The following is a 57,671-nucleotide window of genomic DNA, read 5'->3' on the forward strand; positions in this document are numbered from 1 at the left end:
GAATCAAGCAATTCGTGTGGGAGCTCATCAGCAGGCTGATGTCGTCGATTAAGGAGGTGATCCAGCCGCAGGTTCCCCTACGGCTACCTTGTTACGACTTCACCCCAGTCATGAATCACACCGTGGTAACCGTCCTCCCGAAGGTTAGACTAGCTACTTCTGGTGCAACCCACTCCCATGGTGTGACGGGCGGTGTGTACAAGGCCCGGGAACGTATTCACCGCGACATTCTGATTCGCGATTACTAGCGATTCCGACTTCACGCAGTCGAGTTGCAGACTGCGATCCGGACTACGATCGGTTTTGTGAGATTAGCTCCACCTCGCGGCTTGGCAACCCTCTGTACCGACCATTGTAGCACGTGTGTAGCCCAGGCCGTAAGGGCCATGATGACTTGACGTCATCCCCACCTTCCTCCGGTTTGTCACCGGCAGTCTCCTTAGAGTGCCCACCATAACGTGCTGGTAACTAAGGACAAGGGTTGCGCTCGTTACGGGACTTAACCCAACATCTCACGACACGAGCTGACGACAGCCATGCAGCACCTGTGTCAGAGTTCCCGAAGGCACCAATCCATCTCTGGAAAGTTCTCTGCATGTCAAGGCCTGGTAAGGTTCTTCGCGTTGCTTCGAATTAAACCACATGCTCCACCGCTTGTGCGGGCCCCCGTCAATTCATTTGAGTTTTAACCTTGCGGCCGTACTCCCCAGGCGGTCAACTTAATGCGTTAGCTGCGCCACTAAAATCTCAAGGATTCCAACGGCTAGTTGACATCGTTTACGGCGTGGACTACCAGGGTATCTAATCCTGTTTGCTCCCCACGCTTTCGCACCTCAGTGTCAGTATCAGTCCAGGTGGTCGCCTTCGCCACTGGTGTTCCTTCCTATATCTACGCATTTCACCGCTACACAGGAAATTCCACCACCCTCTACCGTACTCTAGCTTGCCAGTTTTGGATGCAGTTCCCAGGTTGAGCCCGGGGCTTTCACATTCAACTTAACAAACCACCTACGCGCGCTTTACGCCCAGTAATTCCGATTAACGCTTGCACCCTCTGTATTACCGCGGCTGCTGGCACAGAGTTAGCCGGTGCTTATTCTGTCGGTAACGTCAAAACAGCAAGGTATTCGCTTACTGCCCTTCCTCCCAACTTAAAGTGCTTTACAATCCGAAGACCTTCTTCACACACGCGGCATGGCTGGATCAGGCTTTCGCCCATTGTCCAATATTCCCCACTGCTGCCTCCCGTAGGAGTCTGGACCGTGTCTCAGTTCCAGTGTGACTGATCATCCTCTCAGACCAGTTACGGATCGTCGCCTTGGTGAGCCATTACCCCACCAACTAGCTAATCCGACCTAGGCTCATCTGATAGCGCAAGGCCCGAAGGTCCCCTGCTTTCTCCCGTAGGACGTATGCGGTATTAGCGTTCCTTTCGAAACGTTGTCCCCCACTATCAGGCAGATTCCTAGGCATTACTCACCCGTCCGCCGCTGAATCGAAGAGCAAGCTCTTCTCATCCGCTCGACTTGCATGTGTTAGGCCTGCCGCCAGCGTTCAATCTGAGCCATGATCAAACTCTTCAGTTCAATACTGCTTGGGTTTTTAAGAAACCCTAAACTTGGCTCAGCAATCTCAAATGACTATGTGATTTCTCGCATGGTCACTTGTGATGCTGATAATCTTTGTGACTATCAGTCCATACTCACAAGCACCCACACGAATTGCTTGATTCAATTTGTTAAAGAGCGGTTGGTTAAGAGCCTTTCGTCTCAACCGAGGCGCGCATTTTACGCTTTCCTCATTTGCTGTCAAGCGTTTATTTTGAAGTTTTTTTCGAGAAACTCGTTTAGCTTCAAACACTTGACTCGCTGCGATCTCTCGTAGCGGGAGGCGAATCATACAGCGTTTAGAAGCGCTGTCAACCACCATCTTAACCGCTAACGATCTTTCGATCGGAGCACTTCCACCACTACCTGGCTCGATCAACTCATTGAAACTCAAGGAGTTTTTCGTTCCGACTACGCTGGAAGTGGGGCGCATTATAAGGGGATTCGAAACCGCGTCAACCCTTAATTCCAATAAACTTTGATATCGCTGAAAAACAAAGCGGGGAGGCCTTCCGGCCTCCCCGCTTCTATATAGCTACACCACCAGGCAATCACTCAGCCTTGAGGGTAACCCGGCCAAACGCCTTTTTGCCCGCCTGACATACATGGGTAGCACCCAGCGCAAACACGAAGTCGCGATCAACCACCGCACCATCAACCTTGACCGCGCCGCCATTAAGCAGATCGCGCGCCATTGCCGAGTTCTTCACCAGGCCGGCACGGTTCAGCACCGCAGCAATCGGCAAGTCTTCAGCCGCAGCAACCTCGATCTCAGGCAAGTCTTCCGGCAACTCGCCCTCCTTCATACGGTTGCCCGCCGCACGGTGAGCATTGGCGGCAGCCTCTTCGCCATGGAAACGCGCAACAATCTCTTCCGCCAGCTTGATCTTGATGTCGCGCGGGTTCGCGCCATTGGCAACATCAGCACGGAACTGGTCGATCTCCTCCATCGAGCGGAAGCTCAGCAACTCGAAGTAACGCCACATCAGCGTGTCAGGGATAGACACCAGCTTGCTGTACATCACCCCAGGCGCTTCCTGGATACCCACATAGTTACCCAGCGACTTGGACATCTTCTTCACGCCGTCGAGCCCTTCGAGCAGCGGCATGGTCACGATGTTCTGCGCTTCCTGGCCGTAGGCGCGCTGCAGCTCGCGCCCCATGAGCAGGTTGAATTTCTGGTCGGTACCGCCCAGCTCCACGTCAGCTTTCAGCGCAACGGAGTCATAACCCTGCACCAGCGGGTAGAGGAACTCGTGGATCGCGATCGGCTGATTGGTGGTGTAACGCTTGTCGAAATCATCGCGCTCGAGCATGCGCGCCACAGTGTACTGCGACGCCAGGCGGATGAAGTCGGCCGGGGTCAGCGTGTCCATCCAGGTGGAGTTGAACGCAACCTCAGTCTTGGCCGGGTCGAGAATCTTGAACACCTGCTGCTTATAGGTCTCGGCGTTGTCCAGCACCTGCTCGCGAGTCAGCGGCGGACGCGTAGCGCTCTTGCCGCTCGGGTCACCGATCATCCCGGTGAAGTCACCGATCAGGAAGATGACCTGGTGGCCCAGCTCCTGGAACTGGCGCAGCTTGTTGATGAGCACGGTGTGCCCCAGGTGCAGGTCAGGCGCGGTCGGATCGAAACCTGCCTTGATACGCAGAGGCTGGCCGCGCTTGAGCTTCTCCACCAGTTCCGACTCGACCAATACTTCTTCCGCACCGCGCTTGATAAGCGCCAGCTGCTCTTCAACCGACTTCATAGACAGACCCGCAAGGCTCAGATTCAAGGGGAGCCAACCATACAAGATCGGCCATCAAATACAAGTTTCGCAATAGAATGTGACCCGCAGGCAGCCTTGCGGCGTCTACGCGCCCTTGCGTGAAAATGGATTTGGTTATATTTTATACAGTTATTTCATCTTCATCATGTCATTCATCTTTTCCATATTCACTTTTCTTCAAAAAGTCACCTTACCTATGACCAACGAACCGCCTAAAGCGCCCCCGCTTTATCCGAAAAGCCATCTGTTGGCCGCCAGCGGCATCGCCGCCCTGCTCAGCCTGGCCCTGCTGGTATTTCCTTCCAGCGAAGTCGAAGCCAAGAAAACCACCCTCAACCTCGAACTGGAAAGCCCGGTCGAACAATTGAAGGAGGAGTCCAAGGCCGCCCCGCTCGTACACGCTGAGGCAGAGCAAGGCTCGCCGTTCGCCCAGATCGAAGAAGCCGACACGGCTACCCAGAAGGCGGACCAACAAACGCCTGCGCCAGAACCGGTCGCCGAAGCCAAGCAACCTGGCCACCGCGAAGTCACCGTAGCGCGGGGTGACACGTTGTCCACCCTGTTCGAAAAAGTCGGCCTGCCAGCCAGCGCAGTCCATGAAGTACTGGCCAGCAACAAGCAGGCGAAGCAGTTCAGCCAGCTCAAGCACGGCCAGGTGTTGCAGTTCGAACTCGACAAAGACGGCCAACTGACCAACCTGCACAGCAAAGTCAGCAACCTCGAAACCATTCGCCTGACCAAAAGCGCCAAGGGCTACAGCTTCAACCGCGAAATCAGCAAGCCTGTGGTCCGCACGGCCTATGCCCACGGCGTGATCAAGAGCTCCCTGTCGGCCTCCGCACAGCGTGCCGGACTGTCGCACAGCCTGACCATGGACATGGCACGGGTGCTGGGCTACGACATCGACTTCGCCCAGGACATCCGCCAGGGTGACGAATTCGACGTGGTGTACGAGCAGAAAGTCATGGATGGCAAGGTGATCGGCACCGGTAACATCCTGTCCGCTCGCTTTACCAACCGCGGCAAGACTTACACCGCCGTGCGCTACACCAACAAACAGGGCAATACCAGCTACTACACTGCCGACGGCAACAGCCTGCGCAAAGCGTTCATCCGCACTCCGGTGGATTTCGCCCGCATCAGCTCGCGCTTTTCCGCTGGCCGTAAACACCCGATTCTGAACAAGATCCGCGCCCACAAAGGCGTTGACTATGCCGCCCCGCGCGGCACACCGATCAAGGCTGCCGGTGACGGCCGCATCGAGCTGGCTGGGCGCCGGGGTGGCTACGGTAATACCGTGATCATCCAGCACGGCAACCGCTACAAAACCCTGTACGGTCACATGCAAGGCTTCGCCAAAGGCATCAAGACCGGCGGCTCGGTCAAGCAGGGCCAGATCATCGGCTACATCGGCACCACCGGCCTTTCCACCGGGCCGCACTTGCATTACGAGTTCCAGGTCAACGGCGTGCACGTCGACCCGCTAAGCCAGAAAGTGCCGATGGCCGACCCGATCGCCAAGGCCGAACGCTCACGCTTCATGCAGCAGAGCCAGCCACTGATCGCCCGCATGGATCAGGAAAAGGCCACCATGCTCGCTGCGAACAAGCGCTGAGTCATGGCGCTTTATCTGGGGGTGATGTCCGGTACCAGCCTCGATGGCCTGGACATCGCCCTGATCGAACAACGCGAGCAGCCAGCACTGCTCGCTACTCATTACATCCCCATGCCCGCCGACCTGCGCCAGGGCCTGCTGAGCCTTTGCGCCAGCGGCCCTGACGAGATTGCCCGCGCCGCCCTGGCCGAGAACCGCTGGGCCAGCCTGGCAGCCGAAGGCATTGGCCACTTGCTCGCAAGCCAGGGGCTTGCGCCAAGCGCCATCCGCGCCATCGGCAGCCATGGCCAGACCATCCGCCACGAGCCTGCTCGTGGCTTCACCGTGCAGATCGGCAACCCGGCACTGCTTGCCGAGCTTACCCAGATCAGCGTGATCGGCGACTTCCGACGCCGCGATGTGGCCGCTGGCGGGCAAGGGGCACCCTTGGTACCGGCATTTCACGAAACACTGTTCAGCCATCTGGGCCAACGGCTCGCCGTGCTCAATGTGGGGGGGTTCAGCAACCTCAGCCTGATTGCCAACGACACGCCGGTGCATGGTTTCGACTGCGGGCCAGGCAATGTGTTGCTGGACGCCTGGATCGAGTTCAAGCGCGGCCAGCACTACGACGCTGACGGTGCCTGGGCAGCCAGTGGCGAGGTGATCGAAGCGCTGCTTGCAGCCCTGTTGAGCGACCCGTTCTTTGCCGGCGCCGGCCCCAAGAGTACGGGGCGCGAAGTGTTCAACCTGGCGTGGCTGCAAGGGCACCTGAGCAAACTGCCGCCCTACCGTGACCAGGATGTGCAGGCGACCCTGCTGGAGCTGACCGCTCGCAGCATCATCGACTCACTGCGTAACGCTCAGCCGGGCACCGAGGCGCTGCTGGTATGCGGTGGCGGGGCCCGCAACGGGGCATTGATGCGCCGGCTCGCCCAGCTGTTGCCGGGCGCCCAGGTGGCCAGCACTGCGGCCCATGGCGTCGACCCGGACTGGGTAGAGGCCATGGCCTTCGCCTGGCTGGCCCATTGCTGCCTGGAAGGTATCCCAGCCAACCGCCCGAGTGTGACAGCTGCCCGCGGCTTGCGCGTGCTCGGCGCCATCTACCCGGCGTAAGGCCCCAGCACAATGCAAAACGCCGCGCAAATGCGCGGCGTTTTCGTACAGCCCGTGATCAGATCGAGAACGAAGAACCACAACCGCAGGTGGTGGCGGCGTTCGGGTTCTTGATGACGAAGCGCGAGCCTTCCAGACCTTCCTGGTAGTCCACCTCGGCACCCGCCAGATACTGGAAGCTCATCGGGTCGACCACCAGCGACACGCCTTCACGCTCGACGATGGTGTCATCCTCGGCCACATCTTCATCGAAGGTGAAACCGTACTGGAAGCCCGAGCAGCCACCGCCGGTCACGAATACCCGCAACTTCAGACGCTCATTGCCTTCCTCGTTGACCAGGGTCTTCACCTTGTGGGCTGCCCCTTGGGTGAATTCCAGACCGGTAGGGGTGAAGGTTTCGACGCTCATGCTGATTCTCCCGGCGCAGTTGCCGCCATAAAACTCGATGACGCGCATTATCCGCTTCTCCGAGAAAATTGGTCAAGAATTGTGCGGCTTTAGTCGCGCCCATAAAAAGGCCCGCACTCGGCGGGCCTTGTGCCAGCTTGTGCCCTTATGGGAGCAGGCCCGCGTGGGACAGACCCATGCGCTCATCCAGGCCGAACAGGATGTTGAGGTTCTGCACCGCCTGGCCCGAGGCACCTTTGACCAAGTTGTCGATGACCGAAAGCACCACCACCAAGTCCCCCCCTTGCGGGCGATGAACGGCAATACGGCAGACGTTGGCACCGCGCACACTGCGGGTTTCCGGGTGGCTACCGGCCGGCATCACATCCACGAACGGCTCATCGGCGTAACGCTTCTCGAACAGCGCCTGCAGATCGACCGAAGTATCAACCACGGTGGCGTACAGGGTGGCATGGATACCGCGGATCATGGGTGTCAGGTGTGGCACGAAGGTCAGGCCGATGTCCTTGCCCGCCGCCAGGCGCAAGCCCTGGCTGATTTCCGGCAGGTGGCGATGACCTTTGACCGCGTAAGCCTTCATGCTTTCGCCAGCCTCGCAGAACAGCGAACCCACCGCCGCACCCCGCCCGGCGCCGCTGACGCCCGACTTGCAGTCGGCAATCAGGCGCGATGGGTCGGCCAGGCCGGCCTCCAGCAATGGCAGGAAGCCCAGCTGGGTTGCCGTCGGGTAGCACCCCGGCACTGCAATCAGGCGAGCCTGGCGGATTTTCTCGCGATTCACTTCAGGCAGGCCGTAGACGGCGTCCTTGAGCAGCTCCGGCGCGCCGTGAGGCTGGCCGTACCACTTGCCCCATTCGGTGGCATCCTGCAGGCGGAAATCGGCCGACAGGTCGATCACCTTGGTTCCGGCCGCCAGCAGTTCGCCGGCCAGGGCGTGGGCAACGCCGTGGGGCGTTGCAAAAAACACCACATCACACGCCGCCAAGGCTTTGCTGTCCGGCACACTGAACGCCAGGCCGTCATAGTGGCCGCGCAGGTTCGGGTACATGTCAGCTACCGCCACGCCCGCTTCGGAGCGCGAAGTGATGACCGCCACTTCGGCCTGAGGATGCTGTGCCAGCAGACGCAACAGCTCGACGCCGGTGTAACCCGTGCCGCCGACGATACCGACCTTGATCATAACGCTTGCCCCTTATCAACGAGCCCACTGGAAAGCGCACGATAATAGGGGTGCAAGCCGCCTGTAACAACTCTTCGGGTGACCCTTCGGGCGCTTGACCACTACTATCTGACGACCGTGAAAACCTGAAGGAACTCCCTCCATGCTTTACCTATGGATCAAAGCGCTACATATCGTCAGCGTGGTCTGCTGGTTCGCCGGCCTGTTCTACCTGCCCAGGCTGTTCGTCTACCACGCCCAGAGCCAGGACAGCATCAGCCAGGACCGCTTCGTGACCATGGAACGCAAGCTGTACCGCGGCATCATGAACCCGGCCATGATCGCCACCTATGTGTTCGGTGCCTGGATGCTCTACCTGACTCCGGGCTGGCTGAGCCAAGGCTGGTTGCATGCCAAGCTCACCCTGGTGATTCTGCTGACCGGCTACCATCACATGTGCGGCGCCCAACGCAAACGCTTCGCCAGCGGCGCCAATACCCGCAGCCACGTCTACTATCGCTGGTTCAACGAAGTCCCGGTGCTGTTCCTGCTGGGTATCGTAATTCTCGTGGTGGTCAAACCGTTCTGACGGTAACCCCCTACAGGAGCCTTGCCATGTCATTGCCCGCCTCGCTCGAACAACGCCTGCGCCTGCCCGTGGTCGCCGCACCGATGTTCCTGATCTCCAACCCCAGGCTGGTCCTGGCCTGCTGCGCCGCCGGCGTGGTCGGCAGCTTCCCGGCCCTGAACCAGCGCGACAGCGCAGGGTTCAAGGCCTGGCTCGAGGAGATCGAGGCCGGGCTTGCCCAACTGCAAGCACCGGCACCCTATGCCGTGAACCTGATCGTGCACCCGACCAACCCTCGCCTGCAGGCGGACCTTGCCCTGTGCGTGGCGCACAAGGTGCCGATCGTCATCACCAGCCTGGGCGCGGTGAAGGAGGTAGTCGATGCCGTGCACAGCTACGGCGGGCTGGTGTTCCACGACGTTACCACCCGCCGCCATGCCGAGAAGGCCGCCGAGGCGGGTGTCGATGGTCTGATCGCAGTGGCGGCGGGCGCTGGCGGCCATGCCGGCACCTGGAGCCCATTCGCCCTGGTGGCCGAGATCCGGCAGTTTTTCGACAAGACCCTGCTGCTGGCGGGCTGCATCAACCACGGCCATGAGGTCCTGGCGGCGCAACTACTGGGTGCCGACCTTGCCTACATGGGCACCCGCTTCATCGCCACCACCGAAAGCCAGGCCCAGGCTGCCTACAAGCAGATGCTGCTCGATGCCCATGCCGTCGACATCATCCACACCCCGGCAGTGTCCGGCATCCCGGCCAGCTTCCTGCGGCCGAGCCTGGAACAGGCGGGCTATGACATGAACGCACTCACGCATGGCCATGAACCGGGCAAGCTCAAACCGATCGACGACGAAGCCAAGGCCTGGAAAACCGTATGGTCGGCAGGCCAGGGGGTGGGCGATATCCATGACCTGCCCAACGCCAGCGCACTGATCGAACGCCTGCAAAGTGAGTACCGGGAAGCCCTGGATCGCTGCCAGGGTATTCGCGCCCAGGCCTTGTAGCAAAAGGCAACACCTTGCCCGGCCAAGCTGTACACTAGGCGCCCTCTTCAGCCCCAGGAGCCTTTGCATGACCCGTTACGCCATGATCACTGGTGCTTCCAGCGGCCTGGGCCTGGCCCTGGCGGAAGCGCTGGCACGGCGCGGGCGCAACCTGATCCTGGTGGCACGCCAGCGCGAGACGCTGGAGCCGGTGGCCATCGAGCTGACCCAACGCTTCGGTGTCGAGGTACTGTTCCGAGCCTGCGACTTGAGCCAGCCCCTTCGCCTGTCGGGCTTCGTGCTCGAACTGGAGGAAGGCGAGCGGCGTATCGACCTGCTGGTCAATTGCGCAGGCCTGCGCACCTATGGGCCGTTTCTGGCCCATGAGTGGGCCGACGAGCAGGACCTGCTGGAGGTCAATATCCTGGCCATGAGCCGCCTCTGCCATGCCATCGGCAACCTGATGGCAGTCCAGGGCGGCGGGCAGATCCTCAATGTGGCGGGCCTGGCCGGTGTCGCGCCGGGCCCCTGGATGGCGGCCTACGCGGCCAGCAAAGCCTATGTGCTGAGTTTCTCCCAGGCACTGCGCGAAGAGCTCAAGCGCACTGGCATCAAGGTCTCGGTGCTATGCCCAGGCCCCGTGCGCTCATCGCGCCGGCGCATTCCTCGGCTCGAAGGCGGCACCCGCTGCCTCAGCCCAGAAGAAGTGGCGCTTTACACGGTGCGCGCCCTGGACAAGAACCGCACACTCATCACCCCCGGCCGGCGCAATCGCTGGCTGGCATTCGCGCCGCGCCTGCTGCCCCGCTGGCTGGTGCGCAAGCTCGCTGGGGTGATCCATCGCCGCTACTGCCCGGTCGGAATGGAATAGCCACTGGGCGAGCGGCGCCCGGCTGAGTACACTCGGCCCGGACCCTCACCATGGAGCAAGTGCTGTGGACGATTTATTTACCAGGATCATCAACCGGGAAATCCCGGCGAAGATCATTTACGAGGACGACCAGGTTCTGGCGTTCCACGATATCGCCCCCCAGGCGCCCGTGCATTTTCTGGTCATCCCGAAAAAGCACATCCGCACCCTCAATGACCTGACCGAAGAGGACAAAGGCCTGGCCGGTCACATCCTGTTCACCGCCCAGCGTCTGGCCAAGGAACTTGGCTGCGAAGAGGGCTTCCGCGTGGTCATGAACTGCAACGAACTGGGTGGGCAGACCGTCTACCACATTCACATGCACGTGCTTGGCCAGCGCCAGATGCACTGGCCGCCGGGCTGATCCAGGGCAAGCGACCCTTGCGCTATTGCGGTAAACTGTCGGGCACACTCTTGCGGAGGTGCCCGATGGCTACCGAACGTCACTACTCGCCGCTCGACCGCTTGTTGCTGCAGGCCGATACCGCCATGCGCACCTTGCTGCCCTTCAGCGGCCAACCGTCCCGCCCATCCCCGGCCATCGTCCAGCCGGATGCCGACCTGGATGACGCCCAGAGCCGCCACATTGCCGGCCTCATGCGCATCAACCATACCGGCGAAGTCTGCGCCCAGGCGCTATACCAAGGCCAGGCACTGACCGCCAAACTGCCCCAGGTACGCAAAGCCATGGAGCACGCCGCCGAGGAAGAAATCGACCACCTGGCCTGGTGCGAACAGCGCATACGCCAGTTGAATAGCCACCCAAGCGTGCTCAACCCGCTGTTCTACGGCATGTCGTTCGGCATTGGCGCGCTCGCCGGCCTGGTCAGCGACAAGGTCAGCCTGGGCTTCGTCGCCGCCACCGAGCATCAGGTGTGCAAACACCTGGACGAACACCTGGAGCAGATTCCGCACGAGGACGAAAAGTCTCGCGCCATTCTCGAACAAATGCGCATAGATGAAGAGCAGCACGCCGAGTCTGCCCTCGAGGCGGGCGGCTATCGTTTTCCAGCCCCGGTGCGTTTCGGCATGAGCCTGCTGGCCAAGGTCATGACCAAGAGCACCTACCGTATCTGAAGGTAAACCCATGACGGAACGATTCAGCGCCAAGGACCTGGCGCGCGCCGTGCACGCCGGCATCCTCCAGCCGGGCCAGGATCAAGCCCTGCTGCAGTTTCTACGCCAGCAACCGGCAACGCGCGGCAGCTTCCAGCTGGCGCACGTCGCGTTCTACTTCGGCGCCTTGCTCATCATGGGCGCCATGGGCTGGCTGCTCACCGAAGCCTGGATGCAGATCGGCGACTGGGCACTGCTGGCCATCGCCACGCTGTACATCCTCTTGTTGACGCTCTTCGCCCTCAACCTGCAACGGCGCGCACAACCGGTAGCCGCCGGCGTACTGGCGGCGGTCGCGGTGAGCATCGTGCCGCTGGCGGTGTTTGCCATCGAGCGTCTGGTCGGCTGGTGGCCACTGGATGACAGGCAATCGGCCTATCACCAGTACTACACCTATGTGCAGGGCGGCTGGTTGTTGATGGAGGCCGCCACGGTGGTCGCCGGGCTGCTGATGCTGCGGCTGATCCCCTTCCCGTTCATCGTGATGCCGATCGCCATGGCGTTGTGGTTCATGTCGATGGACCTCAGCGAGTGGTTCTTCGGTTCGCCGTTCAGCTGGGAGCAACGGCGCGAAGTATCGCTCTGGTTCGGCCTGGGGATGCTGCTGGTATTCCTGGCGGCGGACGGCCGCACCCGTGAGGACTATGCCCACTGGGGCTATCTGGCCGGGCTCGCGGCGTTCTGGGGTGGGCTGACCTTGGTGGACAACGGTAGCGAGCTGGGCAAGGCCCTCTACTGCCTGATCAATATCGGGCTGATGGCCATCGCCGTGCTGTTGCGCAGGCCGGTGTTCATGGTGTTTGGGGCGTTGGGGGTGGCGGCTTATCTGGGGTATCTGTCTTACGAGGTGTTTGCCGAGTCGCTGCTGTTCCCGGTGGTGGTGACGTTGATCGGGCTGGGAGTTATCTGGCTGGGGTTGGCTTATCAAAAGCGGCGGGAGCGGTTGAGCCAGGCATTCAGAAACGTAGTACCGCAGTGGTTGCAAGTTGCCCTTCCGGCACTGCGCAACTGAAGACAGCCGGGGCTGCAACGCAGCCCAGACATTTCGGACTCAACCCAACTCTACGATCTCGTAGCCGTGGGTGATCTCGACGCCCGCGCGCTCCAGCATGATCGACGCAGAGCAGTATTTCTCGGCCGACAGCTCAACTGCCCGCTTGACCTGGGCCTCTTTCAAGCCACGGCCCTTCACCACGAAGTTCATGTGGATCTTGGTGAACACTTTCGGGTCTTCGCTGGCGCGCTCGGCCTCCAGGAACGCCTCGCAGCTCTCCACCGCCTGGCGCGACTTCTTCAAGATGCTGACCACATCGAAGCTGCTGCAGCCACCCAAGCCCAGCAACAGCATTTCCATCGGGCGCACGCCCAGGTTTCGGCCACCAGCCTCAGGCGGGCCGTCCATCACGACGACATGCCCGCTCCCCGACTCGCCGAGGAACATCGCGTCACCGGCCCACTGGATACGTGCCTTCATCTACCTGGACTCCTAATTTTCGGAAAAGGGTGTCAGCTTAGACCTTGTGTGGCTGTCGGAAAAGCTCGAGACGTGTCGGTTTAGTACCGAAACATCCTGTAGTGTCTGATAAGCTGGCGCCAAATGACTGGCGCTTGCCGCCAGACACTTCCTACAAGAAGCCTATGTGTCGTATCGAACAGGATTTCGTGATGGTTGCCTCAGCCCTACCCGCCAAGATCAAGAATATCGACAAACTGCTGGTGCACTGCCAGCGCCGCCGCTACACCGCCAAGAGCAACATCATCTGCGCCGGCGATCGGGCCGAAACACTGTCGTTCATCATCAAGGGTTCGGTGACCATCCTCATCGAGGACGACGACGGTCACGAAATGATCATCGCCTACCTCAACAGCGGTGATTTCTTTGGCGAGCTGGGGCTTTTCGAACCCGTGGAAGGCGAGCAGCAGCGCAGCGCCTGGGTCCGCGCGAAGACCGAATGTGAAGTGGCAGAGATCAGTTACGACAAGTTTCGCGAGCTCTCACGTCAGGACCCAGACATCCTCTACGCCCTGGGTGGCCAGATGGCGCAGCGCCTGCGCAATACCACGCGCAAGGTCGGCGACCTGGCCTTCTTCGACGTGACCGGCCGTGTCGCCCGCTGCCTGCTCGAGCTGTGCAAGCAACCCGATGCAATGACCCACCCCGACGGCATGCAGATCAAGATCACCCGCCAGGAGATCGGCCGCATCGTCGGCTGCTCGCGTGAGATGGTCGGCCGCGTCCTCAAAGACCTTGAGGAGCGCAGCCTGGTGCAGGTAAAGGGCAAGACCATGGTGGTCTACGGTACCCGTTAGTCCTTGGGCAGGTCTGCAAGCACCTTGGCATAGGCCTGTGAGAGGCGCTCGAACCAGGGCGCTGAGGGCGCAACTTCGTGCAAGGCGATATGCGCATCGGCGCGGCAGCGCTGCTCCAGTTCGCAGCACTCGTTGAAGCGGTTGACGGCCGCGACCATCGACTCACGCTCGTTATCCAGCAACAGTGCGCCATGCACCAGCACCACCGGGCGTTTTCCGCCCAGCCCCTGGCGCCAGCGCTGGGCCGTGCCGACCAGTTTGCGACCATTGAGATTGACGTTGTAGCGGCCATCGCAGAACGCCCCGTCGATCTCGCCCACCGAAGCCACCCCGCCCCACTCGCGTAGCACCTCGCACAGCGGCAGGCACAGGCGTTCGTAGGCATTCTCGATACGCCCATGGTCACCTTCGCTGCGCGGTGCCACGTACACCAGTGCCACATTCACCGTGGCATGCGATTGCGGCACCGGCTCACCGCCGGTCTCGCGCAACAGCACCGGCCAGCCGGCAATCGCAAGCTCGGCGCAGGCGGCTTCGAAGTTTTCCAGGCGGCTCATGCGGCGCGGCATGACCAGGGCATGGTCGGTCGGGCGCCAGAACAGCACACCGAATTCGCGCTCGCCGCGGCAGACCGCGGCCAGCAGGTCCTGCTCGGCATGCAGGCCTTGTTCAACAGTCAGTGCCAGGGGTTGATCGGTCATTGATCCACCTTTGATGTGATTGTTCACGATGCAGCCATTGCCCACAAAAAAGCCGGCAAAAGCCGGCTCGTCTTGGTCAGTCCAATGGCTGAACAGTCTTCTTCACCTGTTCCGGGAAGAACAGCCGCTGCAGTTCAAGCCCCGGTTGCTCGGCACGCATGAACGCCTCGCCCACCAGGAACGAGTAAACCTCGTTGATTGCCATCAGCTCGACATCGGCACGGTTGAGAATACCGCTTTCGGTAATGGCCAGGCGCTCGCGCGGAATACGCGGCAGCAGGTCGAGCGTGGTCTCCAGGCTGACCTCGAAGGTGTGTAGGTTGCGGTTGTTGACGCCGACCAGCGGGGTATCGAGGGTGTTCAGCGCGCGCTCCAGCTCATCGCCGTCATGCACTTCGACCAGCACATCCAGGCCGACATCCTTGGCCGTGGCGGCCAGCTCGGCCATCTTCACGTCATCCAGCGCCGAGACGATCAGCAGCACGCAGTCGGCGCCCAGCGCCCGGGCCTCGACAATCTGGTAGGGGTCGATCATGAAGTCCTTGCGGATCACCGGCAGCGAAACTGCGCCGCGGGCCTGCTGCAGGTACGCATCAGCGCCCTGGAAGTAATCCACATCGGTCAGCACCGACAGGCAGGTCGCCCCGCCCTTCTCGTAGCTGACGGCGATGTCCGCCGGCACGAAGTGCTCGCGGATCACGCCCTTGCTCGGCGATGCCTTCTTGATTTCGGCAATGACCGCGGGTTGCTTGCGCTTGGCCTGCTCGATCAGCGCATTGGCAAAGCCACGGGGAGCGTCGGCGGCCTTGGCCAGGCGCTCCAGCTCGGCCAGGCTGACCCGGGCACTGCGCTCGGCCACTTCCTCGACTTTGCGGGCGAGGATCTTTTCCAGCACGGTCGGTACGCTCATGCTTCGTTCTCCAGCTTGAATACGGCGGTGAAGGCACCCAGTTCCTGCAGTTTTTCCCAGGCAAGCCCTGTATGCAGCACGTCATGGGCAAGTTCCACGCCCTGCGCCAGGGTCATGGCATGATCAGCGGCATACAGCGCAGCGCCAGCATTGAGCACAATCATTTCGGCCGCCTTCTGGCCGTTCTCGGTCTTGCGCCGGCCCAGTGCATCACGAATCAGCTCGTACGAGGCCTGCGGGCCGTCGACGGCCAGGCCGTGCAGGCTCTGGCTCTTCATGCCGAGGTCTTCGGGCTCGACCCAATATTCAGTGATCTCGCCCTTCTTCAGCTCGGCAACGAAGGTCGGCGCCGCCAGGCTGAACTCGTCCAGGCCGTCCTTGGAGTGCACCACCAGTACATGCTTGCTGCCCATGCGCTGCAGCACTTCGGCCAGCGGGCGGCACAGTGCCTGGTTGAACACGCCGACCACCTGGTGCTTCACACCGGCCGGATTCGTAAGCGGGCCCAGCATGTTGAACAGGGTACGCAGGCCCAGGTCGCGACGCGGGCCAGCGGCGTACTTCATTGCCTTGTGATGGCTTTGCGCAAACATGAAACCGATGCCCAGGCTGTCGATGCAACGGGCGACCTGCACCGGGGTCAGGTTCAGGTAGATGCCGGCCGCTTCCAGCAGGTCGGCGCTGCCGCTCTTGCCCGAAACCGCGCGGTTACCATGCTTGGCCACCGGGCAACCGGCTGCGGCCAGGACAAACGCCGACGCCGTGGAAACGTTGAAGATGTTGGCGCCATCGCCGCCGGTGCCAACGATATCGACCACGCCATCGAGGCTCTTCAGCTCGACCTTGTCGGCCAACTCGCGCATCACCGAAACCGCACCGACGATCTCGTCGATGCTCTCGCTTTTCATGCGTATGCCCATCAGGAAGGCACCAATCTGCGCCTCGCTGCATTGGCCGGTCATGATCTGACGCATGACGTCGCTCATTTCTTCAGTGGACAGGTCCAGATGGCCGACGATGCGGCTCAGCGCGCTCTTGATATCCATGTTCGATCCTTAGCGGCGGCCGCCGGTCTGCTTGAGGAAGTTGGCGAACAGCTCGTGGCCCTGCTCGGTGAGGATGGATTCGGGGTGGAACTGCACCCCTTCGATGTTCAGCGTCTTGTGGCGCAGGCCCATGATCTCGTCGACCGCGCCGTCGGCATGAGCGGTCCAGGCAGTGACTTCCAGGCACTCGGGCAGGGTTTCACGCTTGACCACCAGGGAGTGGTAGCGGGTAACGGTGAGCGGGTTGTTGAGGCCGGCGAATACGCCCAGGTCGCGGTGCAGCACCGGGCTGGTCTTGCCGTGCATCACCTGACGGGCGCGCACTACGTCGCCGCCAAACGCCTGGCCGATGGACTGGTGGCCCAGGCACACGCCCAGAATCGGCAGCTTGCCGGCGAAATGCAGGATCGCCTCGATCGACACACCCGCCTCGCTCGGTGTGCAAGGGCCGGGGGAGACAACGATGCGCTCCGGGTTGAGGGCTTCGATTTCAGCGAGGGTCATTTCGTCATTGCGAATGACCTTGACCTCGGCACCCAACTCGCCCAGGTATTGAACGACGTTGTAGGTGAATGAGTCGTAGTTGTCGATCATCAGTAACATCGGGCTAAACCTCTTGAATCTACTGACTTTAGAATACGAACCTTGCTACACCGCCCGCAGCATGGCATTGCCACGAAGAGCATTCGGAAACGGATAAGAAGGCAAACAGAAACGGGCCGGGCTGGCCGGCAGGAGATAAAGTCAGGCGCGCCAACGCCAACGGGCGTGGGCCTTGATTACGCGCATCAAGAGTTTGCTGACGATCAACACAGGATAGGTCTCGCTCATACGTCCCCGCACAGTAGCCTACCGGGACGACGGGCGCAATATGCCTGTAAACACTGGGAAACGAATGGACTTGGGAGACAAGCGCCACGATTTGCTAAGGTCGATCGGGTAGTGCTCATAAAAACAATGAAAAGGATGTTCCCAGATGCGAAAAGCTCCATTGTTGCGTTTTACCCTCGCCACATTGGCCCTGGCCTGCAGCCAGGCGTTCGCCGCGCCCTCCCCTTACTCGACCCTGATCGTGTTTGGCGACAGCCTGAGTGATGCCGGGCAGTTTCCGGACCTGACCGGTGGCACCGCAGGCATGCGCTTTACCAACCGCGATGCCGATGGCAACTATGCACCGGTATCGCCGATGATTCTCGGCGGTCGGCTGGGTATCTCCCCTGACGAACTCAACCCTTCCACGTCAGTGGGCATCCAGCCTGATGGCAACAACTGGGCGGTGGGTGGCTACACGACGCAGCAGATTCTCGATTCGATCACTACAACGTCCGAAACGGTCATTCCGCCAGGCAACGTTGGTGCAGGCGCGGTACTGCGAGACCGCCCTGGTTATCTGGCCAACGGCCTACGTGCCGACCCGAATGCACTCTATTACCTTACCGGCGGCGGCAACGACTTCCTTCAGGGTCTGGTAAACAGCCCCGCCGACGCTGCAGCTGCCGGAGGCCGCCTGGCCGCCAGTGCCCAGGCTCTGCAACAAGGTGGCGCACGCTACATCATGGTCTGGCTATTACCCGACCTGGGCCAGACGCCAAACTTCAGCGGCACCCCACAGCAGAACCCGCTGTCGCAGCTCTCCAGCGTGTTCAACCAGTCGCTGCTCAATCAGCTCGGGCAGATCGACGCCGAAATCATCCCACTGAACATCCCCGTTCTGCTGGGTGAGGCCTTGGCCAGCCCCAGTCAGTTCGGCCTGGCCAGCGGCCAGAACCTGGTCGGCACCTGCTACAGCGGCAACAGCTGCGTCGAAAACCCGGTATACGGCGTCAACGGCACCACGCCCGACCCGACCAAGCTGCTGTTCAACGACTCGGTGCACCCGACCATTGCCGGCCAGCAGTTGATTGCCGACTACGCCTACTCGGTCATCTCCGCACCGTGGGAGCTGACCCTGCTGCCGGAAATGGCCCACGCCAGCCTGCGCGCCCACCAGGACGAACTGCGCAACCAGTGGCAAACACCCTGGCAAGCCGTGGGGCAGTGGCAGGCATTCGTCGCCACCGGTGCCCAGGACCTGGACTTTGACGGCCAGCGCAGCGCGGCCAGCGGCGACGGCCGTGGCTACAACCTGACGCTGGGTGGCAGCTATCGCGTGAACGATGCCTGGCGCCTGGGCCTGGCGGGCGGCGTTTACCGGCAGAAACTGGAGGCAGGGGAACAGGACTCGGACTACAAGCTCGACAGCTACCTGGCCACCGCTTTCGCCCAGTACCGCCAGGACCGCTGGTGGGCAGATGCCGCACTGACTGCCGGCCACCTGGACTACAGCGACCTCAAGCGCACCTTCGCCCTCGGCGTGAATGACCGCAGCGAGAAAGGCGATACCGACGGCGAGGCTTGGGCGCTGACGGGTCGGCTGGGCTATAACCTGGCCGCCGAGAGCAGCCCCTGGCAACTGGCGCCGTTCATCAGCGCCGATTATGCCCGGGTCAAGGTCGATGGCTATGACGAAAAGAGCGGGCGCTCGACCGCGCTGGGCTTCGATGACCAGGAGCGAACCTCCCGCCGGTTGGGCATCGGGCTGCTAGGCAGTGTGCAAGTGGCTGCGAGTACCCGGGTGTTTGCCGAGGTCGCTCAGGAACACGAGTTCGAGGATGACCAGCAGGATGTGACCATGCACCTGACGACGTTACCGGCCAACGACTTCACCCTGACCGGGTATACGCCGCATAGCGACCTGACCCGGGCCAGCGTGGGGCTGAGCCATGAGCTGGTGGCGGGGGTGCATGTGCGGGGGAACTACACCTGGCGCAAGAGTGATGAGTTGAAGCAGCAGGGGGTGAGCTTGGCGGTGAGTGTGGACTTCTGAATTTTGGGGCCGCTTTGCGGCCCCAAAACCCCATCACCTACTTGGCAGATGTCTGCTCAGCCAAGGCCACCGCACGGAACATCGCCCGGCGCTTGTTGATGGTTTCTTCCCATTCCAGCACCGGCACCGAGTCCGCCACGATACCGCCACCCGCCTGCACATGCAGTTCGCCGTCCTTGATGACCGCGGTACGGATGGCAATCGCGGTATCCATGTTGCCGTTCCAGGCAAAATAGCCCACCGCGCCACCGTAAACGCCACGCTTGACCGGCTCCAGCTCGTCGATGATCTCCATCGCACGGATCTTCGGTGCACCCGACAGGGTCCCGGCCGGCAAAATCGCGCGCAATGCGTCCATGGCGGTCAGGCCCTCGCGCAACTGCCCGGTGACGTTGGAAACGATGTGCATCACGTTGGAGTAACGCTCGATCACCATCTTCTCGGTCAGGCGCACACTGCCCGTCGCCGACACACGGCCCACGTCGTTGCGGCCCAGGTCGATCAGCATCAAGTGCTCGGCGATTTCTTTCTCGTCCGACAGCAGGTCGTCTTCCAGGGCACGGTCCGCTTCCTCGGTAGCACCGCGCGGGCGGGTGCCGGCAATCGGGCGCACGGTGACCAGGTTGTCCTCGACCCGCACCAGCACTTCAGGCGAACTGCCGACCACATGGAAGTCGCCGAAATTGAAGAAGTACATGTACGGCGTCGGGTTGAAGCAGCGCAAGGCACGGTATAGGTCGATGGGCGCCGACTTGAAGTCGATCGACATGCGCTGGGACGGCACCACCTGCATGCAGTCACCCGCCAGGATGTACTCCTTGATGCGGCCAACCGCGTTTTCGTAATCCTCGCGGGTATAGCTGGAGCGGAACTCCGGCTCGGCCGCCTGCGGGCCGCTCAGGTCCAGGCCCCGGCGTGGGGTAATAGGCTGGCGCAATGTCTCCAGCAACCCTGCCAGGCGTGCCTTGCCTTGTTCGAAAGCCTGCTCCTCGGCCGGGTCTACCAGCACGATGGCGTGCATCTTGCCGGCCAGGTTGTCGAACACCACCACGGCGTCGGACACCATCAGCAGGATATCCGGCACACCCAATGGGTCCGGGTTCGGGCTTGCACCCAGACGCTTCTCCACATAGCGCACGCAGTCATAACCGAAGTAGCCGACCAAGCCGCCATTGAAACGTGGCAGGCCAGGGATATCGGCGACCTTGTAACGGTCCTTGAACGACTCGACGAAGGCCAGCGGGTCGTCGACGTCATGGCGCTCTACCTCGATGCCATCCTGCAGGATGCTCACCTGATAACCATGCACGCGCATCACGGTGCGCGACGGCAGGCCGATCATCGAGTAACGGCCCCATTTCTCCCCGCCCTGTACCGACTCGAGCAGATAGGAGTTGGGCTGATCAGCCAGTTTCAGGTAGATCGACAGCGGCGTGTCGAAGTCGGCCAGGGTTTCACAGGCCAGGGGGATGCGGTTGTAGCCGGCAGCGGCCAGGCGCAGGAATTCTTCGCGGGTCATGAGTAGCCTCGTGGCAAGCAGCAATAGGGTCAGGCAAACGGACGGGCCGGCAGGCGCCGGCGGGCAGAAGTCAGGCGCGCCAACGCCAACGGGCCAGGGCCTTGATGACTTTCATCCAGAATTTGCCAGTAACCGCCACGGTGGACTCTCTGTCTTGTGAGGCTTGAAGGTCCGCCAACGTTATCCCAGTGGCCGGGTCTGCGCAACCGGGCAGCAGCGCACGCAGATCGTCGATCACAAGGTTGGGCGACTCGTCGTTGATCGGCCGGCCATGGTTGTAGCCGTAGGTCAGGCCTACGCACTGCACACCCGCGGCCTTGGCGGCCAGGACATCGCTGCGCGAATCGCCGACGAACAGCGACTGTTGCGGCGTGACGCCGGCCATCTGCATGACGAACAGCAGCGCTGCGGGGTCGGGTTTCTTTTGTGGCAGGGTGTCGCCGCCGATGATCCAGCGGAAGTAGCGGCCGATCTTCATCTGGTCCAGCAGCGGGGCAACAAAGCGCTCGGGCTTGTTGGTGATCAGCGCCATCTCCACGCCTTGCTTGCGCAACCAGCGCAAGGTGTCTTGCACGCCGGGGTAAACCACGGTCAGTTCGTGGCTTTCGGCATAGGCATCCATGAACAGCGCCAGGGCCTGGTCGGCAAGCGCATTGTCCACCGACGCGTGCTCGATACCCCCTGCCAGCGCACGGCGCACCAGCACCTGAGCACCGTTACCCACCCAGTGGCGCACCGCATCAAGGCCTGCCGGCGGGCGCCCGAGTTCGAGCAGCATGCGGTCCACGGCGGCGGCCAGGTCTGGCACGGAGTCGATCAGGGTACCGTCCAGATCGAACATCACCAGCCTGGGCAGCGTCCCCGGGAACAGCTGCTCGAAGCCGCTCATGGGCGGGCCTGAGCCAGTTCGGCGCGCATCTTGGCGATGACTTCCTGGTAGTCCGGGGCATTGAAGATTGCCGAGCCGGCGACGAAGGTGTCGGCGCCAGCGGCGGCGATTTCGCGGATATTGTTGACGTTGACGCCACCGTCGATTTCCAGGCGGATATCACGGCCGCTGGCGTCGATCAGCGCACGCGCCTCACGCAGTTTGTCCAGGGTGCCGGGGATGAACTTCTGCCCGCCAAAGCCTGGGTTGACGCTCATCAGCAGGACCATGTCGACCTTGTCCATCACGTACTTCAGGGCATCCAGGCTGGTCGCCGGGTTGAACACCAGGCCGGCCTTGCAACCGCCGTCGCGGATCAGCTGCAGCGAGCGGTCGATGTGCTGGCTGGCTTCCGGGTGGAAGGTGATGTAGGTGGCGCCGGCTTCGATGAAGTCACCGATGATACGGTCAACCGGGCTGACCATCAGGTGCACGTCGATCGGCGCGGTCAGGCCGTACTTGCGCAGGGCGGTGCAGACCATCGGGCCGATGGTCAGGTTGGGTACGTAGTGGTTGTCCATCACATCGAAGTGAACGATGTCGGCACCAGCGGCCAGCACCTTGTCGACGTCCTCGCCCAGGCGGGCGAAATCGGCTGAGAGAATGGAGGGGGCAATAGCGTAGGGCTGCATGGCGCACCTGTAGGGCAGAATCACGGTGGCGCGCATTGTAACTCAGGCAAACGGATAGAGGCTGATTGGTATCAATCCGTGTCGACGAGGTGCTCCAGCCTGGACCGGCCTCTGCGCGGGGCAAGCCCGCATCCACAAGGCCGGTACAAGCAATACAGGGATCAGCCCGGCTGCTGGGTCCTCAGCTTCTCGCTACGCCCACGCAGCCACTCCAGGGTCAGCAGCAGCACCACCGAAAACGCGATCAGCAAGGTCGCCGCCGCCGCAATCGTCGGGCTCAGGTTTTCGCGAATACCACTGAACATCTGCCGTGGCAGGGTTGCCTGCTCCGGCCCTGCAAGGAACAACGTCACCACCACCTCATCGAACGACGTCGCGAAGGCAAACAGCGCCCCCGAGATCACCCCCGGCGCGATCAACGGCAGGGTCACCCGGCGGAACGCCAGCAGCGGCGAGGCACCCAGGCTGGCTGCGGCGCGCACCAGGTTGTAGTTGAAGCCCTGCAACGTCGCCGACACGGTGATGATGACGAACGGCACACCCAGTACCGCATGCACCAGAATCAGCGAGGTAAAACTGTTGCCCAGCCCCAGCGGGGCGAAAAACAGGTAACTGGCCACACCAATGATCACCACCGGCACCACCATCGGCGAGATGACCAGCGCCATCACCAGCGACTTGCCCGGGAAATCGCCCCGAGTCAGGCCGATCGCCGCCAACGTACCAAACACCATGGCCAGCACCGTGGCCGCCGGGGCGACGATGATGCTGTTCTTCAACGCCCGCATCCACTCGGCAGAGCCGAAGAAGTCCTGGTACCACTGCAGCGAAAAGCCCTGCAGCGGGTATACCAGGAAACTGCCACTGTTGAACGACAACGGCACGATCACCAACACCGGCAATATCAGGAACAGCAGAATCAGGCCGCAAAGAATGCGCAGGCTGTAGAACCAGACCCGCTCCACGGGTGACATGTATGGGCTCAGCATGACAAGGCTCCTCAGCTCAGGCGCAGGCGGCTGGCGCCGACCAGCCAGCTATAGATCAGGTACAGCAACACGGTCGCCAGCAGCAACAACCCACCCAGCGCGGTCGCCATGCCCCAGTTGATGCTGGTGTTGGTATAGAACGCCACGAAGTAGCTGACCATCTGGTCGTTCGGGCTGCCCAGCAATGCCGGGGTGATGTAGTAGCCGATGGCCAGGATGAACACCAGCAGGCAACCCGCGCCAACCCCGGCGTAGGTCTGCGGGAAGTACACCCGCCAGAAGCTGGCGAACGGATGGCAACCCAGCGAGATGGCCGCGCGCATGTAGCTGGGCGAAATGCCCTTCATCACGCTGTACAGCGGCAAGATCATGAATGGCAGCAGGATATGCACCATGGAGATGTACACGCCGGTGCGGTTGAACACCAGTTCCAGCGGTTGATCGATAATGCCAATAGCCATCAGCGCACTGTTGATCAAGCCGCCCGACTGCAGCAGCACGATCCACGCGGCCACCCGCACCAGGATCGAGGTCCAGAACGGCAGCAGCACCAGAATCATCAGCAGGTTGCTCTGCCGGGCCGGCAGGTTGGCCAACAGGTAGGCCAGCGGGTAGGCCAGCACCAGGCAGATGGCGGTAATCACCACACCCATCCACAGGGTGCGGGCAAAGATATCCAGGTAGATAGCCTGGTCGGGCGTGGCCTTGGCCAGCTCGCCGAGGTCATCGATACGGTGGTCGAGCGATGCCAGCAGGTAGAACGAGGTGACCGTGCTGGTGTTGCGGCGGATCGCCTGCCAGTAGGCCGGGTCACCCCAGCGCTCATCGAGGGTCTGCAACGCTTCTTTATAGGAGGCCGGTTCAGCCTTGAACGGCAGCGCCCGGGCGGTCTTGGTCAACAGGCTACGGTAGCCGGCCAGCTCCATGTTCAACCGCTTGGAGAGGTCGCCCAGGGTCTGGTTCTTGCGCGACTCGGCCAGGTCCTGGCTCAGTGCCTTGTACACGTCTTCGCCGGGCAAACTCTTGCCGTCCCACTGGGACACCGCTTCGACGGTACGCGGCAGGCCGGCGACCACCTCTGGGTTGCCGACGCTCTTGTACAACAGCGCTGCGATCGGCACCAGAAACACCAGCAGAAGGAACAGCGCCAGCGGCGCGATCAACGCCTGCGCCTTCCAGCGGTTGACCCGCTCGGCGTGCTTGAGGCGCTGCTTGAGACTAGGACCTGCGCCTTCGTTGAGGGGCACTGCAATGGCCATGGCGAACTCCGCAAAACAGGTAAACGGGAAGCGCCAGTGCAAGCCCTGGCGCTCCGACGAGGCGCTTTACTTCTTCGCCGCCCAGGCGTTGAAGCGTTGCTCGAGCTGCTCGCTGTTGTCGGCCCAGAAGGCCACGTCGATCTGCACCTGGTTGGCGATGTTCTCAGGCGTGGTCGGCATGTCTTTCTTCACCTCGTCCGACAGCAGGCTGACGGCCTTGGCGTTGGCCGGGCCGTAGGCGATGTTCTCGGAGTAGATTTTCTGTTGCTCGGGCTTGACGCTGTAGGCGATGAATTTCTTCGCCTCTTCGGCGTTCTTGGCGCCTTTTGGAATGGCCCAGGCATCGAAGTCGTAGATGCCGCCGTTCCACACCACCTTGAGGTTGCTCTCTTTCTGCACGGCGGCGATCCGGCCGTTGTAGGCCGAGCTCATGACCACGTCACCCGAGGCCAGGAACTGAGGCGGCTGGGCACCGGCTTCCCACCACTGAATGCTTGGCTTGAGTTCGTCGAGCTTCTTGAAGGCACGGTCCTGGCCTTCTTTGGTAGCCAGCACCGTGTACACGTCCTTGGGCGCAACGCCGTCGGCCATCAAGGCGAATTCCAGGGTGTACTTGGCGCCCTTGCGCAGGCCACGCTTGCCCGGGAACTGCTTGGTATCCCAGAAGTCGGCCCAGCTGGTAGGCGCAGTCTTGAGCTTGTCGGCGTTATAGGCCATTACCGTGGACCAGACGAAGAAGCCTACGCCGCAGGGCTGGATGGCGCCGGGGACGTAGTCGGCTTGATCACCGAACAACGCCGGGTCGAGCTCTTCGAACATGCCCTCGTCGCAACCGCGCGACAGTTCTGGCGACTCTACTTCCACCAGGTTCCAGGACACACTCTTGGTGTCGACCATGGCCTTGACCTTGGCCATTTCGCCGTTGTACTCGCCGGCGACGATCTTGCCGTTACCCGCCTTCTCCCACGGTTCGTAGAACGCTTTGGTCTGGGCGGCCTTGTTGGCGCCGCCGAAAGAGATCACGGTCAGGTCGGCCGCCATGGCCTGGCCAGCGGCGAACAGCCCCAGGGCCAGGGCGGTCAGTTTCAACTGCTTGCGCATTATTATTCTCTCCACAGTACAGGGTTGGTGAAGCAATCCATCAATGGGCTTCGGCAATCGGATCGAGCGCGCGGGCGTGCTCCACCTCCCAGCCCAGCGGTACCACATCGCCCACGGCCAAGGCCGGGTCGAGCTCGGCGATCGGCTGCTTCACGAAGAAGTCGGCCTTGCCGCAGACTTCCAGGCGCACCCGCACGTGGTCGCCCAGGTAGATGAACTCGGCCACACGGCCAGAAAAGCGGTTGACGCAGCTTTCACTGTGGCCATTGAGGCGCACACGTTCCGGGCGGATCGACAAGGTCACCGGCTCGCCGGCCTGGCCGACATTCACCGCCAGCGCTTCGACCCGCTCGCCCCGCGCCAGCTGCACCTGGCAACGGTGGCCATCGCTGGCCAGCAAGGTGCCGTTGATGCGGTTGTTCTCGCCGATGAAATTGGCCACGAAGGTGTTGCACGGCTGTTCATAGAGGGTGCGAGGGTCGGCGATCTGCTGAATTTCGCCCTGGTGGAACACCGCCACCCGGTCAGACATGGTCAGCGCCTCGCCCTGGTCGTGGGTCACGTAGACCACGGTCACACCCAGGCGCTGGTGGATATGCTTGATCTCCATCTGCATGTGTTCGCGCAGTTGCTTGTCGAGCGCGCCCAGCGGTTCGTCCATCAGCACCAGTTGCGGCTCGAACACCAGGGCACGGGCCAGGGCCACCCGCTGCTGCTGGCCGCCCGACAACTGGCCGGGGTAGCGCTTGGCGAAGGCGTCGAGCTGGACCATGCTCAGCACACGCTTCACCCGCTCGCTGATGTCGGTCTTGCTGAGGTTGCGCACGCTCAGCGGAAAGGCCAGGTTCTCGGCCACGGTCATGTGCGGGAACAGCGCGTAGTTCTGGAACACCATGCCGATGTCACGCTTGTGCGGCGGTACGTTGTTGATCGAGCGCCCGGCCAGCTGGATTTCGCCAGCGGTGGGGGTTTCGAAACCGGCCAGCATCATCAGGCTGGTGGTCTTGCCCGAGCCGGACGGGCCGAGCAAGGTGAGGAACTCGCCCTTGCGGATGTCCAGGTTGAGGTTTTTGACGATCAGCGACTCGCCGTCGTAGCTCTTCTGCACACCACGGAAGCTGACCAGCGTTTCGCTGGTTGCAGCGTTCGAATTCGCCTCGCTCATGCCTGCACCTTCTTGTTGGATGACTGCGTAGGCAAAGACTAGACAAGACGCAAGTGCCCGAAAATCGGGGGTGCTGAGAGAATGCCATCATCCATATGGAAGATTCGTTGTAGGGATCGCCCTACAAGGATGGCGGAATTGGAATAGACCCCAGGCACACCACTTCACCTTGTGGGAGCGGGCTTGCCCCGCGAATGCGCCACCCCGGGCAATGAGGTTGAGCTTGCCGGCCCTTTCGCGGGGCAAGCCCGCTCCCACAGTACTCGCTCATTGCCAACCGTCAGGCCATGTCGCAACCAGAACACTCAGACCAGCTTGTGCTCCATGGCGTACTTCACCAGTTCCGCCAGCGAGTTGACCTTGAGCTTCTGCATCAGCCGCGCCTTGTGGGTGCTGATGGTCTTGCTCGACAGCGCCAGTTGCTGGGCGATGTCATTGACGTTAGCGCCTTGGGCCAGGCGCTCGAATACCGAGAACTCACGCTCCGAGAGCAGGGTATGCAAGGGCCTGGACTCGGTCAGGCCGACCTCGAAGACCATGCGGTCGGCCAATGCCGGGTCGATGTAGCGCCCGCCCCCGGCAACCCGGCGAATGGCGGTCAACAGCAAGGCGGGGTCACTGTCCTTGGTGGCATAACCGGCGGCGCCAGCCTTCAGCGCCCGCGCCGCCATCTGCGCCTCGTCGTGCATCGACAGCATCAGGATCGCAGGGGCGTCGTTCAGGGCGCGGATGCGCGGGATGGCCTCCAGGCCGTTGACGCCCGGCATCGATATATCCAGCAACACCACTTCACAGGGGGTATGACGCAAGGCTTCGAGCAACTGCTCGCCGTTGCCGGCCTCGCCCGCCACCTGCATGTCCTTGGCCAGGCCAATCAATTGCTTGATGCCTTCACGGACAATGGTGTGGTCTTCTGCCACCAGCACTCGAATCACGATCGGTCTCCTACTCCAACGGAATGGCCACGCTCAGGCTGGTGCCCTCGCCCGGTTCACTGTCCAGCGTCATGCTGCCCCCCAGCATCAGCACCCGTTCGCGCACGCCCACCAGGCCGAACGAGGTGGGCCGGGTCTGGTCGCGGCAAAAACCGCTGCCGTCGTCGCTGACGGTCATACGCAGCTGCCCATGCTCACGCACCAGTTCGATCTCCACGCTGTGCGCCTGCGCGTGGCGCATGACGTTGGTCAGCGCCTCCTGCAGGATACGAAACAGCCCGATGGCCTTGGCATCACTCAATGCTGGCAGATTATCCGGTACCTGCACCAGGCAGGGGATTTGTGTACGCGCCTCGAAACGCCGCGCCTGCCATTCTATGGCCGAGGCGATGCCGGCATCGAGAATCGGCGGGCGCAGTGCCGTGGCCACGTCGCGCACCAGCTGGAACAGCTGGGCGATCAGGCGCTTCATGCTCGACAAGCGCTCGTTCAGCCCTGGGTCGAGTTCGGCAAAGGCCAGTTCACACATCGACACCTCAAGCTTGAGCACGGTCAGCATCTGCCCCAGCTCATCGTGCACCTCACGGGCGATACGGGCCTTTTCTTCCTCGCGCACGCTTTCCAGGTGCGCCGACAACTCGCGCAGCTGCTCCTGCGAGCGCGCCAGCGCCAGCTCTGCCCGCTTGCCCTGGGTAATGTCCCAGACGATACCGTCCCACACCACCCGGCCATCGGCCAGGCGCCGGGTACTGGCCTTGATGTCGGCCCAACGCTGTTCACCCTGGCGCGTCAGGATGCGCCCCTGCCATGACCAGTCCTGGTTGCTGGCCAGGGCCAGGTCCTGCACCCGGTGATAGTCGCTGCGGTCTTCGGGGTGCACCAGATTGCGCAGGCCCATCTGCGGGTGCTGGATTTCGGCAGGTGCATAACCGACCAACGCCTCGCTGCCTTCGCTGATGTAGGGGAACTCCAGGTCGCCCTCGGCCGGGTCACGCTCCAGCCGAAACACCAGCCCCGGCACGTTGCCAGCGATGCCCTTGAGCCGCGCTTCGCTTTCGCGCAGCGCGGCCAGCGCGCGGTGGCGCTCGGTGACATCGGCGATATACACCACCAGGTACTCGGCGTCGCGAAAGCGCAGAAAACTCAACGACAGCTCTACCGGCAGCAAGCTGCGGTCCGCGCGCAGGCAGCGGGTCTCGAACTGCCCCACACCGCCGCCGCCCGCTCGCGCGCCCCGCCATAGTTCCAGCCAGCGGTCCATGTTCAGGTTGGGCTCGAAGTCGATCAGCGGGCGCTCCAGCAACTCACCTTGCCCATAGCCCAGCATGCGCTCTGCGGCATGGTTGGCGTAACGCACATGGCTGTCCCAGTTGACCCACAGGATACCCACGGTGCTCTGGTCGATGGCGAACTGGCTCAGGCGCAGCGCCTCTTCACGTACCTGGCGTTCGGCCAGGTTCTCGCGCGTTGCCAGCAGGCTGCGTTCCAGCTGGCGCTGTTGCCGGCGCTGCCAGGTCAACGTGGCCAGCGCGCACAGCAGCAACAGGCCGAACAGCAAGGCGAGGTTCTGCCAAAAGCCGGCCGACTCACTTAAACGTGGGTACTTGGGTTGCAGCCAGCGCTGGTGAAGTTGCTCCAGCGCCTTGGCCGGGATGGCCTGCAAGCCCCGTTCGAGCACGTCGGCCAACAGTGGCCAGTCACGCCGCGAGCCCACCCGCAGCAGTTGCGGCAAGCCGATATCGCCGACCACCGCCAGCTCGCCGAACTCGCTCTCGCGCGACAGCCGGCTGAGCTGCGCTTCATCGAGCACCGCGTAGCTGGCCTGGCCACCCACGATCAACTGCAGCGCCTCGCGCTCGTTGGGCACGCCTTGCAGGTTGAGGTTGCCGTAGTTGCTACGCAGGTAATCCGCCAACGGGCTGGGCATGCGCACGGCGACGCGCGGGTCGGGTTCGAGCTTTTCCAGCTCCACCGCCATGGCGCCCGTGCGCGGGCCGACCACCAGTTGCGGCACGCGCATGTACGGGTCGCTGAACAGCCATAGCCGCAGGCTCGCCGGGGTCTGGGTAAGGCCGGGGGCGAAGTCGATTTCGCCGGCCTGCAAGGCGTGTTCGAGGCTGGCCTGATCGGCGAAGTTGCGCCAGGTCAGGTCCAGCCTCAGCGCCTGGGCCAACGCGTCCACCAGCTCGACATTGGCCCCGTAAAGTTGCTGCAGACGGCGGTCGAACTGCGCATACGGCGCCTGCAACACCAGGCCGACCCGCAGGCTGCGATGCGCCTCCAGCCACTGCTGCTGCGCGGGTTCAAGGGCCACGCTCGGCACTGCCTCGGGCCTTGCCAGCGCGATCAAGGGTAGCCACAAGCAGCCGATAACCAACAGGCGACGCATTCGCTTCATCTACACGCTCGTCTTGGCAAGGGCGGCCATGCAGCATGGCCGTCACGGGCAAATACTATTAGGCTGCCGGTATCATTCTGGCCTTGGGTTGACGCATGTCCACACTTTATCGCACGACGCTGGCACTGTGCTGCCTAGCCTCGATCCTTCCGCTCGGCGCCATGGCCGCCGACGCTGAAAAACCTTCCACCGCCACCGAAGCCGCGCCCGTCGAGGCCACCCGGCCACCCCTGCTGGAACGCAGCCAGGAAGACGCCCAGGCCCTGGAGCGCCTGGTGCCCAAGGCCGAGCAGCAAACCCTGCAGGCAGGCGCCGAGCGCTTTCTGGCACTGTGGAAACCGGCCAACAGCAACGACCCGCAAGGTGCGGTGATCATCGTGCCCGGTGCCGGTGAGACGGCCGACTGGCCGAACGCTGTCGGCCCGCTGCGGCGCAAGTTCCCCGACGTCGGCTGGCACAGCCTGAGCGTAAGTTTGCCCGACCTGCTCGCCGACAGCCCGCAGGCGCGGGTTGAAGCCAAGCCCACCGAGGCGCCGGCCAACGACAACGGCGAAAGTGCGCCAGCCAAGGACACCCCGACCGATGCCAACGCCAACGTCGCCCAGGCGACAGCCGCCGATGCCGATGCCGCAGAAAGCACCGACGCCGAGCAGGCCAGCGAGCAGAACGACCCTGCCGATGCCGAACGCATCTTCGCCCGCCTCGACGCTGCGGTGGCCTACGCGCAACAGCATGACGCGCGCAGCATCGTGCTGATCGGCCATGGCAGTGGCGCGTATTGGGCGGCCCGCTACCTGAGCGAGAAGCAACCCGCACAGGTGCAGAAACTGGTGATGGTCGCCGCGCAGACGCCGGCACGGGTGGAACATGACCTGGAAAGCCTGGCCCCCACCCTCAAGGTGCCGACCGCCGACCTGTATTACGCCACCCGCACCAGTGATCGCCGTGCTGCAGCATTGCGCCTGCAGGCCAGCAAGCGGCAGAAGGACAGCCAGTACCGGCAGTTGTCGCTGATTGCCATGCCTGGCAACAAGGCCGCTGAACAGGAGCAATTGTTCCGCCGGGTGCGCGGGTGGCTGAACCCGCAAGACTGATTACAAGCTGCCGGGGGCCGTAGTGCGGCCCTCGGCTGTTGACTACAACCCCCGCCGCTTGCGAATCAGCCCATACGCCTGATGCAACTCACGGGTCCGTTCGGTCGCCTCGCGCACCTGGGCTTCCGTAGCGCCGCTACCCGCCAGCTTGTCCGGGTGATGCCGGCTGATCAGCCGGCGATATGCCTGCTTGACCTTGTCGCCCTCGGTATCAGCCTCGACCGCCAACAGTCGCAAGGCCGCCGCATAGGTCATGGTGCCACCGTCCAGCCCTGCCTTGCGCGGCTCGTACTCCAGCGACATGGCTTGCACCTGGCGCCGGCTCAAACCCAGCTTCTGCCCCCAGTCCAACAGCATCTCGCGCTCTTTGCTGCCAACCTTGCCGTCGGCCCAGACCATGCGCCAACAGGCACGCAAGGTCCCTTCTGCTGCATGCGGCTGCTGGCGGATACGGCGCAGATGGCCGGCCAGCCGGTCCTTGCCGGCCTTGCCACGGTTGAACGCGGCAATGGCCCGCAGCCGGGCCGCCTCAGCCAGGTCCAGGCGTACCATTTCTTGGCGCGCCTGCTGGATATGCTGCTCGGCCACCCGCCCATCGCATTTGGCCAACCTGCCGAGCAGCACGAACAGCAACTCCTCGTCGCGCAGGGCCGGGCGCCCGCCCAGGCGCTCGCGCATGTCCTCCCAGCCACGCACCCGCAGGCGCCGGTCCATGGCCTGCCCGAGCAGAGCGCCGAGCAAGGCACCGGGGATGCTGGCGACGGCAAAACCGGCGCCGGCACCAATCACCGTGCTTGGCCACCACATCTCAGGCGCGCTCGCCGATCAGGCGCTCGGCCTGGGCCAGGCGCTCCAGCGTGCCGACATCGACCCAATGGCCACGGTAGTGCTCGCCTGTGACCTTGCCATCCGCCATGGCCTGGCGCAGCAAAGGCGCCAGCTTGAAAGCCCCCGGCTGGCAACCCTCGAACAACGCGGGGTCAAGCACCGAGAGGCCACTGAAGGTCAAGGTACCCGGCGCTTCATCGCCATCCAGCACTTGCGTGCCAGCCAGGCGGAAGTCGCCACGGTCGTGGTGCCCTGGGTTGTCTACCAGCACCAGGTGCGCCAGGCCCGCAAGCGGCGCCTGCAGGCGGGTGAAGTCGTAGTCGGTCCAGACGTCACCATTGACCAGCAGGAACGGCGCCTCGCCCAGCAACGGCAGTGCCTTGAAGATCCCGCCGCCGGTTTCCAGCGGTTCGCCCTCGGGCGAATAGCGGATGCTCAGGCCGAAACGGCTGCCATCACCCAGGTGGTCCTCGATCTGCTGGCCCAGCCAGGCATGGTTGATCACCACCTCGGTAACACCGGCTGCCGCCAGGGCGCGCAAGTGGTACTCGATCAGCGGCTGGCCTGCTACCGGCACCAGTGGCTTGGGCGTGTGCAGGGTCAAGGGGCGCATGCGCTCGCCCTTGCCCGCTGCCAGGATCATCGCTTTCATGCCTGTGCTCCGGCCTTGAGTTCGGCAATCAGCTCGCCCAGCTCCGCCAATTCGGGACGGCGACCGATCACTTCATCTATATAGGCGAAGAAACGTGGGACGTCCGCCAGGTAGCGCGGCTTGCCATCGCGGTGGCAGATGCGGGCGAAGATGCCGATCACCTTGAGGTGACGCTGCACCCCCATCAGGTCGCTGGCGCGCTGAAATGCCTCGAAATCGGCTTGCACGGGAATACCGGCAGCCTGCGCTTTTTGCCAGTAATTGCGCAGCCAGCCGTCTACCCGGGCCTGCGGCCAGCTGAGGAAGGCATCCTTGAACAGGCAGGTGATGTCGTAGGTGACCGGGCCGTAGACCGCGTCCTGGAAGTCCAGCACGCCTGGGTTTGGCGTGCTGTGCATCAAGTTGCGCGGCATGTAGTCGCGGTGCACCAGCACCTTGGGCTGGGCCAGGGCACTGTCGATCAGCGCCTGGCTGACACGTTGCCAGGCGGCCTTCTGAGCCTCGCTGAAGGCCAGGCCAAGCTCTCGCCCGACGTACCACTCGGGGAACAGTTCGACTTCCCGGCGCAGCAGGGCATCGTCGTAGCTCGGCAGTGGCGCGTCCATCGGCAGGCGCTGGAACGCCAGCAGCGCATCGATGGCATCACTGAACAGGCCATCGGCATTCTGGCCATCGATGATGTCCAGGTAGGTCTGGTGGCCCAGATCGCCCAGCAGCAGGAAACCGCGCTCCAGGTCCTGGGCATGGATCACCGGCACGTGCACGCCGGCACTGGCCAGCAGGTGATCGATGGCGACGAACGGTCGGCAGTTCTCCTGCGGCGGGGGGGCATCCATGATCACGAAACTATGGCCTGCGCCCTGCCAGCGGAAGTAGCGGCGGAAGCTCGCATCGCTGCTGGCGGCAGTCAGGCTGCCTGCTGGCACTTCGCCCCAGGCGTTGTTTTGGAAAATAGTGTTGAGCTGCTCATCGAGCCAGACAGTCAGTTGTTGCAAGCGTACATCGTGATCAGGCATTACAAGGGTCTCCGACGGCCCTAGCCGTCAAGCGGGTCATGCTTTATTATCCAGCATCTTTTTCAGACCATCGAGAGGCGTGCGGCCCCACACGCGGGCAGATGGCACGCAGGAAGCCCGGACTAATAAGATGGCATTGAAATCCCCCGCGTTTCGTAGAAAGTTTCCGTTGCTGGTCACCGGCGGTTTGCTGGCCCTGCAACCTCTGGCCACGTCGTACGTCGTGGCAGCCGAACAGTTCGACTGCCAAGTGTCCGCCTCCGGTGGTTGGGACTGCAAGCCCAAGGCGCCTGTCAACAACCTGCCGCCGCGTCCGGTGCACGAGGGTGCTGCCCTCAGTTCCGGTACCGAAGCCCAGGCGGGCGAAGCCGAAACCGCGGACAAGCCGATGCTGGTCACCGAGGCCAAGGGCCGTGGCCTGAAGTCGCGCAGCGAAGACTACAGCCACCTCGACTGGGTCCCGCGTGACAAGCTCACCGCCGCCCAGCTGGCCGAAACCGGCCCGTACTGCGGTGGCGCGTACATCGAGCCGACCCGCCCTGGCATGGCCGACACCACGCCCAAGGACGAGTCGCCGACCTACATCAATGCCAAGGTGTCCAAGTACCAGCAGGAGCAGCAGATCGCTACCCTCGCCGGTAACGTGGTGATGCGCCAGGGCAGCATGCAGGCCGAGGCCGACGAGGCCAACCTCTACCAGACCGAGAACCGTGGCGAGCTCAAGGGCAACGTCAAGATCCGTGACAACGGCTCGCTGGTGGTCGGTGACGAGGCGCAGATCCAGCTCGACACGGGCGAAGCCCAGGTCGACAACGCCGAATACGTGATGCACAAGTCGCACATCCGCGGCAACGCCCTGTACGCCAAACGTGGCGAAAACGCCATCATCCGTCTCAAGGACGGTACGTACACCACCTGCGAACCGGGCAGCAACGCCTGGCAGCTGAAGGGCAACAACATCACCCTGAACCCGGCCACCGGTTTCGGCACGGCGACCAACGTCACCTTGCGGGTCAAGGATTTCCCGGTGTTCTACACACCGTACATCTACTTCCCGATCGACGACCGTCGCCAGTCCGGCTTCCTGCCGCCCTCGTTCAGCAGCAGCAGCGACACCGGCTTCATGCTGGTCACCCCGTACTACTTCAACCTGGCGCCAAACTATGACGCCACGTTGTACCCGCGCTACATGACCAAGCGCGGCCTGCTGATGGAAGGTGAGTTCCGTTACCTGACCCCGTCCAGCGAAGGCCAGTTCGGCGGCGCGTACCTGAACGACAAGAACGACGACCGTAAAGACCAGACTGACTACAAAGAACAGCGCTGGATGGTCAACTGGCAGCACAAGGGTGGCCTGGACGAGCGCCTGATGGCCGAGGTGGACTACACCGACATCAGCGACCCGTTCTACTTCCAGGACCTCGAATCCGACCAGATCGGCGTAGAGACCCAGGACCTGCTCAACCAGCAGGGCGCCCTGACCTACCGTGGCGACAGCTACACCGCGCGGTTGAACGTGCATGCCTACGAGATGGCGACCATCTCGCAGATCACGCCGTATGACCGCCTGCCGCAGATCACCTTCAACGGTAAGCTGCCGTTCGAGCCGGGTGGGCTGAACCTTGCTTATGAGACTGAAGCGGTTCGCTTTGATCGTGACCTGAAAGACGACCTGGTATTCAACAAGGACGGCGTGCCAGACACGACAGCAGGCGTTGTAAGGGACCCGATTACCGGGCAAGTGCTGGGCGGCCGACGGCTTGACCAGAACATTGCCGGTATTGCCCGTGCCAACGGCACACGTCTGAACTTCGCGCCATCGATCAGCCTGCCGATGGAAGCCAGCTACGGCTACCTGACGCCAAAACTGAAGTACGCCTACACCCATTACGACCTCGACCTGGACAGCAAAGGCAAGGCCGACGCTATCAGGCTGCAGGCAGCTGATCCGGTAGCTTATGGCAGCTACAGCGGCACGGTGAACCGTGACGTGCCAATCTTCAGCGTGGACAGCGGGTTGTATTTCGACCGCAACACCTCGATGTTCGGCACCAATTACAAGCAAACCCTCGAACCGCGCCTGTTCTACCTCTACGTCCCGTACAAGGACCAGAAGGACATCCCGCTGTTCGACTCGGGTGAAACGCTGTTCAGCTACGACTCGCTGTTCCGCGACAACCGCTTCAGCGGCACCGACCGCATCGGCGACGAGAACAAACTGTCGCTGGGCGTGACCACGCGCTGGATCGAGGACGATGGCTTCGAGCGGCAGAGCTTCAGCATCGGCCAGGCCTACTACTTCAAGGATCGCAAGGTCCAGTTGCCGGGTATCAACTACAAGACCCGCGCCGACTCGCAGGCCGACGTTTCGCCGTACGCCCTGGTGTACAACTATGCGTTCAACCGCGACTGGCGCTTCAATTCGGACTTCAACTGGGACCCGGACAGCCGCAGCACCCGCTCGGGCAGCGCGATGTTCCACTACCAGCCTGAAGACAACCCGAACAAGGTGGTCAACCTCGGTTATCGCTACCGCAACGACACCATCTCCTACGACTCCCAGACCGGTACCTGGAAAGTGGGCGGCGGCGACTACGGTGTGCCAGGCAGCGAGAACTACATCAAGGACTACTACAAGATCCAGCAGCATGACTTCTCGGTCATCTGGCCGATCGTTCCGCAGTGGAGCGTCATCGCTCGCTGGCAGCATGACTACAACCGCAACCGCACCCTGGAAGCCATGGGCGGTTTCGAGTATGACAACTGCTGCTGGAAGCTGCGCCTGATCAACCGTTACTGGATCGACTACGACGACTTCAGCCAAGCCCTTCCAGCGAACGAAAAAGGCGACCACGGTATCTTCCTGCAGATCGTGCTGAAAGGCCTCGGTGGTGTAGTGGGCAACAAGGTCGAATCTTTCCTCGACGAAGGCATTCAAGGTTACCGTACACGTGAAGACCAAGCTTATTGATCGTCTGCGCCCAGTGTTGCTGGGCGCCGCTTTGCTGAGTGGCGCGGTGCATGCCGCGGTACAACCTCTGGACCGCGTGGTGGCCATCGTCGACAACGACGTGGTCATGCAGAGCCAACTGGACCAGCGCGTCCATGAAGTTCAGCAAACCATCGCCAAACGTGGCGCCGGCGCGCCACCGACCAGCGCCCTCGAACAACAGGTGCTTGAGCGCCTGATCGTCGAAAACCTGCAACTGCAGATCGGCGAGCGTTCCGGCATCCGCATCACCGATGAGGAGCTGAACCAGGCCATCGGCACCATTGCCCAGCGCAACGGCATGTCGCTGGACCAGTTCCGCGCGGCCCTGGCCCATGACGGTCTGTCGTTCGACGACGCTCGCGAGCAGGTCAAGCGCGAGATGATCATCAGCCGCGTGCGCCAGCGCCGTGTGGCCGAGCGCATCCAGGTTTCCGAGCAGGAAGTGAAAAACTTCCTCAACTCGGACCTGGGCAAGATGCAGCTCTCGGAAGAGTATCGCCTGGCCAACATCCTTATCCCGACCCCGGAAAGCGCCAACTCCGACGCCATCCAGGCGGCTGCCCGGCAGGCCGGCGATGTCTACCAGCAGCTCAAGCAAGGCGCGGACTTCGGCCAGCTGGCCATCGCCCGCTCCGCCAGCGAGAACGCCCTGGAAGGCGGCGAGATGGGCTGGCGTAAAGCCGGCCAGCTGCCACCTGACTTCGCCAAGATGCTCAGCAACATGGCCACTGGCGATGTCACCCAGCCAATCCGTATCCCCAACGGCTTCATCATCCTCAAACTGGAAGAGAAGCGTGGTGGCAGCGAGAACGTGCTGCGTGACGAAGTGCATGTACGCCACATCCTGATCAAGCCGAGCGAAATCCGCAGCGACGCAGCCACCGAGCAATTGGCCGAACGCCTGTACGACCGCATCAAGAACGGCGAAGACTTCGGCGAGCTGGCCAAGAGCTTCTCGGAAGACCCGGGCTCGGCGCTTAACGGCGGCGACCTAAACTGGGTCGACCCAAACAGCCTGGTGCCTGAGTTCCGTGAGCAGATGGCCAACGCAGCCCAAGGCGAAGTCACCAAACCGTTCAAGACCCAGTACGGCTGGCACGTCCTGGAAGTGCTAGGCCGCCGCGCCACCGACAGCACCGAACAGGCGCGTGAACAGCAGGCATTGAACGTGCTGCGCAACCGCAAGTACGACGAAGAGCTGCAGACCTGGCTGCGCCAGATCCGCGACGAAGCCTACGTTGAAATCAAGCTGCCTGGCGCCGACCAGGCTGCACAGTGAAGCCCCTGCGCTTCGCCGTCACCCCCGGTGAACCAGCCGGCATAGGTCCCGACCTGTGCCTGCTGCTCGCCGCAGACGCCCAGCCCCACCCCCTGATTGCCATCACCAGCCGTGACCTGCTCGCCGAGCGGGCCACGCAGCTGGGGCTGGCCGTCAACCTGCTGCCCGTAGCGCCGGACCACTGGCCCGACCAGCCAGCGCCTGCGGGCAGCTTGTATGTCTGGGATACCCCCCTGGCCACCGCCGTGACGGCAGGCCAGCTGGACAAGGCCAATGCCGCCTTCGTCCTGCAAACCCTGACCCGCGCAGGCACTGGCTGCCTGGACGGGCATTTCGCCGGGATGATCACCGCCCCTGTGCACAAGGGCGTGATCAACGAGAGCGGCATTGCCTTTTCCGGGCATACCGAGTTCCTCGCCGAGCTGACCCACACCGCGCAAGTGGTGATGATGCTCGCGACCCGCGGCCTGCGCGTGGCCCTGGTGACCACTCACCTGCCGCTGCGCGAGATTGCCGACGCGATCACCGCTGAACGCGTCGAGCGTGTCACCCGCATTTTGCACGCCGATATGCGCGACAAGTTCGGCATTGCCAACCCTCGCATCCTGGTCTGCGGCCTCAACCCGCACGCCGGAGAAGGCGGCCATCTGGGCCGCGAAGAAATCGACATCATCGAACCGACACTGGCCCGCCTGCGCACCGAAGGCATGGACCTGCGCGGACCGCTGCCGGCCGATACCCTGTTTACCCCCAAATATCTGGAGCACTGCGACGCAGTGCTGGCGATGTACCACGACCAGGGCCTGCCCGTACTCAAGTACAAAGGCTTCGGCGCCGCCGTCAATGTGACGCTGGGCCTGCCGATCATCCGCACGTCGGTCGACCACGGCACCGCCCTGGACCTGGCCGGCACCGGCAAGGTTGATACCGGCAGCCTGCGGGTTGCCCTGGAAACCGCCTACCAGATGGCCGAGAACCGACCATGAACGAGCAATACCAACACCGGGCGCGCAAGCGCTTCGGTCAGAACTTCCTGCACGACGCCGGCATCATCGACCGCATCCTGCGCGCCATCCACGCCAAGGCGGGTGAACACCTGCTGGAAATCGGCCCAGGCCAGGGCGCCCTCACCGAGGGCCTGCTGGGCAGCGGTGCACAGCTGGACGTGGTGGAACTGGACAAGGACCTGGTGCCGATCCTGCAGCACAAGTTCGCCGGCCGTGACAACTTCCGCCTGCACCAGGGCGACGCCCTGAAGTTCGACTTCAACCAGCTCGGCGTGCCACCGCGCAGCCTCAAGGTGGTCGGCAACCTGCCCTACAACATTTCCACCCCGCTGATCTTCCACCTGCTCAGCCACGCCGGGCTGATCCGCGACATGCACTTCATGCTGCAGAAGGAAGTGGTCGAGCGCATGGCCGCAGGCCCGGGTGGCGGTGACTGGGGCCGCCTGTCGATCATGGTGCAGTACCACTGCCGGGTCGAACACCTGTTCAACGTCGGCCCTGGCGCGTTCAACCCGCCGCCAAAGGTGGACTCGGCCATCGTGCGCCTGGTGCCACACGAAGTGCTGCCGTTCCCAGCCAAGGACCACCTGCTGCTGGAGCGGGTCGTTCGCGAAGCCTTCAACCAGCGTCGCAAGACACTGCGCAACACCCTCAAAGGCCTGCTCGACAGCCAGGCGATCGAAGCCGCTGGCGTTGATGGCAGCCTGAGGCCTGAGCAGCTGGACCTGGCGGCCTTCGTGCGCCTGGCAGACCAGTTGGCTGACCAACAAGCCTGATAGCGCCTGCACCGGCCTCTTCGCGGTTCACCCGTGAAGAGGCCGGCACCACCCCCCCCTGCTGACATGCCTGCCCGCGACCACACCGCTGGCCCTCCCCCCCGCCAATGGCCTAGACTGCATTATTGCGTCAGTTCGCCCAAGGCCTTTGCATGTCCGATCCCCGCTATCAGATCGACGTCAGCGTCGTGACCCGCTACCTCAAAGAACAATCCGACCCCGAAAACAGTCGTTTCGCTTTCGCCTACACCATTACCGTGCAGAACAACGGCTCGGTCACGGCCAAGTTGCTGTCCCGACACTGGCTGATCACCAACGGTGATGGCGAAGTAGAGGAAGTGCGCGGCGCCGGCGTGGTCGGCCAGCAACCGAACATCGACCCGGGCCAGAGCCATACCTACAGCAGTGGCGCGGTCATCAGCACCCGCGTCGGCACCATGCAGGGCAGCTACCAGATGTTCGCCGAAGACGGTAAACGCTTCGATGCCCAGATCGCGCCCTTCCGCCTGGCGGTACCCGGAGCCCTGCACTGATGGCGACCTACGCCGTCGGTGACCTGCAAGGCTGCCTGCAACCGCTCAAATGCCTGCTCGAACGCGTGCGCTTCAACCCCGCCATCGACCGCCTCTGGTTGGTCGGTGACCTGGTCAACCGCGGCCCCGAGTCGCTGGAAACCCTGCGCTTCCTTTACTCGATCCGTGACTCGCTGGTGTGCGTGCTGGGCAACCATGACCTGCACCTGCTGGCCGCCTGGCACAACGTCGAACGCCTGAAAAAGAGCGACACCCTGGGCGCTATCCTCGAAGCGCCAGACGCCGACCTGCTGTTCGACTGGCTGCGCCGGCAAAAACTGCTGCATTACGACGAGCCCCGCGGTATCGCCATGGTACATGCCGGCATACCGCCACAGTGGACCCTGGGCCGAGCCCTTGAGCTTGCCGCCGAAGTCGAGGAAGTGCTGCGGGACGACGGGCGCCTCAAGCTCTACCTCGATGGCATGTACGGCAACGAGCCGAACAAGTGGAGCAAGAACCTCACAGGTATCGAGCGCCTGCGGGTGATCACCAACTACCTCACGCGCATGCGCTTCTGCACCCCCGAGGGCAAGCTCGACCTCAAGAGCAAGGAAGGCTTGGGCGCAGCCCCCAAAGGCTACAAGCCCTGGTTTGCGCACAAGGACCGCCGCTCGCGGCATGTGAAGATCATCTTCGGCCACTGGGCCGCCCTTGAAGGGCGCGTCGACGAGCCCGGCATCATCGCCCTGGACACCGGTTGCGTGTGGGGCGGTGCCATGACCCTCTATAACGTCGACAGCGGTGAATACCATCGCTGCGACTGCGCCGACGACGGCACCGTACGCACGCCGGCACAACCCACTAGACTCAACGATCAGCCCTGAAGGAAACCGTACCCATGAGCGAATTCAAGCGCATCCCTCCCGAGCAGGCCCTGGCCCTGCGCGCGCAAGGTGCGGTAGTGGTCGATATTCGCGACCCACAGGCCTTTGCGGCCGGCCACATCAACGGCGCCACCCACCTGGATAACCATTCGGTCGCCGATTTCATCCGCAATGCCGACCTCGATGCACCGACCCTGGTGGTCTGCTACCACGGCAATTCCAGCCAAAGCGCCGCCGCGTACCTGGCCGGCCAGGGCTTCTCGGAGGTGTACAGCGTCGATGGCGGCTTTGAGCTGTGGCGCGCCACCTACCCGGGCGAGACTGCCCAAGGCGCCGCTGAATAATTTTTTCATTTTTACTGCAGCCCGCGCCCTATGCGGGCTTGCGGCTCACCTGACGAACGGTCGCGAGCAACTTCTCGGCCTCGCGCCCTTGACCTTGCGTATTACCAACTATCCTTAAGCCCAGGCCATCCAAAAAAGGGGAGAGCCGGTACACCGGCGTGCGGGTCATCGGTAGCGTTTCAAGGGTGTTCTGGGGGGTATACAGCAATCGGCGAACCCGGTTGCATGCCAGCATCAGCTGACTGATCCGGCGTCGTCTCCACGTATCGAGCGAGGTGACGTCATGAGCATTTTTAGCCACTTCCAACAACGTTTCGAGTCCACCCGCCAGGAAGAACTTTCGCTGCAGGAGTACCTCGAGCTGTGCAAGCAGGATCGCAGCGCCTACGCTTCGGCGGCAGAACGGCTGTTGCTGGCCATCGGCGAACCGGAGCTTGTCGACACCTCCAACAATTCCAGGCTTTCACGGATCTTCTCGAACAAGGTCATTCGGCGCTATCCGGCCTTTGAAGACTTCCATGGCATGGAAGAATGCATCGACCAGATCGTTTCGTACTTCCGCCACGCGGCGCAGGGCCTGGAAGAGAAGAAGCAAATCCTTTACCTGCTGGGCCCGGTAGGCGGCGGCAAGTCGTCGCTGGCCGAGAAGCTCAAGCAACTGATGGAGAAGGTGCCCTTCTACGCCATCAAGGGCTCGCCTGTATTCGAATCACCACTGGGTTTGTTCAACGCCACCGAAGATGGGGCCATTCTCGAGGAAGAGTTTGGGATCCCACGGCGCTACCTGAACACCATCATGTCGCCCTGGGCCACCAAGCGCCTGCAGGAGTTCGGCGGCGATATCTCCAAGTTCAAGGTGGTCAAACTCTACCCCTCGATCCTTAACCAGATCGCCATCGCCAAGACCGAACCCGGCGATGAGAACAACCAGGACATCTCTGCCCTGGTGGGCAAGGTGGACATCCGCAAACTCGAGGAATACCCACAGAACGACGCCGACGCCTACAGCTATTCGGGTGCGCTGTGCCGGGCCAACCAGGGCCTGATGGAATTCGTCGAGATGTTCAAGGCGCCGATCAAGGTCCTGCACCCCCTGCTGACGGCGACCCAGGAAGGTAACTACAACAGTACCGAGGGGCTGGGGGCGATCCCCTACACCGGCATCCTGCTGGCCCACTCCAACGAATCGGAGTGGCACACCTTCCGCAACAACAAAAACAACGAAGCGTTCATCGACCGGATCTACATCGTCAAGGTGCCCTACTGCCTGCGCGTCAGTGACGAAATCAAGATCTACGACAAACTGCTGGTCAACAGCTCGCTGGCCAAGGCCCATTGCGCGCCCGACACCCTCAAGATGCTGGCCCAGTTCACCGTGCTCTCGCGCCTCAAGGAGCCCGAAAACTCCAACATCTATTCGAAGATGCGTGTCTACGACGGTGAAAACCTCAAGGACACCGATCCAAAGGCCAAGTCGATCCAGGAATACCGGGACTCGGCAGGCGTCGACGAGGGCATGAACGGCCTGTCGACCCGCTTCGCCTTCAAGATCCTGTCCAAGGTCTTCAACTTCGACCCGCACGAGATCGCAGCCAACCCGGTTCACCTGCTGTATGTGCTCGAACAACAGATCGAACAGGAACAGTTCCCGGCCGAAGTGCGCGAACGCTACCTGCGCTACCTGAAGGAATACCTGGCGCCGCGCTACATCGAGTTCATCGGCAAGGAAATCCAGACCGCCTACCTCGAGTCTTACAGCGAGTACGGCCAGAACATCTTCGACCGCTATGTGCTGTACGCCGACTTCTGGATTCAAGACCAGGAATACCGCGACCCGGAAACCGGCGAGATCCTCAACCGTATTGCCCTCAACGAAGAACTGGAGAAGATCGAGAAGCCTGCCGGCATCAGCAACCCGAAAGACTTCCGCAACGAGATCGTCAACTTCGTACTGCGCGCACGCGCCAACAACAACGGCAAGAACCCGAGCTGGCTGAGCTATGAAAAACTGCGGGTGGTGATCGAGAAGAAAATGTTCTCCAACACCGAAGACCTGCTGCCGGTCATCAGCTTCAATGCCAAGGCCAGCAAGGAAGACCAGAAGAAACACAACGACTTCGTCACCCGGATGGTGGAGCGTGGTTACACCGACAAGCAGGTGCGCTTGCTGTCGGAATGGTACCTGCGGGTCAGGAAATCGCAATAAAGCGGCAAGCTTCTAGCCGCAAGCTGCAAGCTGCCCGGCGTCGGCGCTTCTGTCTACGCCACAGCTTGCAGCCGCGGTGGCTGCTCTTTCTTGCAGCTTGAAGCTCGTGGCTTGCAGCTGCATCCAGTCACCGGAGGGACCATGAGCTACGTAATCGACCGACGCCTGAACGGCAAGAACAAGAGCACGGTCAACCGCCAGCGTTTTCTGCGGCGCTACCGTGAGCACATCAAGAAGGCCGTCGAAGAGGCCGTGAGCCGCCGCTCCATCATGGACATGGAGCATGGCGAGCAGATCAGCATTCCGGGACGGGATATCGATGAACCGGTGTTGCACCACGGTCGTGGCGGCAAACAGACCATCGTGCACCCTGGCAACAAGGAATTCACCGCCGGCGAACACATCCCAAGGCCCCAGGGTGGTGGCGGCGGCGGTGGCCGTGGCAAGGCCGGCAACTCTGGCGAGGGCATGGATGAGTTCGTCTTCCAGATCACCCAGGAAGAGTTTCTGGAATTCATGTTCGAAGACCTCGAACTGCCCAACCTGGTCAAACGCCACCTGACCGGTGCCGACACCTTCAAGACTGTACGTGCCGGTATTGCCAACGAAGGCAACCCATCACGCATCAACATCGTTCGCACCCTGCGTTCTGCCCATGCCCGGCGTATTGCCCTGACCGGCAGCAGCCGTGCCTTGTTGCGCGAAGCGCAGAAAGAACTCGACCGTCTGAAGGTCGAGGAACCTGACAACTTCACCGACATCCAGGAAGTCGAGCAAGAAATCGAACGGCTCAAGGCACGCATCAACCGCCTGCCCTTCCTCGACACCTTCGACCTCAAGTACAACCTGCTGGTCAAGCAGCCCAACCCCAGTTCGAAAGCTGTGATGTTCTGCCTGATGGACGTTTCCGGCTCCATGACCCAGGCCACCAAGGACATCGCCAAGCGCTTCTTCATCCTCCTGTACCTGTTCCTCAAGCGTAATTACGACCGCATCGAAGTGGTCTTCATCCGCCATCACACCAGTGCGCGGGAAGTGGACGAGGAAGAGTTCTTCTATTCGCGGGAGACCGGCGGCACCATCGTCTCCAGCGCGCTCAAGCTGATGCAGGAAATCATGGCCGAGCGCTACCCGGCCAGTGACTGGAACATCTATGCCGCCCAGGCCTCCGACGGCGACAACTGGAACGACGACTCGCCGATCTGCCGCGAGATCCTCTCCAAGCAGATCATGCCGCACGTGCAGTACTACACTTACGTCGAGATCACCCCCCGTGAGCATCAGGCGCTGTGGTACGAGTACGAGCGAATCGGCGAAGGCTTCCCCGACACGTTCGCCCAGCAGCAGTTGGTATCGGCCGGCGACATCTACCCGGTCTTCCGTGAACTCTTCCAGCGCAGGTTAGCCACATGACCGCCAGAGCTCAGAAACGCCAACCTATTTCCACCGGGTCCGAATGGACGTTCGACCTGATCCAGACCTACGACCGGGAAATCAGCCGCCTGGCCGAGCGTTACGCCCTGGACACCTATCCCAACCAGATCGAAGTGATTACCGCCGAACAGATGATGGATGCCTACGCCTCGGTAGGCATGCCGCTGGGCTACCACCACTGGTCCTATGGCAAGCAGTTCCTCAGTACCGAAAAGTCCTACAGTAGGGGCCAGATGGGCCTGGCGTACGAGATCGTGATCAACTCCGACCCGTGCATCGCCTACCTGATGGAAGAAAACACCATGTGCATGCAGGCACTGGTAATCGCCCATGCCTGCTATGGCCACAACAGCTTTTTCAAGGGCAACTACCTGTTCCGCACCTGGACCGATGCCAGTTCGATCATCGACTACCTGGTGTTTGCCAAGCAGTACATCGCCCAGTGTGAAGAGCGCCACGGCATCGATGCCGTCGAAGACCTCATCGACTCCTGCCACGCGCTGATGAATTACGGTGTCGACCGCTACAAGCGCCCCTACCCCATTTCTGCCGAGGAGGAGCGGCGCCGGCAGAAGGAGCGTGAAGAGCACCTGCAACGGCAGATCAACGACCTGTGGCGCACTATCCCCAAGGGCGCGGAGAAGGGTGGTGAGCGTGATGATGCGCGCTTCCCCGCCGAACCTCAGGAAAACATCCTGTACTTCATCGAAAAGCACGCCCCCCTGCTCGAACCCTGGCAGCGCGAAGTGGTGCGCATCGTGCGCAAGATAGCGCAGTACTTCTATCCGCAGCGCCAGACCCAGGTGATGAACGAAGGGTGGGCCACCTTCTGGCACTACACGCTGATGAACGACCTGTACGACGAGGGCCTGGTCACCGACGGTTTCATCATGGAGTTCCTGCAGTCGCACACCAGCGTGGTGTTCCAGCCAGGTTTCGACAGCCCGTACTACAACGGCATTAACCCCTATGCGCTTGGCTTTGCGATGTACACCGACATCCGCCGCATCTGCGAAAACCCAACCGAAGAAGATCGCCACTGGTTCCCCGACATTGCCGGCAGCGACTGGCTCTCGACCATCAAGTTCGCCATGAGCAGCTTCAAGGACGAGAGCTTCATCCTGCAGTACCTGTCGCCCAAGGTGATCCGCGACCTCAAGCTGTTCAGCATTCTTGACGACGACCAGCGTGATGACCTGCTGGTACCCGCTATCCATGACGAGGCAGGGTACCGGTTCATTCGCGAACAACTGGCGGCCCAATACAACCTGGGCAACCGTGAACCCAACGTACAGATCTGGAGCATCGACCGCCGCGGCGACCGCTCGCTGACCCTGCGCCACCAACAACACAACCGCAAACCGCTGGGCGACTCGACCGAGGAAGTGCTCAAGCACCTGCACCGCCTGTGGGGCTTCGACATTCACCTGGAGACCGTACAAGGCGACCAGGTCATGAAGACCCATCACATGCCTCCGCGCGGCGAGCATGGCGAAAGCGCCGACTATGGCCGCATGGACCTGGCCGTCATCCACCACCTCTAGCCGCGACGCCCCCGCATAACTGCCAACAGGTTATCCTGTGGGCAGTTATGGAGGCTGTACATGCACATCTACAAAGTTGGCGGCGCCGTGCGCGACCGCTTGCTCGGGCGCCCCGTCAGCGACATCGACTGGCTGGTGGTTGGCGCCACCGTCGAACAGATGCAGGCCCTGGGCTACCGCCCGGTAGGCGCTGATTTCCCGGTGTTCATCCACCCCCGAAGCGGTGAGGAATACGCCCTGGCGCGCACCGAGCGCAAAAGTGGCCGTGGCTATGGCGGGTTTACCTTCCATGCCAGCCCCGACGTCACCCTCGAAGAAGACCTGATCCGCCGCGACCTGACCATCAATGCGATGGCGGAGGACGACGACGGCACGCTTTACGACCCCTATCACGGCAAAGAGGACCTCGAAAGGCGCCTTTTACGCCACGTGTCCCCCGCGTTCGCCGAAGACCCCCTGCGGGTACTCAGGGTTGCCCGCTTTGCCGCACGCTACGCGCCACTGGGCTTCAAGGTGGCTGACGAAACCCTGGCGCTGATGCGTCAGATCAGTGCCTCTGGCGAACTGCAGGCGCTCACCGCCGAACGCAGCTGGAAAGAGATCGAGCGCGCGCTGATGGAGCCGCAACCCCAGGTGTTCTTCGAGGTCTTGCGCGCTTGCGATGCCTTGCAGGCACTGTTGCCAGAGCTTGAGGATAGCCCCCACGCCTTGGCGGGCCTGGAGCAGGCCGCGCAGCATGATCAACCACTGCATGTGCGCTGGGCTTGCCTGCTGCGCGAGCTGCAGCCAGCAACGATCAAGGCGGTCAGCCAGCGCTTCAAGGCGCCGCGAGACTGCCAGGAGCTGGCCATACTGGTGGGTGAGTGCCTGTCTCAATGCAACCAGGCCCTTGAGTTGCCGTCCACGGCATTGCTGGAGCTGTTGCAGAAGTTCGACGTGTATCGGCGGCCACAGCGCTTCGACGACTTCATCAGCGCCTGCGAGATGGATGCGCGCGCGCGCCAGGGCAGTCTGGCTTATCCACAGGCTGACTACCTGCGAGGGGCAGCAGCTGCGGCAAGGGCTGTGGATGTGAAGCCGCTGGTGCAGGCTGGGCTGACCGGGCAGGCGTTGGGCGAGTCGCTTAAAGGTGAGCGATTAAAGGCGCTGACGGCCTACAAAAGCGCTGCAGAAGGCTGATTTCACGATTGCCGGGCACCGCGAAGAGGCCCGGCAAGGCACCGAAAGGGCAAGGCTCAGGCCGGCGTCAGCTGCAACCCTCGCCACTCGAAGGCGACCGGGGCCAGCACCTGATCAATCCGCGCCTCCTGCCACACCTGCGCCATGGGCTTGCCCACCCCAGGGTGCACCAGCTCGGGCGCCAAGAGCGACAATGGCCACAACACGAACGCGTTTTTCAGAATCTCGGCCCGCGGCAGCACCAACCCATCGAACGTGCCGTGCAGGTCGTCATACATCAACACGTCGATATCCAGCGGCAGCCCTTTGCGCTCGGGCGCGTAGCGGCCGTTGTCGGCTTCGATGAACTTGAGCCGGCGGTCCAGCTCCATCAGTGGCAGATCGGTCTTGCCGGTCACCACGAAATTGATGAACGGGCCACTCTTGATGCCCACCGCCTGGCTCTCGAACGCCGGCGAACAACGCATGTCGGTGAGGATGCCCGCCAAGGCATCAAGCCCCGCGCAAAGGTGCGCCTCGCGGTCGATGTTGCTGCCCAGGCCCAGATAAACCGTGTTCAGAGACATCCGCGCTCGATCTCCACGCCAACACCGCCACGGGCAGCGGGGACCGCGCCTGGCTTGGTCAGTTTCAGCCGCACCCACGGGATCTGGAATTCTTCCATCAGCACCGCGACCAGGCGCTCGGCGAAGGTTTCCACCAGTTCGAAGCGCGCCTGCTCGGAAAATGCCTGGATACGCGCCGAAACACTGGCGTAGTCCAGCGCCAGGCTGAGATCGTCGCCGGCCGCTGCCGGGCGGTTATCCCAGGCGAAACTCAGGTCCAGGCGCAAGCACTGGCGAATATCCCGCTCCCAGTCATAGGCACCGATGACGGTATCGACTTCCAGGCCTTCGATGAACACTCTGTCCAAGCACTTCTCTCCACAGCACGACAAGGGCGACTGGCGCCGTTAGAATCAGGGCGTCCTCGCCCGGAATAGTTAGCATGTTTTGGTTATTGGCGCTGCTCGCCTACCTGCTCGGCTCGCTGTCCTTCGCCATCGTCCTCAGCCGCCTGTTCGGTAGCCCGGACCCCCGTTCCAGCGGTTCGGGCAATGCCGGGGCCACCAACATGCTACGCCTGGCAGGCCGCAAGCTGGCGATCCTGACCCTGCTTGGCGACCTGTGCAAGGGCTTGTTGCCAGTATTGCTCGCCCGCCTTGCCGGGCTCGACCTGCACGCGCAGGCCTGGGTTGGCGTATGCGCGGTGCTGGGCCACCTGTTCCCGCTGTACTTTCGCTTCCAGGGCGGCAAGGGCGTCGCGACTGCCGCCGGCCTGCTCATGGCCCTGTACTTCCCAGCCGCACTGCTGGCCATCGCCGCCTGGCTGCTGACCTTCTACCTCACCCGCACCAGCTCGCTGGCAGCGCTGATCGCCACGCCGCTGACCCTGCCCCTGCTCGCTTGGCGCGAGCCAGAGGCCTTGCTACCGATCAGCGTACTCACGGTGATGATCGTCTGGCGTCATCGCAACAACCTGCGCGACCTGTTCGCCGGGCGCGAACGCCACTTCTGACACCATTCAGACCGGCGGTAACTGCTCCATCGGCCAACGCGCCTGCACACTGATCGCCAGGTCCTGCTGCTGCCCCGCCAACAGGCGCTGGCAGCCGGCATAGGCGATCATGGCGCCGTTGTCGGTGCAGAACTGCGGGCGCGCGTAGTACACGTTGCCCTTCATGCTGCCCAGCATGTCCTCGAGGGACGCGCGCAAAGCCTTGTTGGCGCTGACGCCACCGGCGATCACCAGCCGCTTCAGGCCAGTCTGCTTCAGGGCCCGCTTGCACTTGATGGTCAAAGTCTCCACCACCGCCTGCTGGAATGCCAGGGACACGTCGCAACGGGTTTGCTCACCGTCGTCGCCAGCATCGCGGCATTGCTGCCAGGTGTTCAGGGCGAACGTCTTGAGGCCGCTGAAACTGAATTCCAGGCCTGGGCGATCGGTCATCGGCCGTGGGAAGACAAAGCGCCCCGGTACGCCCTGCTCGGCCAGCCGGGCGATTTCAGGGCCGCCTGGGTAGTTCAGGCCGATCAGCTTGGCGGTTTTGTCGAAGGCCTCACCGGCCGCGTCATCCAGGCTCTCGCCCAACAGTTGGTAATGGCCGATGCCATCAACCCGTACCAGCTGGGTATGGCCGCCCGACACCAACAAAGCGACGAACGGGAATTCGGGTGGGGTTTGTTCCAGCATGGGCGCCAGAAGATGGCCTTCCATGTGGTGCACACCAATGGCCGGAATGTCCCAGGCAAACGCCAGCGCCTGGGCGCAGGAAGCTCCGACCAGCAACGCGCCGACCAGCCCAGGACCCGCGGTGTAGGCGATGGCGTCGATCTCGGTGGCCACGCAGCCAGCCTCGTCCAGCACCTGGCGGATCAGCGGCAGCATGCGCTTGACGTGATCGCGTGAGGCAAGCTCGGGGACCACACCGCCGAACACGCGGTGCAGGTCGATCTGGCTGAACAGCGCGTCGGCCAACAAGCCGCGTTCGCTGTCATATAATGCGACGCCAGTTTCGTCGCAGGATGTTTCCAATCCCAGTACTAGCATGGGTTCGTCCCTTGTGGGGGCTGAATTCGAAGCCGCGCATGATAGTCGCCGTGTCGGGTGCCGACCAGCGGTTTTCGATCAGAGGCTTTGCATTCCGGCCAGCTAAGGGTTAACATCCGCAACCCTTGAAAACCGACGTTCTCCAGCACACCTTTGTTTTGCCAGGAGCACGTCTACCCCGGTAATGAATTAAGGTAGCCCTGGATGCCAGCCGTCAAAGTTAAAGAGAACGAACCCTTCGACGTAGCTCTGCGTCGTTTCAAGCGCTCCTGCGAAAAAGCCGGTGTACTGGCTGAAGTTCGTAGCCGCGAGTTTTACGAGAAGCCGACCGCAGAGCGTAAGCGTAAAGCAGCTGCCGCTGTTAAGCGTCACGCCAAGAAAGTTCAGCGCGAACAGCGCCGCGCCGTTCGTCTGTACTAATACAGACGTTCTACGCAAAGCTTCTGCCCTGCCCGGCTCACCGCCGGGCCGATGGCAGCGGTTGCTACACAATTGCTTCAAACTTGGGCAGCTAGCTCAAGGCCCCTACGCACTCGCGTCATGCGAACTGCAGCAGGGCAACCTGCCTGAAACGTCAGAGCTGGTCCTTGACCAGGCGTGCACGTCCTGTCTGACGAGCCTTCATTGGCTGGCGACGAGCACATACCTCCCTCGCACTTCCCCTTGCAGCATTCGCCCCAACCGGCGCGTGAGCGATTAGACTTGCCAGTTGCCAGATGACGAGACTGCCATGGCCGGGCTGATTCCCCAGAGCTTCATTGACGACCTTATCAACCGCCTCGACATTGTCGACGTGGTGAGTTCGCGCGTCCAGCTGAAAAAAACCGGCAAGAACTACTCCGCCTGCTGCCCGTTCCACAAGGAAAAAACCCCTTCCTTCACGGTCAGCCCCGACAAGCAGTTCTACTACTGCTTCGGCTGCGGCGCCGGCGGCAACGCCCTTGGCTTCGTCATGGACCACGACAACCTGGACTTCCCCCTGGCAGTCGAGGAACTGGCCCGTGCCGCCGGCATGGAAGTGCCACGCGAGGAAGGCCGGCGCGCGCAGAAGCCACGCCAGCCGACAGATTCGCCGCTGTACCCGCTACTGGATGCTGCCACCGAATTCTATCGCCAGGCCCTGCGCAGCCACCCGACCCGCAAGGCGGCGGTGGATTACCTCAAGGGGCGCGGCCTGTCCGGTGAGATTGCCCGCGACTTCGGCCTGGGCTTTGCCCCGCCAGGCTGGGACAACCTGCTCAAGCACCTGGGCGCCGACAGCCTGCAGCAAAAGGTGATGATCGACGCCGGCCTGCTGATCGAGAACGCCGAGAGCGGCAAGCGCTATGACCGCTTCCGCGACCGTGTGATGTTCCCGATCCGCGACAGCCGTGGCCGGGTGATCGCCTTTGGTGGCCGCGTGCTGGGCGACGACAAGCCCAAGTACCTCAACTCCCCGGAAACCCCGGTTTTCCACAAGGGCCAAGAGCTCTACGGGCTTTACGAGGCACGCAAGCACAACCGCAACCTCGATGAAATCATTGTCGTCGAGGGCTACATGGACGTTATCGCACTGGCCCAGCAAGGCCTGCGCAATGCCGTCGCCACCCTCGGCACCGCCACCAGCGAAGAACACCTCAAGCGCCTGTTCCGTGTGGTGCCCAGCGTACTGTTCTGTTTTGACGGCGACCAAGCCGGGCGCAAAGCCGCCTGGCGCGCACTGGAGTCGACCTTGTCGGCCCTGCAGGACGGCCGCCGCGCACGCTTTTTGTTCCTGCCCGAAGGCGAAGACCCGGACAGCCTGGTGCGCGCCGAAGGCACCGATGCTTTCATGGCACGCATCAACCAGCACGCCCAGCCACTGGCGGATTACTTTTTCGAGCAATTGAGCATTGAGGCCGACCCGCGCTCGCTGGAAGGCAAAGCGCATCTGGCCACCCTGGCTGCACCGCTGGTCGAAAAAATCCCGGGCGCCAACCTGCGCCAGCTGATGCGTAACCGCCTGAAAGAAATTACCGGCCTCGACCCGCAGCAAGTAGAGCAACTGGCCCAACAGCCGGCTGCCAACAGCAGCGTACCGGACTACGACCCGGGCTATGACTACGACGCCATGGCCAGCTACACCCCGGACTTCGGCGACATGCCGCAGCACGACTACGCCCCGGCGCAGCAAGAGCAGCAATGGAAGCCGAACAAGGGTGGCGGCAAGAAACCGTGGAGCGACAAGCCCTGGGACAAAAACCGCAAAGGCGGCAAGCCCTGGCAGCAACGCGATGAGGCGCCACCGCGCACGCCAGCCCCCGTGGAGCCGCCTACTCTGGCCGCCCTGCGCACCCTGCTGCACCACCCGCTGCTGGCCGGAAAGGTGGAAGATGCCAGCCACTTCGCCGACGAAGAGCACCTCTACAGCCAGTTGCTGGTGGCATTGATCGAAGCCGCGCAGAAGAATCCTGGGCTAAGCTCAATGCAGCTGATTGCACGCTGGCACGGCACCGAACAGGGCCGTTTGCTGCGGGCATTGGCCGAGAAGGAATGGCTGATCGTGGCCGACAACCTTGAACAACAGTTTTTCGACACTATAACTAGCTTGTCCGCCCGCCAACGCGAGCGCAGCCTGGAACATCTGCTCAGGAAAGCACGTCAAAGCGAGTTGAGCAGTGAGGAAAAATCTCAGCTTCTCGCCCTGCTTAGCAGGAATGTTCCCGCACAAACGCCGACCTCATCTGGCGCGTGAGGCCCATGCTCGGGTATAATCCTCGGCTTGTTTTTTGCCCGCCAAGACCTTCAGTGGATAGGGTGTTATGTCCGGAAAAGCGCAACAGCAGTCTCGTATCAAAGAGTTGATCACCCGCGGTCGTGAGCAGGGCTACCTGACTTACGCGGAGGTCAACGACCACCTGCCTGAGGATATTTCAGATCCTGAACAGGTGGAAGACATCATCCGCATGATCAACGACATGGGGATCAACGTATTCGAGAGTGCTCCGGATGCGGATGCCCTTCTGTTGGCGGAAGCCGACACCGACGAAGCCGCGGCCGAAGAAGCCGCTGCTGCGTTGGCGGCAGTTGAAACCGATATCGGCCGCACGACCGACCCGGTGCGCATGTACATGCGTGAAATGGGTACTGTCGAGCTGCTGACCCGCGAAGGCGAGATCGAAATCGCCAAGCGTATCGAGGAAGGCATCCGTGAAGTCATGGGCGCCATCGCTCACTTCCCGGGTACTGTCGACTACATTCTCAGCGAATACGATCGTGTCACCACCGAAGGTGGCCGTCTGTCCGATGTGCTCAGCGGTTACATCGACCCTGATGACAACATCGCTGCCCCGACCGAAGAAGTGCCTGTTCCAGGCGCCAAGGCCGCGGCTACCAAGGAAGAAACAGACGACGAAGAAGAAAGCGAAGAGAGCGATGACGAGGAAGAGGCCGAAAGTGGCCCGGACCCCGTCGTAGCAGCTCAGCGTTTCGGTGCCGTTGCCGATCAGCTTCAAGTCACCAACAAGGTGCTGAAGAAGAGCGGTCGCAGCGCCAAGGAAAGCATCGCGGCCCTTCAGGCCCTGGCTGACCTGTTCATGCCGATCAAGCTGGTACCCAAGCAGTTCGAGGTACTGGTCGAGCGCGTGCGTGATGCACTGAGCCGCCTGCGTCAGCAAGAACGCGCCATCATGCAACTGTGCGTCCGTGACGCCCGCATGCCGCGTGCCGACTTCCTGCGCATGTTCCCAAGCAACGAAACCGACCAGACCTGGAGCGGTGACCTGGCCAAGCGTAGCACCAAGTGGGCTGCCGCCCTGGGTGAAAAAGACGCTGCCATCGTCGCTTGCCAACAGAAGCTGATCGACCTTGAGACCGAGACTGGCCTGACCGTCGCCGAGATCAAGGAAATCAACCGTCGCATGTCGATCGGTGAAGCCAAGGCCCGCCGCGCCAAGAAAGAAATGGTCGAGGCGAACCTGCGTCTGGTGATCTCCATCGCCAAGAAGTACACCAACCGTGGCCTGCAGTTCCTCGATCTGATCCAGGAAGGCAACATCGGCTTGATGAAAGCGGTGGACAAGTTCGAATACCGTCGCGGCTACAAGTTCTCGACATATGCCACCTGGTGGATTCGCCAGGCGATCACCCGCTCGATCGCCGACCAGGCGCGCACCATCCGTATTCCGGTGCACATGATCGAGACGATCAACAAGCTCAACCGCATTTCCCGGCAGATGTTGCAGGAAATGGGTCGTGAACCGACCCCGGAAGAGCTGGGCGAGCGCATGGAAATGCCTGAGGACAAGATCCGCAAGGTACTGAAGATCGCCAAAGAGCCGATCTCCATGGAAACCCCGATCGGTGACGACGAAGACTCGCACCTGGGCGACTTCATCGAGGACTCGACCATGCAGTCCCCGATCGATGTAGCCACGGTCGAAAGCCTCAAGGAAGCCACCCGCGACGTGCTCTCGGGCCTGACCGCCCGCGAAGCCAAAGTGCTGCGTATGCGCTTCGGCATCGACATGAACACCGACCACACCCTCGAAGAGGTGGGCAAGCAGTTCGACGTGACCCGTGAACGGATCCGTCAGATCGAGGCGAAGGCGTTGCGCAAATTGCGCCACCCAACTCGCAGCGAGCATCTGCGCTCCTTCCTCGACGAGTGATGACAAACCCCGGCCCAGGCCGGGGTTTTTCTTTTACGGCCCCGGCTGCAACACAATGCCCGACTTCCGCCCCACATCCCCCTGAATGCCGGTCTACACTCGTCGTCAGACACTCTGATCGCGAGGCCGCTATGCCCCTGATGCCGGCCATCCTGTTGCTGCTCCTGATTCTGTGGACCACAACGGCCGGCGCCCTGACCCTGACAGACGAGGAAAAAGCCTGGCTGGCTGCCCACCCGCAGTTGAGCCTGGGCGTAGACGCCTCTTGGCCACCGTTCGAGTTTCGCGACCAGGAGGGCCGGTACCAGGGATTGGCCGCCGACTACATCGCCATGATCCAGGAACGCCTGGGTGTGACGCTAAAACCGGTCGAGCCAAAGAGCTGGACCGAGGTATTGGCGCAAGCGCGCGATGGCAAGCTCGACCTGCTCCCCGGCATCATGTCGACCCCAGAGCGTCAGGGTTATCTGGCCTTCACCCGCCCCTACCTCGACTTCCCCATTGTCATCCTTGCCCACAAAGGCGGTGCACAACCCCGTTCATTGAAAGACCTGTACGGCCTGAAAATCGCCGTGGTCGAGGATTACGCCCCACACGAACTACTGCGCACCCACCACCCGGACCTCAACCTGGTGGCCATGCCCAATGTCAGTTCGACGCTGCAAGCCCTGGCCACAGACGAGGTCGATGCCGTGGTCGGCGACCTCGCCTCGAGCATCTGGAGCTTGCGCCAGCTCAAGCTCGACGGCCTCTACGTCAGCGGCGAAACGCCCTACCGCTACCAGCTGGCCATGGCCGCACCGCGGGATAACAAAGTCCTGGTGGGCATTCTCGATAAGGTCATGACCGACATGACCAGCGCCGAAGTCAGCCATATTCAGCAGCGCTGGGTCGGCAACGTGGTGGACCAGCGCATGTTCTGGTCCGACATGCTCATCTATGGCTTGCCTGCAGTGCTGCTACTGGTGGCGATTCTCGCAGTAGTCATTCGTATCAACCGTCGGCTCAGCTCGGAAATTTCCCGTCGCATCGCCCTGGAACAAGAACTGCGCAGCAGCGAGTATCACTACCGCGGCCTGGTCGAAAGCCTGTCGGCAATCGCCTGGGAGGCGGACGCCAACGACTTTACCTACAGCTATGTCTCGCCCCACGCCGAGGACCTGCTCGGCTACCCGCTGCATGATTGGCTCAAACCGGGCTTCTGGCGCAGCATCCTGCACCCCGAGGACGCGCTCTGGGCCCAGGCCTACTGCGACAGCGAGACCGCCGCCAGGCGTGATCACAGCCTCGACTACCGGGTGATCCGCGCCGATGGCCAAGCGCTCTGGGTGCGCAACATCGTCAGCATGATCGAGCATGGCCATCGGCCGGTGATGCGCGGGCTGATGATCGACATCAGCGAGACCAAACGCACCGAGGATGCCCTGCGCCTGTCGGAGCAGAAATTCGCTTCGGTGTTCCAGCAATGCCCGGACATCCTGCTGATCGCCCGCCACAGCGACGGCTGCCTGCTGGAGGTCAACGAGGCCTTCGAGGAGCAGATCGGCCTGACCCCGGGCCAAGTCATCGGCCGCACCGCCACCGAGCTGGACCTGTGGGCCTTAGAAGGCAGCGGCCCACGTTTGCTCGAACGCCTGCACCAAGGCGGCATCCGCAACCTCGAGATGAGCTTCCGGCGCAGCAACGGCCAGCTGTTCACGGGCCTGACCTCGGCAGAAACCTTCGAACTCGATGGCACCCCGGCGCTGGTGGTGGCCGTGCGCGACATCAGCCAGCTCAAGGAAACCCAGGAGCAACTGCAAACCTCGGAAGAGAAGTTCGCCAAGGCGTTCCACGCATCACCCGATGGCCTGCTGCTGTCGCGCCAGAGTGATGGGCTGCTGATTGAGGTCAACGAAGGCTTCTGCCGCCTCACCGGCTATGACTTGAACCCGAGCATCGACCAGACCTCCCTCGACCTCGGCATCTGGGTTGACCTGAACGAACGCAAGCGCCTGGTCGACCAACTCAAGCGTGATGGCTTCGTGCGTGATTTCAGCTGCCACATCCGCCGCAGCGATGGGCAGATCCGCCTGTGCGAGCTGTCTGCCCGGCCCCTGCCGATCGGCGGTGTCGACTGCATGCTGACCATCGCCCGCGATATCACCGAGCGCCACTTGATGCAGGAAAAACTGCAACTGGCCGCCACCGTTTTCGAAAACACCGCCGAGGGCGTGCTGATCACCGATATCGACCAGCGCATCAGCGCGGTCAACCGCGCCTTCAGCGAAATCACGGGCTACAGCGAGATCGAAGCGCTCGGCCAGACCCCGCGCCTGCTTGCCTCTGGCCAGCACGACAGCGCCTTCTATGCCGCCATGTGGCACCAACTGACCGCCGAGGGCCATTGGCAGGGCGAGATCTACAACAAGCGCAAGAATGGCGAGTTCTACCCTGGCTGGCTGACCATCAGCGCGGTGCGCAACAGCGAGCGTGAAATCACCCACTTCGTCGCCGTGTTCGCCGACATCTCCAGCCTCAAGCACGCCCAGGCCAAGCTCGACTACCAGGCCCACCACGACCCACTGACCGGCCTGCCCAACCGCGCGTTGTTCGAGAATCGCCTGCAGGCGGTGCTTACCTGCGCCCAGGTCTCCAACCGCCAGGGCGCGGTCCTGTTCCTCGACCTCGACCGCTTCAAGCACATCAACGACAGCCTTGGCCACCCGGTC

Annotated in this window: 50 protein-coding genes and 1 rRNA gene (1 of these 51 running past the window's edge); 27 read left to right on the plus strand and 24 right to left on the minus strand. The window is 62.4% G+C overall.

Annotated elements, in window-relative coordinates; translation table 11 throughout:
- Nucleotides 1-49 precede the first annotated feature (49 nt).
- Nucleotides 50-1,586: ribosomal RNA gene (locus tag PC358_RS24165) — 16S ribosomal RNA — on the minus strand.
- Between the two features lie 572 nt (nt 1,587-2,158).
- The gene (gene tyrS / locus PC358_RS24170) at nt 2,159-3,358 is read right to left on the minus strand and encodes a tyrosine--tRNA ligase (protein ID WP_033703018.1); all 1,200 of its coding nucleotides are present in this window, start codon (nt 3,356-3,358) and stop codon (nt 2,159-2,161) included.
- 217 nt (nt 3,359-3,575) lie between these two features.
- Here tyrS and PC358_RS24175 point away from each other — a divergent pair, with 217 nt between their 5' ends.
- Nucleotides 3,576-4,994, plus strand: coding sequence for a peptidoglycan DD-metalloendopeptidase family protein (locus tag PC358_RS24175; protein WP_033703019.1), 1,419 nt, complete (start codon nt 3,576-3,578; stop codon nt 4,992-4,994).
- A 3-nt stretch (nt 4,995-4,997) separates the two neighbouring features.
- Nucleotides 4,998-6,089: an anhydro-N-acetylmuramic acid kinase gene (locus PC358_RS24180; RefSeq protein WP_033703020.1), complete on the plus strand. Its 1,092-nt coding sequence runs from the start codon at nt 4,998-5,000 to the stop codon at nt 6,087-6,089.
- Between the two features lie 58 nt (nt 6,090-6,147).
- On the opposite strand, the gene erpA is transcribed toward PC358_RS24180, so the two are convergent.
- Both erpA and argC read right to left on the minus strand, forming a co-directional pair.
- Nucleotides 6,148-6,498: an iron-sulfur cluster insertion protein ErpA gene (erpA, locus tag PC358_RS24185; protein WP_033703332.1), complete on the minus strand. Its 351-nt coding sequence runs from the start codon at nt 6,496-6,498 to the stop codon at nt 6,148-6,150.
- A gap of 145 nt (nt 6,499-6,643) precedes the next feature.
- Entirely contained in the window at nt 6,644-7,678 is a 1,035-nt protein-coding gene (gene argC / locus PC358_RS24190) for an N-acetyl-gamma-glutamyl-phosphate reductase (RefSeq protein WP_033703021.1), read from the minus strand.
- A gap of 142 nt (nt 7,679-7,820) precedes the next feature.
- Here argC and hemJ point away from each other — a divergent pair, with 142 nt between their 5' ends.
- The 6 genes from hemJ to PC358_RS24220 all read left to right on the plus strand — a co-directional run bounded on the left by hemJ (nt 7,821) and on the right by PC358_RS24220 (nt 12,246).
- Nucleotides 7,821-8,246 (plus strand): protoporphyrinogen oxidase HemJ, encoded by a 426-nt coding sequence (gene hemJ / locus PC358_RS24195; RefSeq protein WP_027594415.1) that lies wholly within the window; start codon nt 7,821-7,823, stop codon nt 8,244-8,246.
- A gap of 26 nt (nt 8,247-8,272) precedes the next feature.
- A complete protein-coding gene (locus PC358_RS24200; protein WP_033703022.1) occupies nt 8,273-9,229 on the plus strand; it encodes an NAD(P)H-dependent flavin oxidoreductase in 957 nt (318 codons plus the stop codon).
- Nucleotides 9,230-9,296: 67 nt separating this feature from the next.
- On the plus strand, nt 9,297-10,079 hold the full coding sequence (locus PC358_RS24205) for an SDR family NAD(P)-dependent oxidoreductase (RefSeq protein WP_033703023.1): 783 nt from the start codon (nt 9,297-9,299) through the stop codon (nt 10,077-10,079).
- Between the two features lie 64 nt (nt 10,080-10,143).
- Entirely contained in the window at nt 10,144-10,482 is a 339-nt protein-coding gene (locus tag PC358_RS24210; RefSeq protein ID WP_033703025.1) for a histidine triad nucleotide-binding protein, read from the plus strand.
- A gap of 65 nt (nt 10,483-10,547) precedes the next feature.
- Nucleotides 10,548-11,195, plus strand: a complete 648-nt coding sequence (gene coq7 / locus PC358_RS24215; protein ID WP_027594411.1) for a 2-polyprenyl-3-methyl-6-methoxy-1,4-benzoquinone monooxygenase — start codon at nt 10,548-10,550, stop codon at nt 11,193-11,195.
- 10 nt (nt 11,196-11,205) lie between these two features.
- Nucleotides 11,206-12,246: a hypothetical protein gene (locus PC358_RS24220; protein ID WP_033703026.1), complete on the plus strand. Its 1,041-nt coding sequence runs from the start codon at nt 11,206-11,208 to the stop codon at nt 12,244-12,246.
- 39 nt (nt 12,247-12,285) lie between these two features.
- Here PC358_RS24220 and PC358_RS24225 read toward each other — a convergent pair whose 3' ends face one another.
- Nucleotides 12,286-12,708: an OsmC family protein gene (locus PC358_RS24225; RefSeq protein WP_027594409.1), complete on the minus strand. Its 423-nt coding sequence runs from the start codon at nt 12,706-12,708 to the stop codon at nt 12,286-12,288.
- Nucleotides 12,709-12,899: 191 nt separating this feature from the next.
- On the opposite strand from PC358_RS24225, the gene crp reads away from it, so the two are divergent.
- Nucleotides 12,900-13,544: a cAMP-activated global transcriptional regulator CRP gene (crp, locus tag PC358_RS24230; RefSeq protein WP_033703333.1), complete on the plus strand. Its 645-nt coding sequence runs from the start codon at nt 12,900-12,902 to the stop codon at nt 13,542-13,544.
- Here crp and PC358_RS24235 read toward each other — a convergent pair.
- The 4 genes from PC358_RS24235 to PC358_RS24250 form a co-directional block, all read right to left on the minus strand.
- Nucleotides 13,541-14,245, minus strand: coding sequence for a lipoate--protein ligase family protein (locus PC358_RS24235; protein WP_033703027.1), 705 nt, complete (start codon nt 14,243-14,245; stop codon nt 13,541-13,543). The genes crp and PC358_RS24235 overlap by 4 nt on opposite strands.
- A 76-nt stretch (nt 14,246-14,321) precedes the next feature.
- Nucleotides 14,322-15,155 carry an indole-3-glycerol phosphate synthase TrpC gene (gene trpC, locus PC358_RS24240; RefSeq protein ID WP_033703028.1) on the minus strand — a complete coding sequence of 278 codons (834 nt, stop codon included), beginning with the start codon at nt 15,153-15,155 and terminating at the stop codon, nt 14,322-14,324.
- A complete protein-coding gene (trpD, locus tag PC358_RS24245; protein WP_033703029.1) occupies nt 15,152-16,201 on the minus strand; it encodes an anthranilate phosphoribosyltransferase in 1,050 nt (349 codons plus the stop codon). Before trpD ends, trpC begins: the two co-directional genes overlap by 4 nt.
- A gap of 9 nt (nt 16,202-16,210) precedes the next feature.
- Nucleotides 16,211-16,804 (minus strand): aminodeoxychorismate/anthranilate synthase component II, encoded by a 594-nt coding sequence (locus PC358_RS24250; RefSeq protein WP_033703030.1) that lies wholly within the window; start codon nt 16,802-16,804, stop codon nt 16,211-16,213.
- A 373-nt stretch (nt 16,805-17,177) separates the two neighbouring features.
- Here PC358_RS24250 and estP point away from each other — a divergent pair, with 373 nt between their 5' ends.
- The gene (gene estP, locus PC358_RS24255) at nt 17,178-19,067 is read left to right on the plus strand and encodes an esterase EstP (RefSeq protein ID WP_033703032.1); all 1,890 of its coding nucleotides are present in this window, start codon (nt 17,178-17,180) and stop codon (nt 19,065-19,067) included.
- 37 nt (nt 19,068-19,104) lie between these two features.
- Here estP and trpE read toward each other — a convergent pair whose 3' ends face one another.
- From trpE to PC358_RS24300, 9 genes are all read right to left on the minus strand, one after another.
- The gene (gene trpE / locus PC358_RS24260; protein ID WP_033703033.1) at nt 19,105-20,586 is read right to left on the minus strand and encodes an anthranilate synthase component I; all 1,482 of its coding nucleotides are present in this window, start codon (nt 20,584-20,586) and stop codon (nt 19,105-19,107) included.
- Nucleotides 20,587-20,656: 70 nt separating this feature from the next.
- Entirely contained in the window at nt 20,657-21,475 is an 819-nt protein-coding gene (locus PC358_RS24265) for a phosphoglycolate phosphatase (RefSeq protein WP_033703034.1), read from the minus strand.
- Complete coding sequence (gene rpe / locus PC358_RS24270) at nt 21,472-22,146, minus strand: ribulose-phosphate 3-epimerase (protein WP_033703334.1); 675 nt, start codon at nt 22,144-22,146, stop codon at nt 21,472-21,474. The genes PC358_RS24265 and rpe overlap by 4 nt, the downstream gene beginning before the upstream one ends.
- Nucleotides 22,147-22,307: 161 nt before the next feature.
- Nucleotides 22,308-23,135, minus strand: a complete 828-nt coding sequence (locus PC358_RS24275; RefSeq protein ID WP_033703035.1) for an ABC transporter permease — start codon at nt 23,133-23,135, stop codon at nt 22,308-22,310.
- Nucleotides 23,136-23,146: 11 nt separating this feature from the next.
- Nucleotides 23,147-24,394 (minus strand): ABC transporter permease, encoded by a 1,248-nt coding sequence (locus PC358_RS24280; protein ID WP_033703036.1) that lies wholly within the window; start codon nt 24,392-24,394, stop codon nt 23,147-23,149.
- Between the two features lie 66 nt (nt 24,395-24,460).
- On the minus strand, nt 24,461-25,495 hold the full coding sequence (locus PC358_RS24285; protein ID WP_033703037.1) for an ABC transporter substrate-binding protein: 1,035 nt from the start codon (nt 25,493-25,495) through the stop codon (nt 24,461-24,463).
- A gap of 40 nt (nt 25,496-25,535) precedes the next feature.
- Complete coding sequence (locus PC358_RS24290; RefSeq protein WP_033703038.1) at nt 25,536-26,660, minus strand: ABC transporter ATP-binding protein; 1,125 nt, start codon at nt 26,658-26,660, stop codon at nt 25,536-25,538.
- A 305-nt stretch (nt 26,661-26,965) separates the two neighbouring features.
- On the minus strand, nt 26,966-27,598 hold the full coding sequence (locus PC358_RS24295; protein ID WP_177326514.1) for a response regulator: 633 nt from the start codon (nt 27,596-27,598) through the stop codon (nt 26,966-26,968).
- A 7-nt stretch (nt 27,599-27,605) separates the two neighbouring features.
- Nucleotides 27,606-29,993: a PAS domain-containing sensor histidine kinase gene (locus PC358_RS24300; protein WP_033703040.1), complete on the minus strand. Its 2,388-nt coding sequence runs from the start codon at nt 29,991-29,993 to the stop codon at nt 27,606-27,608.
- A gap of 95 nt (nt 29,994-30,088) precedes the next feature.
- Here PC358_RS24300 and PC358_RS24305 point away from each other — a divergent pair, with 95 nt between their 5' ends.
- Nucleotides 30,089-31,087 carry an alpha/beta hydrolase family protein gene (locus PC358_RS24305; protein WP_033703041.1) on the plus strand — a complete coding sequence of 333 codons (999 nt, stop codon included), beginning with the start codon at nt 30,089-30,091 and terminating at the stop codon, nt 31,085-31,087.
- A 42-nt stretch (nt 31,088-31,129) separates the two neighbouring features.
- On the opposite strand, the gene PC358_RS24310 is transcribed toward PC358_RS24305, so the two are convergent.
- Genes PC358_RS24310 through PC358_RS24320 form a run of 3 tightly spaced genes read right to left on the minus strand, consistent with a single transcriptional unit; the run spans nt 31,130 to nt 33,583 of the window.
- Nucleotides 31,130-31,894: a TerB family tellurite resistance protein gene (locus tag PC358_RS24310; protein ID WP_033703043.1), complete on the minus strand. Its 765-nt coding sequence runs from the start codon at nt 31,892-31,894 to the stop codon at nt 31,130-31,132.
- Between the two features lies 1 nt (nt 31,895).
- On the minus strand, nt 31,896-32,567 hold the full coding sequence (murU, locus tag PC358_RS24315; protein ID WP_033703044.1) for an N-acetylmuramate alpha-1-phosphate uridylyltransferase MurU: 672 nt from the start codon (nt 32,565-32,567) through the stop codon (nt 31,896-31,898).
- Nucleotides 32,564-33,583 carry an aminoglycoside phosphotransferase family protein gene (locus tag PC358_RS24320; RefSeq protein ID WP_033703045.1) on the minus strand — a complete coding sequence of 340 codons (1,020 nt, stop codon included), beginning with the start codon at nt 33,581-33,583 and terminating at the stop codon, nt 32,564-32,566. The genes murU and PC358_RS24320 overlap by 4 nt, the downstream gene beginning before the upstream one ends.
- Nucleotides 33,584-33,713: 130 nt before the next feature.
- Here PC358_RS24320 and PC358_RS24325 point away from each other — a divergent pair, with 130 nt between their 5' ends.
- From PC358_RS24325 to PC358_RS24375, 11 genes are all read left to right on the plus strand, one after another.
- Nucleotides 33,714-36,554 carry an LPS-assembly protein LptD gene (locus PC358_RS24325; RefSeq protein ID WP_033703047.1) on the plus strand — a complete coding sequence of 947 codons (2,841 nt, stop codon included), beginning with the start codon at nt 33,714-33,716 and terminating at the stop codon, nt 36,552-36,554.
- The gene (gene surA, locus PC358_RS24330) at nt 36,535-37,854 is read left to right on the plus strand and encodes a peptidylprolyl isomerase SurA (RefSeq protein ID WP_033703048.1); all 1,320 of its coding nucleotides are present in this window, start codon (nt 36,535-36,537) and stop codon (nt 37,852-37,854) included. Before PC358_RS24325 ends, surA begins: the two co-directional genes overlap by 20 nt.
- Nucleotides 37,851-38,840: a 4-hydroxythreonine-4-phosphate dehydrogenase PdxA gene (gene pdxA, locus PC358_RS24335; RefSeq protein ID WP_033703049.1), complete on the plus strand. Its 990-nt coding sequence runs from the start codon at nt 37,851-37,853 to the stop codon at nt 38,838-38,840. Before surA ends, pdxA begins: the two co-directional genes overlap by 4 nt.
- Entirely contained in the window at nt 38,837-39,637 is an 801-nt protein-coding gene (gene rsmA, locus PC358_RS24340; RefSeq protein WP_033703051.1) for a 16S rRNA (adenine(1518)-N(6)/adenine(1519)-N(6))-dimethyltransferase RsmA, read from the plus strand. Before pdxA ends, rsmA begins: the two co-directional genes overlap by 4 nt.
- A 152-nt stretch (nt 39,638-39,789) precedes the next feature.
- Entirely contained in the window at nt 39,790-40,170 is a 381-nt protein-coding gene (gene apaG / locus PC358_RS24345; protein WP_033703052.1) for a Co2+/Mg2+ efflux protein ApaG, read from the plus strand.
- Nucleotides 40,170-41,036 (plus strand): symmetrical bis(5'-nucleosyl)-tetraphosphatase, encoded by an 867-nt coding sequence (locus PC358_RS24350; protein ID WP_033703053.1) that lies wholly within the window; start codon nt 40,170-40,172, stop codon nt 41,034-41,036. The genes apaG and PC358_RS24350 overlap by 1 nt, the downstream gene beginning before the upstream one ends.
- 14 nt (nt 41,037-41,050) lie before the next feature.
- Nucleotides 41,051-41,380, plus strand: a complete 330-nt coding sequence (gene glpE / locus PC358_RS24355; RefSeq protein ID WP_033703055.1) for a thiosulfate sulfurtransferase GlpE — start codon at nt 41,051-41,053, stop codon at nt 41,378-41,380.
- A 283-nt stretch (nt 41,381-41,663) separates the two neighbouring features.
- On the plus strand, nt 41,664-43,586 hold the full coding sequence (locus PC358_RS24360) for a PrkA family serine protein kinase (RefSeq protein WP_027594382.1): 1,923 nt from the start codon (nt 41,664-41,666) through the stop codon (nt 43,584-43,586).
- 141 nt (nt 43,587-43,727) lie between these two features.
- Nucleotides 43,728-44,999, plus strand: coding sequence for a YeaH/YhbH family protein (locus PC358_RS24365; protein WP_033703056.1), 1,272 nt, complete (start codon nt 43,728-43,730; stop codon nt 44,997-44,999).
- The gene (locus PC358_RS24370; RefSeq protein ID WP_033703057.1) at nt 44,996-46,564 is read left to right on the plus strand and encodes a SpoVR family protein; all 1,569 of its coding nucleotides are present in this window, start codon (nt 44,996-44,998) and stop codon (nt 46,562-46,564) included. Before PC358_RS24365 ends, PC358_RS24370 begins: the two co-directional genes overlap by 4 nt.
- Nucleotides 46,565-46,624: 60 nt before the next feature.
- Entirely contained in the window at nt 46,625-47,743 is a 1,119-nt protein-coding gene (locus tag PC358_RS24375; protein ID WP_033703058.1) for a multifunctional CCA addition/repair protein, read from the plus strand.
- 56 nt (nt 47,744-47,799) lie between these two features.
- On the opposite strand, the gene folK is transcribed toward PC358_RS24375, so the two are convergent.
- Nucleotides 47,800-48,309, minus strand: a complete 510-nt coding sequence (gene folK, locus PC358_RS24380; protein WP_033703059.1) for a 2-amino-4-hydroxy-6-hydroxymethyldihydropteridine diphosphokinase — start codon at nt 48,307-48,309, stop codon at nt 47,800-47,802.
- A complete protein-coding gene (gene folB, locus PC358_RS24385; RefSeq protein ID WP_033703061.1) occupies nt 48,300-48,656 on the minus strand; it encodes a dihydroneopterin aldolase in 357 nt (118 codons plus the stop codon). The genes folK and folB overlap by 10 nt, the downstream gene beginning before the upstream one ends.
- A 74-nt stretch (nt 48,657-48,730) precedes the next feature.
- On the opposite strand from folB, the gene plsY reads away from it, so the two are divergent.
- Nucleotides 48,731-49,300 (plus strand): glycerol-3-phosphate 1-O-acyltransferase PlsY, encoded by a 570-nt coding sequence (gene plsY, locus PC358_RS24390; protein WP_033703062.1) that lies wholly within the window; start codon nt 48,731-48,733, stop codon nt 49,298-49,300.
- Nucleotides 49,301-49,306: 6 nt separating this feature from the next.
- On the opposite strand, the gene tsaD is transcribed toward plsY, so the two are convergent.
- On the minus strand, nt 49,307-50,332 hold the full coding sequence (tsaD, locus tag PC358_RS24395; protein ID WP_033703063.1) for a tRNA (adenosine(37)-N6)-threonylcarbamoyltransferase complex transferase subunit TsaD: 1,026 nt from the start codon (nt 50,330-50,332) through the stop codon (nt 49,307-49,309).
- A gap of 204 nt (nt 50,333-50,536) precedes the next feature.
- Between tsaD and rpsU the strand changes: the two genes are divergently transcribed.
- The 4 genes from rpsU to PC358_RS24415 all read left to right on the plus strand — a co-directional run.
- Entirely contained in the window at nt 50,537-50,752 is a 216-nt protein-coding gene (rpsU, locus tag PC358_RS24400) for a 30S ribosomal protein S21 (protein WP_003255575.1), read from the plus strand.
- A 310-nt stretch (nt 50,753-51,062) separates the two neighbouring features.
- Nucleotides 51,063-53,045 carry a DNA primase gene (gene dnaG / locus PC358_RS24405; protein WP_033703064.1) on the plus strand — a complete coding sequence of 661 codons (1,983 nt, stop codon included), beginning with the start codon at nt 51,063-51,065 and terminating at the stop codon, nt 53,043-53,045.
- A gap of 67 nt (nt 53,046-53,112) precedes the next feature.
- On the plus strand, nt 53,113-54,960 hold the full coding sequence (rpoD, locus tag PC358_RS24410) for an RNA polymerase sigma factor RpoD (RefSeq protein ID WP_033703065.1): 1,848 nt from the start codon (nt 53,113-53,115) through the stop codon (nt 54,958-54,960).
- Nucleotides 54,961-55,091: 131 nt separating this feature from the next.
- On the plus strand, nt 55,092-57,671 hold the 5' portion of the coding sequence (locus tag PC358_RS24415; protein WP_033703066.1) for a bifunctional diguanylate cyclase/phosphodiesterase. Its footprint extends 1,164 nt past the window's final position; 2,580 of the gene's 3,744 nt are visible here — the first part of the coding sequence; the start codon lies at nt 55,092-55,094; its stop codon lies off the right edge, out of view.

Source organism: Pseudomonas capeferrum (assembly GCF_000731675.1).
GTDB classification, from domain to species: Bacteria; Pseudomonadota; Gammaproteobacteria; order Pseudomonadales; family Pseudomonadaceae; genus Aquipseudomonas; species Aquipseudomonas capeferrum.

Excerpts from the sequence above, each read along its gene's own strand:
- tyrS (WP_033703018.1), bottom strand. The coding sequence starts at position 3,358 with ATGAAGTCGGTTGAAGAGCAGCTGGCGCTTATCAAGCGCGGTGCGGAA.
- PC358_RS24175 (WP_033703019.1), top strand. The coding sequence starts at position 3,576 with ATGACCAACGAACCGCCTAAAGCGCCCCCGCTTTATCCGAAAAGCCAT.
- PC358_RS24180 (WP_033703020.1), top strand. The coding sequence starts at position 4,998 with ATGGCGCTTTATCTGGGGGTGATGTCCGGTACCAGCCTCGATGGCCTG.
- erpA (WP_033703332.1), bottom strand. The coding sequence starts at position 6,498 with ATGAGCGTCGAAACCTTCACCCCTACCGGTCTGGAATTCACCCAAGGG.
- argC (WP_033703021.1), bottom strand. The coding sequence starts at position 7,678 with ATGATCAAGGTCGGTATCGTCGGCGGCACGGGTTACACCGGCGTCGAG.
- hemJ (WP_027594415.1), top strand. The coding sequence starts at position 7,821 with ATGCTTTACCTATGGATCAAAGCGCTACATATCGTCAGCGTGGTCTGC.
- PC358_RS24200 (WP_033703022.1), top strand. The coding sequence starts at position 8,273 with ATGTCATTGCCCGCCTCGCTCGAACAACGCCTGCGCCTGCCCGTGGTC.
- PC358_RS24205 (WP_033703023.1), top strand. The coding sequence starts at position 9,297 with ATGACCCGTTACGCCATGATCACTGGTGCTTCCAGCGGCCTGGGCCTG.
- coq7 (WP_027594411.1), top strand. The coding sequence starts at position 10,548 with ATGGCTACCGAACGTCACTACTCGCCGCTCGACCGCTTGTTGCTGCAG.
- PC358_RS24220 (WP_033703026.1), top strand. The coding sequence starts at position 11,206 with ATGACGGAACGATTCAGCGCCAAGGACCTGGCGCGCGCCGTGCACGCC.
- PC358_RS24225 (WP_027594409.1), bottom strand. The coding sequence starts at position 12,708 with ATGAAGGCACGTATCCAGTGGGCCGGTGACGCGATGTTCCTCGGCGAG.
- crp (WP_033703333.1), top strand. The coding sequence starts at position 12,900 with ATGGTTGCCTCAGCCCTACCCGCCAAGATCAAGAATATCGACAAACTG.
- PC358_RS24235 (WP_033703027.1), bottom strand. The coding sequence starts at position 14,245 with ATGACCGATCAACCCCTGGCACTGACTGTTGAACAAGGCCTGCATGCC.
- trpC (WP_033703028.1), bottom strand. The coding sequence starts at position 15,155 with ATGAGCGTACCGACCGTGCTGGAAAAGATCCTCGCCCGCAAAGTCGAG.
- trpD (WP_033703029.1), bottom strand. The coding sequence starts at position 16,201 with ATGGATATCAAGAGCGCGCTGAGCCGCATCGTCGGCCATCTGGACCTG.
- PC358_RS24250 (WP_033703030.1), bottom strand. The coding sequence starts at position 16,804 with ATGTTACTGATGATCGACAACTACGACTCATTCACCTACAACGTCGTT.
- estP (WP_033703032.1), top strand. The coding sequence starts at position 17,178 with ATGCGAAAAGCTCCATTGTTGCGTTTTACCCTCGCCACATTGGCCCTG.
- trpE (WP_033703033.1), bottom strand. The coding sequence starts at position 20,586 with ATGACCCGCGAAGAATTCCTGCGCCTGGCCGCTGCCGGCTACAACCGC.
- PC358_RS24265 (WP_033703034.1), bottom strand. The coding sequence starts at position 21,475 with ATGAGCGGCTTCGAGCAGCTGTTCCCGGGGACGCTGCCCAGGCTGGTG.
- rpe (WP_033703334.1), bottom strand. The coding sequence starts at position 22,146 with ATGCAGCCCTACGCTATTGCCCCCTCCATTCTCTCAGCCGATTTCGCC.
- PC358_RS24275 (WP_033703035.1), bottom strand. The coding sequence starts at position 23,135 with ATGCTGAGCCCATACATGTCACCCGTGGAGCGGGTCTGGTTCTACAGC.
- PC358_RS24280 (WP_033703036.1), bottom strand. The coding sequence starts at position 24,394 with ATGGCCATTGCAGTGCCCCTCAACGAAGGCGCAGGTCCTAGTCTCAAG.
- PC358_RS24285 (WP_033703037.1), bottom strand. The coding sequence starts at position 25,495 with ATGCGCAAGCAGTTGAAACTGACCGCCCTGGCCCTGGGGCTGTTCGCC.
- PC358_RS24290 (WP_033703038.1), bottom strand. The coding sequence starts at position 26,660 with ATGAGCGAGGCGAATTCGAACGCTGCAACCAGCGAAACGCTGGTCAGC.
- PC358_RS24300 (WP_033703040.1), bottom strand. The coding sequence starts at position 29,993 with ATGAAGCGAATGCGTCGCCTGTTGGTTATCGGCTGCTTGTGGCTACCC.
- PC358_RS24305 (WP_033703041.1), top strand. The coding sequence starts at position 30,089 with ATGTCCACACTTTATCGCACGACGCTGGCACTGTGCTGCCTAGCCTCG.
- PC358_RS24310 (WP_033703043.1), bottom strand. The coding sequence starts at position 31,894 with ATGTGGTGGCCAAGCACGGTGATTGGTGCCGGCGCCGGTTTTGCCGTC.
- murU (WP_033703044.1), bottom strand. The coding sequence starts at position 32,567 with ATGAAAGCGATGATCCTGGCAGCGGGCAAGGGCGAGCGCATGCGCCCC.
- PC358_RS24320 (WP_033703045.1), bottom strand. The coding sequence starts at position 33,583 with ATGCCTGATCACGATGTACGCTTGCAACAACTGACTGTCTGGCTCGAT.
- PC358_RS24325 (WP_033703047.1), top strand. The coding sequence starts at position 33,714 with ATGGCATTGAAATCCCCCGCGTTTCGTAGAAAGTTTCCGTTGCTGGTC.
- rsmA (WP_033703051.1), top strand. The coding sequence starts at position 38,837 with ATGAACGAGCAATACCAACACCGGGCGCGCAAGCGCTTCGGTCAGAAC.
- apaG (WP_033703052.1), top strand. The coding sequence starts at position 39,790 with ATGTCCGATCCCCGCTATCAGATCGACGTCAGCGTCGTGACCCGCTAC.
- PC358_RS24350 (WP_033703053.1), top strand. The coding sequence starts at position 40,170 with ATGGCGACCTACGCCGTCGGTGACCTGCAAGGCTGCCTGCAACCGCTC.
- glpE (WP_033703055.1), top strand. The coding sequence starts at position 41,051 with ATGAGCGAATTCAAGCGCATCCCTCCCGAGCAGGCCCTGGCCCTGCGC.
- PC358_RS24360 (WP_027594382.1), top strand. The coding sequence starts at position 41,664 with ATGAGCATTTTTAGCCACTTCCAACAACGTTTCGAGTCCACCCGCCAG.
- PC358_RS24365 (WP_033703056.1), top strand. The coding sequence starts at position 43,728 with ATGAGCTACGTAATCGACCGACGCCTGAACGGCAAGAACAAGAGCACG.
- PC358_RS24370 (WP_033703057.1), top strand. The coding sequence starts at position 44,996 with ATGACCGCCAGAGCTCAGAAACGCCAACCTATTTCCACCGGGTCCGAA.
- PC358_RS24375 (WP_033703058.1), top strand. The coding sequence starts at position 46,625 with ATGCACATCTACAAAGTTGGCGGCGCCGTGCGCGACCGCTTGCTCGGG.
- folK (WP_033703059.1), bottom strand. The coding sequence starts at position 48,309 with ATGTCTCTGAACACGGTTTATCTGGGCCTGGGCAGCAACATCGACCGC.
- plsY (WP_033703062.1), top strand. The coding sequence starts at position 48,731 with ATGTTTTGGTTATTGGCGCTGCTCGCCTACCTGCTCGGCTCGCTGTCC.
- tsaD (WP_033703063.1), bottom strand. The coding sequence starts at position 50,332 with ATGCTAGTACTGGGATTGGAAACATCCTGCGACGAAACTGGCGTCGCA.
- rpsU (WP_003255575.1), top strand. The coding sequence starts at position 50,537 with ATGCCAGCCGTCAAAGTTAAAGAGAACGAACCCTTCGACGTAGCTCTG.
- dnaG (WP_033703064.1), top strand. The coding sequence starts at position 51,063 with ATGGCCGGGCTGATTCCCCAGAGCTTCATTGACGACCTTATCAACCGC.
- rpoD (WP_033703065.1), top strand. The coding sequence starts at position 53,113 with ATGTCCGGAAAAGCGCAACAGCAGTCTCGTATCAAAGAGTTGATCACC.